The sequence below is a fragment of the Ruegeria sp. BH6 genome (assembly GCF_056538105.1).
Genome location: NZ_JBQFSR010000007.1, coordinates 1 through 55652, shown reverse-complemented (window position 1 = coordinate 55652; position 55652 = coordinate 1). Strand labels below are relative to the sequence as shown.

General features: G+C 55.1%; 58 protein-coding genes and 1 tRNA gene (1 of these 59 running past the window's edge). 33 read left to right on the top strand and 26 right to left on the bottom strand.

The features are described 5' to 3' along the window. A protein-coding gene (locus tag ACR0B8_RS14795) for a BCCT family transporter (RefSeq protein WP_170352056.1) crosses the window boundary here: on the bottom strand, positions 1-236 show its start. 1444 nt of this gene lie to the left of the window's left edge; the window shows 236 of its 1680 coding nt (coding positions 1-236); its start codon is at positions 234-236; the stop codon falls past the left edge of the window. Between the two features lie 334 nt (positions 237-570). On the opposite strand from ACR0B8_RS14795, the gene ACR0B8_RS14790 reads away from it, so the two are divergent. Further along, positions 571-1503, top strand: a complete 933-nt coding sequence (locus ACR0B8_RS14790) for a LysR family transcriptional regulator (protein ID WP_170361945.1) — start codon at positions 571-573, stop codon at positions 1501-1503. A 236-nt stretch (positions 1504-1739) separates the two neighbouring features. On the opposite strand, the gene ACR0B8_RS14785 is transcribed toward ACR0B8_RS14790, so the two are convergent. Next, entirely contained in the window at positions 1740-1958 is a 219-nt protein-coding gene (locus tag ACR0B8_RS14785; RefSeq protein WP_170414971.1) for a tautomerase family protein, read from the bottom strand. A gap of 121 nt (positions 1959-2079) precedes the next feature. Between ACR0B8_RS14785 and ACR0B8_RS14780 the strand changes: the two genes are divergently transcribed. The 4 genes from ACR0B8_RS14780 (at position 2080) to ACR0B8_RS14765 (ending at position 5110) form a co-directional block, all read left to right on the top strand. After that, positions 2080-2505, top strand: coding sequence for an acyl-CoA thioesterase (locus tag ACR0B8_RS14780; RefSeq protein ID WP_170414968.1), 426 nt, complete (start codon positions 2080-2082; stop codon positions 2503-2505). Between the two features lie 365 nt (positions 2506-2870). Further along, on the top strand, positions 2871-3365 hold the full coding sequence (locus ACR0B8_RS14775; protein WP_170533818.1) for a GNAT family N-acetyltransferase: 495 nt from the start codon (positions 2871-2873) through the stop codon (positions 3363-3365). Positions 3366-3547: 182 nt separating this feature from the next. Continuing rightward, positions 3548-4534: a DMT family transporter gene (locus ACR0B8_RS14770; RefSeq protein ID WP_226689733.1), complete on the top strand. Its 987-nt coding sequence runs from the start codon at positions 3548-3550 to the stop codon at positions 4532-4534. 75 nt (positions 4535-4609) lie between these two features. Beyond that, a complete protein-coding gene (locus tag ACR0B8_RS14765) occupies positions 4610-5110 on the top strand; it encodes a lytic transglycosylase domain-containing protein (protein ID WP_226689734.1) in 501 nt (166 codons plus the stop codon). Positions 5111-5883: 773 nt separating this feature from the next. Here ACR0B8_RS14765 and ACR0B8_RS14760 read toward each other — a convergent pair. After that, a complete protein-coding gene (locus ACR0B8_RS14760) occupies positions 5884-6252 on the bottom strand; it encodes a hypothetical protein (protein ID WP_226689735.1) in 369 nt (122 codons plus the stop codon). A gap of 620 nt (positions 6253-6872) precedes the next feature. Between ACR0B8_RS14760 and ACR0B8_RS14755 the strand changes: the two genes are divergently transcribed. From ACR0B8_RS14755 to ACR0B8_RS14740, 4 genes are all read left to right on the top strand, one after another. Beyond that, a complete protein-coding gene (locus ACR0B8_RS14755) occupies positions 6873-7469 on the top strand; it encodes a TetR/AcrR family transcriptional regulator (RefSeq protein WP_226689736.1) in 597 nt (198 codons plus the stop codon). A 122-nt stretch (positions 7470-7591) separates the two neighbouring features. Beyond that, a complete protein-coding gene (locus ACR0B8_RS14750) occupies positions 7592-8698 on the top strand; it encodes an alkene reductase (RefSeq protein ID WP_226689737.1) in 1107 nt (368 codons plus the stop codon). 340 nt (positions 8699-9038) lie between these two features. Next, the gene (locus ACR0B8_RS14745) at positions 9039-10928 is read left to right on the top strand and encodes an SLC13 family permease (RefSeq protein ID WP_480658929.1); all 1890 of its coding nucleotides are present in this window, start codon (positions 9039-9041) and stop codon (positions 10926-10928) included. A 254-nt stretch (positions 10929-11182) separates the two neighbouring features. Beyond that, on the top strand, positions 11183-12088 hold the full coding sequence (locus tag ACR0B8_RS14740; RefSeq protein WP_170361951.1) for a haloalkane dehalogenase: 906 nt from the start codon (positions 11183-11185) through the stop codon (positions 12086-12088). A 32-nt stretch (positions 12089-12120) separates the two neighbouring features. Here ACR0B8_RS14740 and ACR0B8_RS14735 read toward each other — a convergent pair whose 3' ends face one another. Then, positions 12121-13008, bottom strand: coding sequence for a LysR family transcriptional regulator (locus tag ACR0B8_RS14735; protein WP_170361952.1), 888 nt, complete (start codon positions 13006-13008; stop codon positions 12121-12123). 104 nt (positions 13009-13112) lie between these two features. On the opposite strand from ACR0B8_RS14735, the gene ACR0B8_RS14730 reads away from it, so the two are divergent. From ACR0B8_RS14730 to ACR0B8_RS14700, 7 genes are all read left to right on the top strand, one after another. Then, complete coding sequence (locus ACR0B8_RS14730) at positions 13113-13403, top strand: putative quinol monooxygenase (RefSeq protein ID WP_050606061.1); 291 nt, start codon at positions 13113-13115, stop codon at positions 13401-13403. Between the two features lie 26 nt (positions 13404-13429). Further along, positions 13430-14443: a zinc-binding alcohol dehydrogenase family protein gene (locus tag ACR0B8_RS14725; RefSeq protein WP_170361953.1), complete on the top strand. Its 1014-nt coding sequence runs from the start codon at positions 13430-13432 to the stop codon at positions 14441-14443. Next, positions 14444-14824, top strand: coding sequence for a VOC family protein (locus tag ACR0B8_RS14720; protein WP_170361954.1), 381 nt, complete (start codon positions 14444-14446; stop codon positions 14822-14824). A gap of 145 nt (positions 14825-14969) precedes the next feature. After that, positions 14970-15353, top strand: a complete 384-nt coding sequence (locus ACR0B8_RS14715) for a nuclear transport factor 2 family protein (RefSeq protein ID WP_170361955.1) — start codon at positions 14970-14972, stop codon at positions 15351-15353. Between the two features lie 136 nt (positions 15354-15489). Then, on the top strand, positions 15490-15993 hold the full coding sequence (locus tag ACR0B8_RS14710; protein ID WP_170361956.1) for an aggregation factor core: 504 nt from the start codon (positions 15490-15492) through the stop codon (positions 15991-15993). Between the two features lie 13 nt (positions 15994-16006). Next, positions 16007-16459 carry a TspO/MBR family protein gene (locus tag ACR0B8_RS14705; protein ID WP_170414930.1) on the top strand — a complete coding sequence of 151 codons (453 nt, stop codon included), beginning with the start codon at positions 16007-16009 and terminating at the stop codon, positions 16457-16459. Positions 16460-16470: 11 nt separating this feature from the next. Beyond that, positions 16471-17025 (top strand): CIA30 family protein, encoded by a 555-nt coding sequence (locus tag ACR0B8_RS14700; RefSeq protein WP_480658933.1) that lies wholly within the window; start codon positions 16471-16473, stop codon positions 17023-17025. A gap of 103 nt (positions 17026-17128) precedes the next feature. Here the strand turns inward: ACR0B8_RS14700 and ACR0B8_RS14695 are convergent, their stop codons facing one another. From ACR0B8_RS14695 to ACR0B8_RS14670, 6 genes are all read right to left on the bottom strand, one after another. After that, positions 17129-18661 (bottom strand): phospholipase D family protein, encoded by a 1533-nt coding sequence (locus ACR0B8_RS14695; protein ID WP_480658935.1) that lies wholly within the window; start codon positions 18659-18661, stop codon positions 17129-17131. A gap of 338 nt (positions 18662-18999) precedes the next feature. Continuing rightward, entirely contained in the window at positions 19000-19449 is a 450-nt protein-coding gene (locus ACR0B8_RS14690) for a MarR family winged helix-turn-helix transcriptional regulator (RefSeq protein WP_480658937.1), read from the bottom strand. Next, entirely contained in the window at positions 19439-20539 is a 1101-nt protein-coding gene (locus tag ACR0B8_RS14685) for an Acg family FMN-binding oxidoreductase (protein ID WP_480658939.1), read from the bottom strand. Before ACR0B8_RS14685 ends, ACR0B8_RS14690 begins: the two co-directional genes overlap by 11 nt. Before the next feature lie 215 nt (positions 20540-20754). After that, positions 20755-21432, bottom strand: a complete 678-nt coding sequence (locus ACR0B8_RS14680; protein ID WP_170352034.1) for a GntR family transcriptional regulator — start codon at positions 21430-21432, stop codon at positions 20755-20757. After that, on the bottom strand, positions 21429-22460 hold the full coding sequence (locus ACR0B8_RS14675) for a Gfo/Idh/MocA family protein (RefSeq protein WP_170352033.1): 1032 nt from the start codon (positions 22458-22460) through the stop codon (positions 21429-21431). Before ACR0B8_RS14675 ends, ACR0B8_RS14680 begins: the two co-directional genes overlap by 4 nt. Then, on the bottom strand, positions 22457-23545 hold the full coding sequence (locus ACR0B8_RS14670; RefSeq protein WP_226689744.1) for an isocitrate/isopropylmalate dehydrogenase family protein: 1089 nt from the start codon (positions 23543-23545) through the stop codon (positions 22457-22459). Before ACR0B8_RS14670 ends, ACR0B8_RS14675 begins: the two co-directional genes overlap by 4 nt. A 135-nt stretch (positions 23546-23680) precedes the next feature. Here ACR0B8_RS14670 and ACR0B8_RS14665 point away from each other — a divergent pair, with 135 nt between their 5' ends. Genes ACR0B8_RS14665 through otnC form a run of 7 tightly spaced genes read left to right on the top strand, consistent with a single transcriptional unit; the run spans position 23681 to position 30004 of the window. Further along, complete coding sequence (locus ACR0B8_RS14665; RefSeq protein WP_226689745.1) at positions 23681-24688, top strand: Bug family tripartite tricarboxylate transporter substrate binding protein; 1008 nt, start codon at positions 23681-23683, stop codon at positions 24686-24688. A gap of 57 nt (positions 24689-24745) precedes the next feature. Continuing rightward, positions 24746-25495, top strand: a complete 750-nt coding sequence (locus ACR0B8_RS14660; protein ID WP_170361965.1) for a hypothetical protein — start codon at positions 24746-24748, stop codon at positions 25493-25495. A gap of 4 nt (positions 25496-25499) precedes the next feature. Beyond that, positions 25500-27011: a tripartite tricarboxylate transporter permease gene (locus ACR0B8_RS14655; RefSeq protein ID WP_480658942.1), complete on the top strand. Its 1512-nt coding sequence runs from the start codon at positions 25500-25502 to the stop codon at positions 27009-27011. Next, a complete protein-coding gene (locus ACR0B8_RS14650) occupies positions 27011-27298 on the top strand; it encodes a putative quinol monooxygenase (protein ID WP_226689747.1) in 288 nt (95 codons plus the stop codon). Before ACR0B8_RS14655 ends, ACR0B8_RS14650 begins: the two co-directional genes overlap by 1 nt. Beyond that, positions 27295-28092: an N-acyl homoserine lactonase family protein gene (locus ACR0B8_RS14645; protein ID WP_226689748.1), complete on the top strand. Its 798-nt coding sequence runs from the start codon at positions 27295-27297 to the stop codon at positions 28090-28092. Before ACR0B8_RS14650 ends, ACR0B8_RS14645 begins: the two co-directional genes overlap by 4 nt. Next, positions 28089-29366 (top strand): 3-oxo-tetronate kinase, encoded by a 1278-nt coding sequence (gene otnK, locus ACR0B8_RS14640; RefSeq protein ID WP_226689749.1) that lies wholly within the window; start codon positions 28089-28091, stop codon positions 29364-29366. Before ACR0B8_RS14645 ends, otnK begins: the two co-directional genes overlap by 4 nt. After that, entirely contained in the window at positions 29363-30004 is a 642-nt protein-coding gene (otnC, locus tag ACR0B8_RS14635; RefSeq protein ID WP_170361970.1) for a 3-oxo-tetronate 4-phosphate decarboxylase, read from the top strand. The genes otnK and otnC overlap by 4 nt, the downstream gene beginning before the upstream one ends. A gap of 250 nt (positions 30005-30254) precedes the next feature. Here the strand turns inward: otnC and ACR0B8_RS14630 are convergent, their stop codons facing one another. The 5 genes from ACR0B8_RS14630 to ACR0B8_RS14610 all read right to left on the bottom strand — a co-directional run bounded on the left by ACR0B8_RS14630 (position 30255) and on the right by ACR0B8_RS14610 (position 35554). Further along, positions 30255-31805 carry a polyamine aminopropyltransferase gene (locus ACR0B8_RS14630; RefSeq protein ID WP_170361971.1) on the bottom strand — a complete coding sequence of 517 codons (1551 nt, stop codon included), beginning with the start codon at positions 31803-31805 and terminating at the stop codon, positions 30255-30257. Positions 31806-31882: 77 nt separating this feature from the next. Then, the gene (locus ACR0B8_RS14625) at positions 31883-32470 is read right to left on the bottom strand and encodes a hypothetical protein (RefSeq protein ID WP_170361972.1); all 588 of its coding nucleotides are present in this window, start codon (positions 32468-32470) and stop codon (positions 31883-31885) included. Between the two features lie 29 nt (positions 32471-32499). After that, positions 32500-33693, bottom strand: coding sequence for a GNAT family N-acetyltransferase (locus ACR0B8_RS14620; RefSeq protein WP_226689750.1), 1194 nt, complete (start codon positions 33691-33693; stop codon positions 32500-32502). A 106-nt stretch (positions 33694-33799) separates the two neighbouring features. Then, positions 33800-34189 carry an adenosylmethionine decarboxylase gene (speD, locus tag ACR0B8_RS14615; protein WP_226689751.1) on the bottom strand — a complete coding sequence of 130 codons (390 nt, stop codon included), beginning with the start codon at positions 34187-34189 and terminating at the stop codon, positions 33800-33802. A 216-nt stretch (positions 34190-34405) separates the two neighbouring features. Further along, entirely contained in the window at positions 34406-35554 is a 1149-nt protein-coding gene (locus ACR0B8_RS14610; protein ID WP_480658961.1) for an oxidoreductase, read from the bottom strand. A 160-nt stretch (positions 35555-35714) separates the two neighbouring features. Between ACR0B8_RS14610 and ACR0B8_RS14605 the strand changes: the two genes are divergently transcribed. From ACR0B8_RS14605 to ACR0B8_RS14585, 5 genes are all read left to right on the top strand, one after another. Beyond that, a complete protein-coding gene (locus ACR0B8_RS14605) occupies positions 35715-36623 on the top strand; it encodes a LysR family transcriptional regulator (protein WP_480658946.1) in 909 nt (302 codons plus the stop codon). 155 nt (positions 36624-36778) lie between these two features. Continuing rightward, positions 36779-37831: a quinolinate synthase NadA gene (gene nadA, locus ACR0B8_RS14600; RefSeq protein WP_226689753.1), complete on the top strand. Its 1053-nt coding sequence runs from the start codon at positions 36779-36781 to the stop codon at positions 37829-37831. 8 nt (positions 37832-37839) lie between these two features. Next, the gene (locus ACR0B8_RS14595; protein ID WP_480658949.1) at positions 37840-39405 is read left to right on the top strand and encodes an L-aspartate oxidase; all 1566 of its coding nucleotides are present in this window, start codon (positions 37840-37842) and stop codon (positions 39403-39405) included. Beyond that, entirely contained in the window at positions 39402-40250 is an 849-nt protein-coding gene (gene nadC, locus ACR0B8_RS14590; protein ID WP_170361978.1) for a carboxylating nicotinate-nucleotide diphosphorylase, read from the top strand. The genes ACR0B8_RS14595 and nadC overlap by 4 nt, the downstream gene beginning before the upstream one ends. A 271-nt stretch (positions 40251-40521) precedes the next feature. Then, complete coding sequence (locus ACR0B8_RS14585; RefSeq protein WP_170361979.1) at positions 40522-41766, top strand: molybdopterin molybdotransferase MoeA; 1245 nt, start codon at positions 40522-40524, stop codon at positions 41764-41766. Between the two features lie 14 nt (positions 41767-41780). Here ACR0B8_RS14585 and ACR0B8_RS14580 read toward each other — a convergent pair whose 3' ends face one another. From ACR0B8_RS14580 to ACR0B8_RS14545, 8 genes are all read right to left on the bottom strand, one after another. Next, a complete protein-coding gene (locus ACR0B8_RS14580; protein WP_170552584.1) occupies positions 41781-42299 on the bottom strand; it encodes a GNAT family N-acetyltransferase in 519 nt (172 codons plus the stop codon). Then, positions 42296-42850 (bottom strand): helix-turn-helix transcriptional regulator, encoded by a 555-nt coding sequence (locus ACR0B8_RS14575; RefSeq protein ID WP_170361980.1) that lies wholly within the window; start codon positions 42848-42850, stop codon positions 42296-42298. The genes ACR0B8_RS14580 and ACR0B8_RS14575 overlap by 4 nt, the downstream gene beginning before the upstream one ends. A gap of 119 nt (positions 42851-42969) precedes the next feature. Further along, positions 42970-43986 (bottom strand): Fe(3+) ABC transporter substrate-binding protein, encoded by a 1017-nt coding sequence (locus ACR0B8_RS14570; protein WP_170507815.1) that lies wholly within the window; start codon positions 43984-43986, stop codon positions 42970-42972. A 141-nt stretch (positions 43987-44127) separates the two neighbouring features. Further along, positions 44128-44691, bottom strand: coding sequence for a hypothetical protein (locus ACR0B8_RS14565; RefSeq protein WP_226689755.1), 564 nt, complete (start codon positions 44689-44691; stop codon positions 44128-44130). Positions 44692-44720: 29 nt separating this feature from the next. Beyond that, positions 44721-45236: a hypothetical protein gene (locus ACR0B8_RS14560; protein WP_480658952.1), complete on the bottom strand. Its 516-nt coding sequence runs from the start codon at positions 45234-45236 to the stop codon at positions 44721-44723. Next, positions 45226-45603, bottom strand: a complete 378-nt coding sequence (locus tag ACR0B8_RS14555; protein ID WP_170352011.1) for a hypothetical protein — start codon at positions 45601-45603, stop codon at positions 45226-45228. Before ACR0B8_RS14555 ends, ACR0B8_RS14560 begins: the two co-directional genes overlap by 11 nt. Before the next feature lie 183 nt (positions 45604-45786). Then, positions 45787-45912 (bottom strand): type B 50S ribosomal protein L36, encoded by a 126-nt coding sequence (ykgO, locus tag ACR0B8_RS14550; RefSeq protein WP_008755722.1) that lies wholly within the window; start codon positions 45910-45912, stop codon positions 45787-45789. 91 nt (positions 45913-46003) lie between these two features. Next, positions 46004-46078 (bottom strand) — tRNA-Val (locus tag ACR0B8_RS14545). Positions 46079-46226: 148 nt separating this feature from the next. Between ACR0B8_RS14545 and ACR0B8_RS14540 the strand changes: the two genes are divergently transcribed. Further along, a complete protein-coding gene (locus ACR0B8_RS14540) occupies positions 46227-47087 on the top strand; it encodes an N-formylglutamate amidohydrolase (protein ID WP_170361981.1) in 861 nt (286 codons plus the stop codon). A 2-nt stretch (positions 47088-47089) separates the two neighbouring features. Here ACR0B8_RS14540 and ACR0B8_RS14535 read toward each other — a convergent pair whose 3' ends face one another. After that, complete coding sequence (locus ACR0B8_RS14535) at positions 47090-48343, bottom strand: DNA polymerase IV (RefSeq protein WP_170352009.1); 1254 nt, start codon at positions 48341-48343, stop codon at positions 47090-47092. 358 nt (positions 48344-48701) lie between these two features. Next, positions 48702-49406: an orotidine-5'-phosphate decarboxylase gene (gene pyrF / locus ACR0B8_RS14530; protein WP_170361982.1), complete on the bottom strand. Its 705-nt coding sequence runs from the start codon at positions 49404-49406 to the stop codon at positions 48702-48704. Between the two features lie 150 nt (positions 49407-49556). On the opposite strand from pyrF, the gene ACR0B8_RS14525 reads away from it, so the two are divergent. Both ACR0B8_RS14525 and clpB read left to right on the top strand, forming a co-directional pair. After that, positions 49557-49877, top strand: a complete 321-nt coding sequence (locus tag ACR0B8_RS14525) for a hypothetical protein (RefSeq protein WP_170361983.1) — start codon at positions 49557-49559, stop codon at positions 49875-49877. A gap of 129 nt (positions 49878-50006) precedes the next feature. Further along, a complete protein-coding gene (clpB, locus tag ACR0B8_RS14520) occupies positions 50007-52625 on the top strand; it encodes an ATP-dependent chaperone ClpB (protein WP_170361984.1) in 2619 nt (872 codons plus the stop codon). Between the two features lie 51 nt (positions 52626-52676). On the opposite strand, the gene ACR0B8_RS14515 is transcribed toward clpB, so the two are convergent. Beyond that, positions 52677-53582: an alpha/beta hydrolase gene (locus ACR0B8_RS14515; protein ID WP_170361985.1), complete on the bottom strand. Its 906-nt coding sequence runs from the start codon at positions 53580-53582 to the stop codon at positions 52677-52679. A 306-nt stretch (positions 53583-53888) separates the two neighbouring features. On the opposite strand from ACR0B8_RS14515, the gene msrP reads away from it, so the two are divergent. After that, positions 53889-54791 carry a protein-methionine-sulfoxide reductase catalytic subunit MsrP gene (gene msrP / locus ACR0B8_RS14510; protein WP_170361986.1) on the top strand — a complete coding sequence of 301 codons (903 nt, stop codon included), beginning with the start codon at positions 53889-53891 and terminating at the stop codon, positions 54789-54791. A 4-nt stretch (positions 54792-54795) separates the two neighbouring features. Further along, on the top strand, positions 54796-55410 hold the full coding sequence (msrQ, locus tag ACR0B8_RS14505; RefSeq protein ID WP_170361987.1) for a protein-methionine-sulfoxide reductase heme-binding subunit MsrQ: 615 nt from the start codon (positions 54796-54798) through the stop codon (positions 55408-55410). Positions 55411-55652 lie beyond the last annotated feature (242 nt).

Genomic DNA, 55652 nt, shown 5'->3' with positions numbered 1-55652 from the left:
CAGACGATAACAAACCCGGTTACGACCCAGATGTACCAAGCTGCAAACTGAGCCAGAATGGCTGCATTCCAATCGCCAAGGATCCTGCCGGCCTGGGTCGGCCAAACGATGCACCAGACGACCAGCAAACTAATGATAATCTTACTGATCACCGTGACGTTAACACTGAACCCCCTATAAAAACCGTTGTCAGCGGTCTTAATCGGAAGTTCTGATAGAGGTGGCTTTATCGCCATAATCAACTTCTCCCTGTTTTTGATATTCTGGTGGGACAGTCTGCTAGTTTTGGCCCGATCGCCCATATTGCCGGGAAACCAGTGAGCCCAACGATGCACACCAGTTGCATCGTCAATCTCACTGGGTCCGGGGAGTTAAAACGCGCCGAAATTCTTAGCTTCTCAGAGCCAGCGCACGCGTGTGAATTTCGTTAATCGGATGGCTGTCCGCACCTATGGCCGCGGTTTTGTTTGGTTATCATTGGCTCCCGTGTTTCTCTCACAGGGCTGCACTCGCGCCCATTGGCATAGTTTTTGGTATAAATTTTCTCTCTTTTGCAGTAGCTGAGTAATTATGGGTGACATTAACAGAGTTAATACCAGTCTAAGCCGAAACCTCGTGGCGCTTTATGCGTTCGAAATGGTCGCGAAGCATGGAAACTTTACAAGTGCCGGCGACGCTCTCGGGCTGACCCAGTCCTCGATCTCGCAACGGATAAAAGGTTTGGAGGTCGATCTGGGCGTCGTCCTCTTCAAAAGAGAACACCGGGGCGTTTCACTGACGTATGAGGGGTTGAGGCTTTTGAATGTGGTCAGACCCGCAATGACGCAGATGAATTTTGCGGTAAACTCTTTGCTCGAGCGCAAAACTAAACCCAGTGTTCGAATCTCAGCCGATTTTGCGTTCTCAACATTCTGGCTGCTTCCGCGTCTTGGTTACCTCCGAGAGGAAATCGGGGATGAAATTGAAATTCAGATTTTGGCGTCCACTGTGCCGCCCGGCCTGGATGATACCGATTGCGACATTCGTATCCATGTTGCACCCAAAGCCCAGATCAAACCTGATGAAATACTACTCTTGGAAGAGGTTGTCGCCGCTGTTTGCAGTCCTCAGCTATTAGAGAAGATTGGATCAATCCAAAATCCCGCGGACTTGCTGGACGTTCAACTTCTGAGCCTGTCAAAACCTGCAACCGCAGCGTGGCAAACCTGGCAAGGATGGTTTGATAGCCTGGGCATAACTGGCAAAAGAAAGAAAAATTACATCAGTTTCAACAACTATGACATGGTCACCCAGGCTGCTTTGTCTGGTGAAGGTGTCGCATTGGGGTGGATTGGATTGATTGATGATCTGCTCAGCAAGGGGTCTCTGGTGACCGTTACGGACGATTTAGTCTTCAGCGATGCTGGTTATGTAATGTCACGAAGTCATACCAACTCCGGCAGGGGGTCCAGGCTTGTGTTCGACTGGATTGCGGATCAAGTTCTCGCAGCATCTTCGAATTAGAACGTCGCTGAGTTGTTCAGTCAGCTCGGCCATAATGTCAGGTCAATTCGAAAGCTACGGCAATACTACAACAACATGAAGCGGCATTGAAAACTTGCTTTCTTCTCGCTTTACGGAATTGCAAAGTCTGGTCGCGAATGTCGGCTACTGGCTGAATCAGCCAAGTATGCAACCCGTAGAAAGTGACTGCTGTGGGCCAAAGCTGCCGAAAACTGACCCGGTCCTAAGGTGTTTTGTCAACCACGGGCGCGCATCTCCAAAGCGTCTTGTGTAGTTAGAATGTTTCCCGCGTAACCCCATGAACCGCTGCTTACCTCTAGCAACCGGACAGACGTTCCATTTTGTATTGTTTGCCCGGCGACTTCGCCGAAGGCCTTGGTGACATTTTGTATTATCTTGCCTTTTTCTTCTGCCGAAAACACACCTTCAAGCACCTGAATTTCAATTGAGGGCATCGCACACTCCATTTCTTAAGACTTACCAAAATGCTGGTCTATACTTGGTCGATTGTTCGACAAGATGACATGCAATGCCCATTCTTGTAAGAATCCTATGCAGTTCGAGAGGAGCAACTACATGTCAGCAATGGTTTCATTTCGCTCGGTTGTTGATCCAACGGATTGCGATTTTCTTGGACATATGAATGTTTCGAGGTACTTCGCCGCATGTTCCGACGGTGTTTTAGCCATTCAATCTGAAATGGGGTTAACCGCAAACGATATGCGAACGGGCCGCCGTGTTTCATTCGCCGTAGTCAACGCTCAAAGCGATTTCCGCGCAGAGCTTACTGCTGGTGAATCGATACGGCTGGAGACGGAAGTTGTAGCGATTGGCTCCAAATCCATGACCTTTAGACATCGGCTTTTTCGAGCTGACGGCAACAAGATAGCGTTCGAAACCGAATTCAAATGCGTACTGCTAAGCCTCGAAACCCGCCAAGCCACAGAGATACCCGATGACGTTCGCGAACGTGCAACCAAATGGTTGGGGAACCCAACCTGAATGACCAGAAAGTCCCGAATTGCGCTGGTTCACTCCGACCAATCTTAGCGCCGTACATCAATCGGTGGCTTTGGTCAGCATCGCTAGAATGACAAAGCTCAGTTTTGAAGGTCCGCTTCGGGCTGCGATCTGTCGCAGACATTGTATGCAGAAAATGTCTGCTGTGAGCCCAATGCAGTCATCCATCGTTGCTTGAGCAGGACAATAATTTGCGCATTTGACAACAAGTATTTACGGCCCTCATGCTAAAACTTGGAATTCGAAGTGGAACGACCAAAGGTAATTTCATGTTTAGATCATCAACCCGAAGTGAAGCAGAAAGTTTGTTAAGCGGACTTGCTCTTGGATTTTCTGCGGACCCATTCATGCGTTGGCTGTATCCTGAACCTGCCGATTTCCTCTCCCACTTCCCGCGAGTAATGGACTTCTTTGGAGGGCGTGCATTTGAACGGGGCAGCGCGTTTCGAAACGATGATTTCACCGCTGGCGCACTTTGGCTTCCGCCAAGCATTCACCCTGATGAAGAACGGCTTGTCGCCTGTTTTGAGCAGACGGTCTCACCAGAAAAGCATGATGCGTTGTTCGAAACCTTTGGGCAGATGGATAATTATCATCCCGATGAGGACTGCTGGCATTTAGCTTTTATTGCGGTCGACCCAATTCACCAAGGAAAAGGGTTGGGTTCCGCGTTGCTTGAATGCTGCCTCAAACGTTGTGACGAAGATGGAAGACCTGCTTACTTAGAGTCGACAAACCCTACAAATCTATCGCTATATAAGCGCTATGGTTTTCAAGAGATGGGTCTAATCAAAGCCGACCAAGCCCCACCCCTATTTCCGATGTTTCGAGCCGCCCAATAGCGATAGATCAAACGGCTGCATTGTCCGCTTCTCGGAAAACTGCAAAGTTTAGTTTTGAATGTCCGGTTTGGGCTGAGACCGGTCACAGATACGCGTCGCGGATATCTGAGCGAACTGCCATGTCGCAAAGCGACGTGACCTATTCTTTGACCCATGGTAGTGGCCCTGTGAAAGGGCACTCCATGACAGCGGAACAAAAACTACAAAACCCGACAGCTGGTATTGTGTTCGTGCTGATCGGAATATTGGCGATTTCTGTCAATGACATGCTGATCAAATTCCTTTCTGTCGGTTACCCCTTGCACCAGATGGTGTTTACAAGATCGTTGATCGGGATCGGGTTCAGCTTTGCCCTGGTCCAGATGGAGGGCGGTTGGCGCATCCTGAAAACCGATCAGCCGGGACTTCACCTTGTGCGCGGTTTGCTGATTGTCATTGCCAATCTGACGTTCTTTACGGCCCTGGCGGTAATGCCGCTGGCGGAAGCCACCGCTGTTTTCTTCGTAGCCCCCTTGATGATCACCTTGCTGAGTATCCCATTGCTTGGCGAAAAAGTTGGGCCGATGCGGATTGGTGCTGTGCTTGTGGGATTTTTGGGCGTGGTGATCATGACTCGCCCATGGGAGACCGGCGGCGAGCGTGAAGTTGGTCTGTTGATGTATGCCTTACCGGTTCTTGCTGCATTTACCTATGCCCTCAACAACGTGATGACCCGTTTTCTTGGCGCAAAGTCCAAAGCCTCAGCAATGGCCGTGTACATTCAGGCGTGCTTTATCGTTGTCAGTCTGTTGTTCTGGTCAGTGGCAGGGGATGGACGTTTTGCGAGCGAGCTCGAGAACGATAGCCTGATCTTCTTACTGCGTGCGTGGGTTTGGCCCGAAGGGGCTGACCGCTGGTTGTTTATTGGCCTCGGATTCAATTCTGCAATTGTCGGGTATTGCCTTGGCCAAGCCTACCGAATGGCAGACGCAGCTACAGTGGCACCGTTTGAATATGTCGGTCTTCCCATGGCTATTTTCTGGGGATGGGTCATCTGGGGCGAACTCCCAAACCTGCCTGTCGCAGTCGGTATTTCACTAATCTTGGGGTCAGGACTGTTTGTCTTTTTGCGCGAGCGTCAGAAAAAGAGGCACGTTGTTACTGAAAAGAGAGTGCACCGTCGGTATTAGGTGCCAAATCAATTCTGGCCAAAAGCCGCTCAAAAATACCTTGGGATATTGAATATCAATCACAGTTGAGCACTGATGAATCTTGTCATTAATGAGATGAGATTTTTGATGCGATACACAGTCATTCTTGCTGCGCTAATTCTTACCGCTTGCGGCAATGAACCCGCAGAGCCTTTGACGCGACTTTATCCCGGTGAAACCCCTGAGCTGCGCGTGATGATCAACGAAACTGCGGACGCAAACGGTGTACCGCGGAGCCTCGTACACCGTGTGATCCAGCGAGAAAGCGACTACCGCCCCAATGCCCGAAATGGTCCCTATTATGGGCTGATGCAGATTCTGCCTGCAACTGCGCGCCAGATGGGATTTCGCGGACAGCCTTCCGACCTCTTGGACGCTCAGACCAATCTAACATACGCCGTTAGATATTTGCGTGGTGCTTGGATGGTTTCAGATGGAAATGAGCCCGAAGCGGTCATGTGGTATGCCCGCGGGTATTATTACGAGGCGCGAAACAAATGCATGCTTGTGGACACCGGGTTAAGGGATACTGAAGTAAGAAAGTACTGCGGATGAAGCCCCGCTCTGACATTCTTATTCCCCGCTGGATCTGAGACGTTTGGGCAAATTGCTAACTTTGAGCTATTTGTCATGACCCCGAAAAAGCTAGTTGTCGGGCGTGCGAGCGCTTCCTCAGGAGAGGCTCCAATTCTGCAAACGACCTAGTCCTCCGGCGCAAGTAGTTTGCACTGGTGTGGAATGACGGGAGACTGGCACCGAAATTCCTACCTGTGCGTTGCTTTAGGTGACGTCTGGCGACACGCCGTGCTTATTACCAGAAGTTGGTTCAATCTCCCGAATTGCCAACTCCGCGATTTTTCGAACCAGATACCAAACGCTGCTCCGGCGTGTATGCCCCTTGATTCAGCCAGTCACACCCTGAGCCGGGATCCTACCGCTAGTGTGGATGAGGATCTGGCGCGATTGCGCAGGCAGATGATGGCTGTGTTTGAGCGGTGAAGTCTGTTTGACAGAAATATGCAGAAACCGAGTTTGTTGAGTTTCCGCTACGCGTAGCGGCAGAAAACAGATTTGCAGAGCAGTTGTACTTGTCGGTGGGATTTTCTCCAACGGGTATCGATATTCGAAGACCTAGTTAATACCCGTATTTCAGTATGCTCTTGGCCATTCGTATTTATGGATGGGCTGCTTGGTATTGTCTCTGAATTCTCAGAAGAGAATGGACATTTAAGTGCCCTGATCTCGCTACTCTTGCCGGAGGCAGAAAAAGCAGGGGAGACACGAATTTGCCAGATGCTGTACGACGTATGAGTGACCAAAAGCTAACACTAAGCTGCCTTCAGACCACCAGCATCGCCTGCGATACCGACTATGCAATCATCGCCGATCTGAATGCGATTTGCCGGGCTTTCCCCTCCGAGTTCCAATTTGGGTGAGGTTAACCAGAACGCGCATTGCCACGGGGTCATTTCACGCGGCAGGGCTTTCAATACTTTTTCCATCAAAGGAAGCGGGGTTCCATCCTGAGCAAACTGGAAAGATGGATAGGCGTTGGCTCCTTTGTAAGGTAAAGAAAGCACCTTTCCGGTTCGTGTCCAGATGTCGGCTATCCGCGTGATCTGCCAGGAGCCATTCTGCCATTGTGCGTGCACGCCTACATCGTCCAGCAACGGATACTCACGCGCAAAATCATCCATCCGGATGTCATTGACCGCGCAACAATGCCCCTCGAAATTATGCAAATACATCTACTCACTCACTGAACTCACTAACAACTCATGAAACGATACTGCCAAAAAACCGTTCTAACCAAAGTTAAGAAGTTCACATTGGGCAAATTAAACTTCAGCTAACCTCGTTTTTTTACCTAGCGCGCTGAAATTATTGTTGGTTTGCTTACGATAACCCGCCGTTCTGATGCTCGTAAAACCAGTTCTGAATTCCTGGCTTTGTTACTCATTGGAGTAGTAATCCTCACAAGATGATGGCATTGGCCATGAATCTACCGAACCAATCTCTGGTTTGTGAGTGATCAAGATCAGCGCGTTGAACAAAGCCGCCAGTCGCTCAGTCCAGTGTTGGAAACTAGTACCGAGCGCGGGCTCTCTTTTCTACGATCACGATCCTCCTCGTCTGACACTCCCGCAAAAAGACAAACAGTCCTGATCCTAAGATTAGCGTGACACCAACCGGGATGGGGAGGTTTTGTATTTCTACCGACCTAAATTCCTTTCTCTGGCCATAATACGGACTGACCATTCCAAAAATTTCCTACCGCCACCTTGAATTTCTGGACCAATCATTCCAAATCATGCGCATGAGCAAAAAAACTCTCCCAAATGGCGACATCAAATCATCCGCAGGTCCAGGTAGACCTCGTGCCTTTGACGAAGCTGAGGCATTGGAAAAAGCCTTGTGTGTATTCTGGCACAAGGGCTACGAGACCGCGTCCGTGGATGATCTGACCAAGGCCATGGGTTTGAGTCGGTCCAGCTTCTATGGAGCGTTCGGCAACAAGCAGGCTTTGTTTCACAAAGCCCTCAGCTACTATTCAAGGCGTGGTTTGAAAGCGCTGCGTGACGTTGCTGACGCGGGCGGAGATGACCCTGTTGGTGCGATAATGGAAGCTTTGGCGAACCCGCAAGGCGGTCGTGATGGCTGCATGCTTATCAACTGCCTGACGGAACTTGCTCCTCATGATGATGAAGTGGCGGCTCTCGGGCGGCAGCATTTGGAGAATATTGACGAGATTATTGCGAGAACGCTTGAGCCTTCGGATCCGGGACAGGCCCTCGACAAGGCACGCGCCTTTGCGTCCCTTGCAATCGGAACACTAGCCTTGCGCAAGGCGGGCGTTCCCGCTGAGCAGATATCGCAAACCCTGAAGCAAGCCCGGTTGGTGATTTCGCCATAAGGCCTCCCGCCACCATAAGGAAATGAAACCTAAAACAAACTCAATCAAAAGACAGTAAACCTAATATTGGACTGATTGGTCCAATAATATCTGAACGAAGTTTACCAAAGAAGGAAGCAGCAATGGCTGATGAAAAACTGTTCTCCGGCATCAAAGCTGGTGCAATCGAGCTGAAAAACCGCATTGTCATGGCGCCATTGACCCGCAACCGGGCAAGAGCCGAGGATGACAGTGTCCATGAATTGCAGGCCAAGTACTACGCCCAGCGGGCGGGTGCAGGTCTGATCATCACGGAGGCTTCGCAAATCTCACCCCAAGGCAAGGGCTATGCCTGGACGCCCGGCATTTATTCCGAAGCGCAGATCGACGGCTGGAAAAAAGTGACTGAGGCCGTCCATGCCAAGGACGGGAAGATTGTAATCCAGCTTTGGCATGTGGGCCGGATTTCGCATTACAGATTGCAGCAGGATGGTGGCGCCCCTGTTGCACCATCCGCAATTGGAGCCAAGGCCAAGACGTTTGATGGTGAGCAGTTTGTTGAAACATCTGAACCGCGGGCTCTGGCCATCGAAGAAATTGCTGGCATCGTTGCGGACTACCGGAGGGCCGCGGAAAACGCCAAAGAGGCTGGTTTCGACGGTGTCGAGGTCCACGCTGCCAATGGATATCTGATCGATCAGTTTCTGCGGGACGAGTCCAACAGGCGTGAAGACGAATACGGCGGTCCTGTCGAGAACAGAGCGCGATTCCTGAAGGAAGTCATGGACGTGGTTGTCGACGTGTGGGGCGCCGACCGCGTTGGTGTTCGCCTCAGCCCGTTCTCGGACGCCAACAACATCTCCGACAGCGACCCGCAGGCAACGTTCTCCCATGCGATCAAATTGTTGAATAGCTATGGGTTGGCCTATCTCCATCTCGTAGAAGGACAAACCGGCGGCCCGCGCGATATTCCGGAAGGTGGTGATCTGAAGGCGCTCTATGAATTGTTTGACGGTGCGAAAATGGGCAACAACGCTTATGATCGCGAAATGGCGATTGAATCGGTTGAAACCGGAGCCGTCGATCTGGTGGCCTTTGGTCGGCCGTTTATTTCCAACCCGGATCTTGTCAACCGGCTGGAGAAAGACGCCGCGCTGAATGAGCTCGATCCAACCACTCTCTACGGCGGCACTGAAAAAGGGTACACCGATTACCCGGGACTGGAAGAGGAAGCGGTTGCCGCAGAGTGATGCATCACTCTTAACTCCTTGGTAACAGGCGATACCAAATAGAGTGAGCGCGCCGGTTTGGACGCGCTCACTTCGCCGGTACGGCAATACCCTTTCTTGAAGCGGGGTTCTGTCACAAGTCTACGAATGGACTGCTGCCCTCCGATTGCGGTGATTAAGATAGGCTTTTGAGTTTATCATCAGCGTCTCTTTGAGTTGGCGAAATCCAGATTTCAGCAGATACCACGTCCGAGAAATCGAGCTGCGTGAGCCGACGTGATAGATTTTGGACTTATCTGCCGCGCAGAGTTGGTTCTTCGTATTTGCTGCTGGTCAGGTAACGTTAGGTTGGGAGTACGATATGGAATTACCAACACTGACGTACGAAATGATAGCCGTACTGAGTCTATTGTCTTTTACCGTCTTACTTTTTGTTACCGAGATTATACGGATCGATGTCGCAGCAATTCTTGTAATGGTACTGCTTGGCGCACTGAGCTATCTACCGGGGCTAGGTAATCTAGCCGATATATCCAAGCTCTTTGAAGGTTTCTCCTCCAACGCTGTGATGTCCATCATCGCAGTGATGGTAATTGGGGCTGGGCTTGATAAGACTGGACTTATGTCAAAGGTCGCGGCCTTGATCCTCAAGAATGGTGGCACGACAGAGGCCCGGATAATCCCCATAATTTCAACAACGGTTGGTGTCATCAGCTCTTTCATGCAGAACGTCGGAGCTGCCGCGCTTTTTCTGCCTGTTGTTAGCCGCATCTCAGCACGTACGGAAATCCCGATGAGTAGGTTGCTGATGCCCATGGGGTTTTGCGCGATTCTGGGTGGTACGATCACATTGGTCGGGTCGTCGCCCCTCATCCTGTTGAATGACTTGATCGTTTCGGCAAATTCATCCCTTCCGGTTGACCAACAAATGGAGACATTTGGGTTGTTTTCAGTCACGCCTATCGGTGTGATGCTGGTGCTGACAGGGGTGCTTTACTTTGTGCTCTTTGGTCGTTGGGTCCTTCCAGCGCAGCGAGAACGTGGAGAAGACGCAAGCTCAGCTCGGTCCATGCAGACCTATGTAGAAAACACCTATGGGCTTAGGGCCGACATGTTCGAGATTCGTGTTCCAGAAGGCTCGATCTTGATTGGACAAACGCTCGCGGATGTCATGGTCGCCCATAATATTTACATTCTCGGTACATCCTATCGCGGCCACAAGGTCATCGCGCCGATGGCTGATACAAAGATCGAAGCCCCGGCGCGGCTCGCAGTGCTTGGCCTGCGTCGGGTGGTTGAGCATCAGTTCGCTGAGCCTTACGGCTTAGAGATACTACCCCAACTAGATGTCTTTGCAGATGATTTCGCGGCGACTCAATCAGGGGTGGCAGAGGTTGTTATTCCGCCCGGTTCATCGGTCATTGGCCAGACTCCGATTGATCTGCGCCTCCGTCAGACACACGGATTGTCTCTGTTGGCCATTCAGCGCGGCGAGGAAACACTGAGCCACGTTGAAACTGAGGATCATTCAGCCACGCATATCGGGCAAGTCCCTTTGCAAGCTGGTGATACGTGTGTGGTGCACGTGCAGTGGGACCGTCTGACACGGCTTAAGTCGGACAGGGATTTTGTCGTCGTTACTTCGGATTTTCCCCAAGAAGAGTTACGTCCACACAAAGTCGGATGGGCGCTTGCTTTCTTCCTAATAGCGTTGAGCTTAATCCTGTTTTCCGATCTGCGCTTGTCATTGTGCCTGTTGATCGGCGCTATTGGGATGGTTTTGAGCCGGGTGCTCTCGATAGACGAAGCTTACGAATCGATTAGTTGGAGCACAGTTTTTCTACTGGCTTCGCTGATCCCGTTGGGCCAGGCGGTTCAGAACACCGGCACTGCGGATTGGATTGCAGCGCATGTGTTGGCCCTCCTGAAGGGGTGGCCGCTCTGGTCTTTGCAAGCAGGGATCGCCGTTTTGGCAACAGCGTTCACGCTGGTGATGTCCAACGTAGGCGCAACTGTTCTGCTGGTTCCACTGGCCGTTTCTATTGCGGTATCAGCAGGTGGAAACCCAGCCGTCTTCGCTCTCACCGTGGCAATTTCAACGTCCAACTCATTTTTGATTCCAACACACCAGGTGAACGCGTTGATCATGGGCCCGGCAGGCTACCGGGTGGTCGATTTCGTTCGCTCGGGTGGAATCATGACTCTACTTTTCTTGGTTGTCTCAATGACCGGACTTGCGCTCTTCTTCTGATGCGCTTCTTGGCGATCCGCATTGCTGAACTCTGCTTCAGCTCAAAAGAACTGGCAAGATGAGGTCTTTGAGACCAATCCTTTTGTTGGAGCAGCAGATCCGAGATCTATACAAATGGACCTTCGCTGCGAGCAAGAGAAGAAGGGCGGCGAACAAATGCAAACCTGACGTCGACATACCCTGGTACTGGACCGTTTTTGTTTTATCGATCACTATTGCTTGGCCAATATCGTCGGCATATTGGAGAGTTCACAATGAAGTTCCTTCGAACACCTGACCATCGGTTTGACGGGTTGCCAGATTTCGCATTCGGCCCGAACTATCTTGATGTGGATGATACCGAAGGCGGTCGTCTCCAAATGCACTATTTGGACGAGGGGCCGACACAGGTACCGCCTGTATTGTTGATGCACGGAGAGCCCACCTGGTGTTTCCTGTATCGGCACATGATCCCATTATTCAATGATGCGGGCCACCGAGTTCTGGCGCCTGATTTGATTGGGTTCGGACGCTCGGACAAGCCAGCTGAGCGTTTCGATTACACCTACCAACGCCATGTAGACTGGATGTCCGAGTGGTTGCGGAAAGTTGACCTAACGAGCATCACATTGGTTTGCCAAGACTGGGGCGGACTCATAGGCTTGCGGTTGGTTGCGAGTATGCCCGAGCGGTTCTCTCGGGTAATTGTGGCAAACACGGCCTTGCCCACTGGTGACACTCCCTTGGGCGACGCATTTCTTTCATGGCGGGAATACTCGCAATCCGTGCCTGAATTTAATTCGGGCCGCATCGTATTCGGCGGCACAACATCCAAGATTTCCGATGAAGAGGTCGCAGCCTACAACGCACCGTTCCCGGATGCGCGCTATCTGGCAGGCGCTCGACAGTTTCCAATGTTGGTGCCCGACAAACCCGACAACCCAGCTTCAGAAGCCAACCGAGCCGCATGGAAAACCCTAAAGACCCTCGACACTCCGTTTCTGACCGTTTTTGGAGAAGATGACAGGATCATGGCGGGGGGAGACAAAGTGTTCCAAAAGTCGATCCCAGGAGCTGCCGGTCGAAACCATACCGTGCTACCAAATGCTGGGCATTTCATCCAAGAAGATGCTGGCACAGAGCTAGCACACGCGACATTGAAATTCATTGAGCAAACTTAGCTGGTATCAGTCTGGTTTCTTCCCCTGTGGCCTCAATTCACACCAAATTTGCGACGCAAGTGCTCGGCCAAGGCCGTTATGCGACGTGGTTGGGCTCGGCTAGGCGGAAACATCATTTGCAAAGGTTTCGGTGGTGGGAGGAAGTCGCGCAAGACAGAAATAAGTCGGCCAGATCGAACATCATCGCCGACATCCAGCTCGGACTTCAGTACGACCCCATGGCCTGCAATCGCCCAATCGCGGATGAGTGAACCATCATTGACTATTCGATTTCCCTTTACCGATACGCGTTGGGCATTTGGTCCTGATCCAAACTCCCAAACGTTGTCGATCATGTCACCAAACCTCATGACCAAGCAGTTGTGGTTTAACAGATCTTCTGGTTTTTCAGGCGTTCCGAATGAGGCCAGATAACTTGGGGACGCACATACGAAACGTTGGTAGCTTCCTAGATTTCGCAACCTGAGCGAGCTGTCTGTGATGTTGCCGAAGCGAACGGCGAGGTCGAAACCCTGACCTACCAGGTCGACATAGCCGTCCGAGAGGGACAGTTCGATTGAGACGGCAGGGTTCTCTTCAGTGAATTCGGCAATAACCTTGGAAACAATGCTCCGTCCCAAGTCAATCGGCGCGCTTATGCGAATTGGACCAGACAGAGTTTCGGCACCGTGCCGAACAAGTGTATCCAGGTCCGCAACCTCACTGAGTACGTTTCTTGCTCCGTTAGCTAGTGTCCGGCCTTCTTCGGTCAGGCTAATGGAACGGGTGGTGCGGTTGAACAAAACCACTCCGTAATGTGCCTCCAGAGCCGCGAGCCGCTCGGACACTGTCGTGCTCGACATCCCTGTGTCGCGCGCCGCGGCCACAAGACTGCCTTTCTCGGCTATGGTCAGAAACAAGCGAAGATTGTCTAAATGCATTAAACGGTATTTCCGGATTATATGTTCGATTATACCCCGTTTATCCCGAAAAGACTGCGGCGTAAATCTAACGCATCGCGCAAATACACAAGGGACCTATTCCAATGGCCAAGTTGACAATCGTCGCCAACATCAAAGCTAACCCCGACAAGATTGACCTCGTAAAGGCCGAGCTGATCAAGCTCATCGACATAACCCGTGCCGAAGAAGGTTGCATTAACTATGACCTGCACCAGGACAACGACAACCCGGCTCATTTCGTGTTCTACGAAAACTGGCAAAGCCGAGAGCTTTGGCAAACCCACATGGGTGCTCAGCACCTTGCGGCTTACCTGGAAGCAACAGAGGGCGCCGTTGCAGAATTCACGTTGAATGAGATGACAGTCATCGGTTGATAGAGAACCGGACAAAGGAGCACGTTATGAAAGCCGTGGGATACCTTGAGACAGGGTCGATTGATCGGGCGGACGCCTTAATCGACTTCGAGGCCGACAAACCGACGCCAAAAGAGCACGACTTGTTGGTGAAGGTGCAGGCCGTGTCAGTGAACCCAGTCGATACGAAAATTCGTCAAAAACGTGCTCCCGCGGGTCCAGCACCTGATATTCTGGGGTGGGACGCAGTAGGGATCGTCGAAGCAGTTGGTGAAACGGTTGAGACTTTCAGTCCGGGAGATACAGTTTGGTACGCCGGGGCAATAAACAGATCGGGGACCAATGCTGAGTTTCATCTGGTAGATGAACGTATCGTCGGGTCAGCGCCAAAGTCCATACCTGCAAAAGCAGCTGCGGCGATGCCGCTAACGACACTTACTGCCTTTGAGATGCTGTTCGACCGCTTGCGAGTTCAAGATGCCGTTTCCGGCGGGACCAATACGTTGTTGGTTATTGGTGGCGCAGGCGGTGTCGGGTCGATCACCATTCAATTGGCACGGGCTCTAACTGAATTGACAGTGATAGCGACGGCGTCCCGACCCGAGACACAAGACTGGGTTCGAGAGCTGGGTGCACACCATGTCATCAACCATGCGGAACCTTTTGGCTCACAACTCGAGGCTCTCGGTATCGACAGCGTGGATTTCATTTATTCGACAAACCATTCCCAGCTTTATGCTTCCCAAGCTGGAGAGGTGATGACACCTCAAGGTCGCTTTGGGTTGATTGATGATCCTGAAACCTTCGACATCGCGCCGTTCAAACCTAAATCGATCTCATTGCATTGGGAGTTCATGTACACTCGGTCGCTTTTTGGGACTGGAGATATGAACCGTCAAAGCGAAATCCTGAATCAGGTCGCCGGGTTGATAGATGACGGAAAGATCAGATCCACAGCGACCGATACACTTGGTAGGATCAATGCTACAAACTTAAAGAAAGCGCATACTATCCTTGAAAGCGGCAAGGCCAAAGGAAAGCTCGTGCTTGAGGGTTTTTAGATGAGAATTGAGCGACTGGATCATGTGAATATCGTAACGACTAAGTTGCCTGAGATGGTTACTTGGTATGAAGAGGTCTTGGGTTTAAAACTCGGGGCCCGCCCTGATTTTCCGTTTCCCGGAGCTTGGTTGTATGCGGGTGATCACGCCGTGGTTCACCTTGTGGGTCACGAAGGAACGCCTAATGTCGGCTCCGAAGTGAAGCTCAAGCTCGAGCATTTTGCGCTCTCAGCCACAGGGTTGAGAGCATTCGAAGAAAAACTGATCTCGTGTCAGATCCAGTATCGCAAAACTGATGTCCCGGGGGCTGGAATGGTGCAAATCCATGTGGCCGATCCTGATGGAAATCACATTCACATAGACTTTGAAGAAACCGAATAAGTGGCTAACCCGCGAAATAGTCGCAACGCAAAATCAAGCCGGTAACTTCTTGCCAATTAGGGATTGAGGTCCTTGCCGAGTTGCTTCCAAGACTTGCGTGGGCCAACATTTTTTGCGCGGTGCAAACGTCGATTTGGAGATCAGTATGCCGGACCTCAAAACAAACAAGAAAAACGTCATCGCTTTCTACGAAATGATGTTCAACGAGTGTCGACCTGCCGAGGCCATAGAGATCTTTGTTGGGGAAACCTATACGCAGCACAACCCGCATGTTGGCGACGGCAAGCAAGCCTTTGTCGAGTACTTCGAGCGCATGGCTGCCGAATACCCGGGAAAGCGTGTGGACATCAAACGTGCCTTTGCTGAAGACGACCACGTTATTCTGCATTGCCACCAAATCTGGCCCGATGGTCTCGAGTACGCAGGGATCGATATTTTTCGCCTGGATGTCGATGGGAAGGTTGTCGAGCACTGGGACGTTCTTCAAGAGGTTCCGGCAAACAGCGAGAATGAAAACGGCATGTTTTGACTTAACCGTTCTGACAGCGGCGCATGGAACTTTGAAAGGTCCTGTCGGCTGAACCACGATAGTCAAAGGACGTAAGTCTGATCCAAGAAAACCACCGAAGCGTATCTATCAAGAACCTTTTAGAAAGGAGATAAATATGCTCTCGAAGAGTATTCTTACCGCAACCCTTGGATTGTTTGCAGCTACTTCGCTTCAAGCTGGTGTACAAATTCGCTTCATGGAAGGCGCACCCAAGGACCGTTTTGTTCTGACGAATGTCGGAACGTGCGAAGTAGAAGCCTCAACCCTCAAAATTGACTTGTCGCAATCTGCCGGACGCCTGATTTTCGATGTCACCGAAAATGGCGCAGGCGTAGAGGTATTCCAGCCGCTTGAAATCGTTGAGGGTGTTGATGCACTGCGGCAACTTCCTTTGGTGGTGGACGGGCAAAATACAATTGAACTTGAGATCGCCAGCCTCGCAGTCGGGGACAATCTCGCCTTTACTATCGATGTTGATGATACAATCGGGCAACGCGAAATCACCGTAAACGGGTCCGAGATCGAAGGCGCAACAGTGTCATATGCCGACGCAGTTGAGACCAAAACTGCAACCTTCTCTTCCGACGCAGTTGTCAACGTAGCGACCAAGGACTGCTGAAAGCTGCCTTACAATGTCGAACTGGATGGTCCGCATAGCATTTCTTGCCCTCGTGATGGGAGGCGGCATCCTGATCGGGATATTGACCGCACCCGGCGATTGGTATGCGCAGCTTTCTAAGCCCGCCTTCAACCCACCAAATTGGGTTTTTGGCCCAGTTTGGACGGTGCTCTATGTCTTGATTGCTGTGACGGGTTGGCGTCAGTTTGAAACAGACCGAAGTTCGACCGCAATGAAGCTGTGGTGGGCGCAGATGGGTCTGAACTTTTTGTGGTCCCCAGCCTTTTTCGTACTGCAACTGCCGTGGTTTGCCCTTGTGGTCATTGTCGCGTTGTTGGCCGTAATCTTCATGTTCATCGCTCAGGTCAGGAATTCAGATCAGGTCTCCGCATTGGCCTTCCTGCCTTACTTCGCGTGGGTCGCATTTGCCACGGCGCTGAACCTTTCCATTGCGATACTGAACTGAGGAAGAACAATATGCGTGCCAACTTCATTGGGCTTGTTTCAGGTCTTGCTATCATCGGATGCACAATGGCTCAGGCTGATGGAAAAATTACTGAAGACTTCTCCAAGTCTCCGGAGACGCGTTGGGACTACATTGCCGACACCGTCATGGGAGGGGTCTCTTCAGGGCAGGTGCAGTTTCATTCGGAAGGTGATGTTGCATTCGCGCGGTTGACCGGAACCGTGAGTACAGAAAACAACGGCGGCTTCATCCAGTTCCGACGCAAGTTGCCTGTTCGACCAGATGAGGGTGTATCAGGCGTCAGGTTAGTAGTGCGGGGCAACGGCGAGCAATACTTCGTTCACCTCAGAACACGTGGCACGGTGCTGCCCTGGCAATACTATCAGGCCGAGTTCGAAACTTCTGACGAATGGACCGAGGTTTCTTTACCTTTGTCAAACTTTAAGACTTCAGGTGCCATGTTGCGCTCTATTCCTGTCGCTGACGAAATCACCTCAGTTGGAATTGTCGCCTACGGGCGCGATCACGACGCCCGTGTAGATGTCAGTGAGATTGGTTTTTACTGAAGGTCGCCTGGGCGATGGCCCGAAATGCGCCAGGGTGTTTCCCATTCGCTGTAGGCGCGTGTCCGAGAAAAGCGACACGCGGCCAGGTTATTTGTCAACAAACCTAAAGCTGTGACCCAATTGGTAAAATACTTAGGAAACCGGAAACTATGTGATCCCAAGCTGATCCTGTCGGTTCGGATTCATACTCAAGGACGTTGCCATCATCGCCTCTTGTTGTCCATTTAAGCTGACCGGCGTGCTCTAGCGTTACGTTATATGTGTATGCGGGTAGCGCGTCGTCCAAGGCACCCATAGTCCGTGCGGTCAATGCTGGTGAGTCAATCAGAATTCCCATTTCGGTGTTGATGTTGACAGACCGCGGGTCCCAGTTGAACGACCCTACGAACAAGTATCGGTCATCAACTGCAAATGCCTTGGAGTGTAGGCCTGATCGAGATTGAGCCCAGTTAATACCCCGACGTTGGACCTGATAGGCGTCGGGGCGCAGTTCGTAGAGTTCTACTCCACCGCGTAGAAGTGCACGGCGTTTCTTGGCGTAGTGCGCGTAAACGGGTGCGACGTCGTTAGATGCAAGTGAATTGGTCACAACCTTTACGTCGACCCCGCGGTTTTCGAGTTCGGTCAGCCATCTCACACCGTTGTTGCGCGGCACGAAATAGGCGGACACGATGGTCACCTCACTGCTGGCATTCTCAAAGTACGGAAGCAATTGAGATGCCAGGACGGGACCTGAGTTCTCGAGGCCGGCGGCTTTCGAGGGCGGATCAGCATAAAGCTTCGCGGGCAGCCAATCCAGTGACAGGGCTCCATCCGCGAAGTTCTCTTGCGCTGATTTTCTGAGGGCAGCGCCGTATTGCGTTTGCCTCGCTTCCTCGACCAGTTCGTTCAACCGGACTCGTGCATCAGCAAGGTCAAATTCCTGGGGTTCTCCAACGACCACACGAGCCGGAACGGCGAATTCGCTGTTCCAGTATGCGTCAAAGCTTTGCGACACCTCGCGTACAACTGGGCCTGCGGCCAGCACATCCAGATCGGCATAGTTCATTTCTTTCCGCGCCAGAAAATACTCGGCACCGATGTTTCTGCCACCCACTATCGTGAACACGTTGTCCGCCGTCATGGACTTGTTGTGCATTCTGCGGTTGATGCGTTTGAAGTCCGTCAGACCCGCGAACAAAAGGCTCTGATCGCGCCAAAACGGATTGAACAGCCTGATTTCAATGTTCTCGTGATTGTCCAATGCGGCTGTCATCGCGTCATAGCTGGACGTATCCATGTCATCCAGCAACAATCGGACACGAACACCCCGATCTGCGGCCTGCAATAGACTGGCTGCAAAGAGGTGACCCGTTGGGTCGTTGTGCAGAAGGTAGTATTGCGCGTCTATCGTTCGCTCGGCCGCAGCCGCCAACAAAAGCCTTGAGACGAGCGCTTCTTCGCCATCACTGATTAGCTTGACGCCTGACCGACCGTCTTTGGGATTCCCAAGGCGATTGGCCGCCAGGCCCAGAGCTGTGCCTGAAGTCGCTGGCAGCGAAGCCGATACCGTCTTTTCATAAGTGCGGGTTTTTGGAGCGCAAGCTACAAGAGCCAGCGCACACCAAACACAAACCACAAACTTCCATCGCGCCATTTGCTTGCTCCATCCCCGTATCCTAGGTGACTACGTCGGAGCACGCGATTGCAAGTTTGTTCTATGTAGCCTGAGGTTGTTTCGTTTTTGGTGTTGATTTCGCACATCCTACTTTGTCGATTGGCGACTGTGACGGCGCGCTAGTTCGAACGAACTCTGGCAGTTCCCCAATAGGCGGGAATTTAACCAACCACTCGTGGTATTTGATGGTGACGCGTGGATTGCAATATTTGACGACATGCCCATCTTGCCTCGAGGATCTCCGTCGCTGCTCCTAGGCGCAGATAGCATGGTGTTCTGATCGTTTGAGGTCGCGCTTTGGGCGGCGCTGGTTCTACTTAGTCCCGTTCGCTGTCCAAAGCTTCGCGTATGAGCGTCAGATTCGGCAGCGAATTGCGAAATGGATCGAACCCGAGTTCGTACAAAACAGGATCCAGGGCTTCCGACATCCGCTCCATACAAGCTTTCAAAAACTCCGCGCCTCGCGGTGTGGACCGGGCAATTTTTGAACGCTTGTCATTGGGGTTGGCTTCAAGGGTAATTAAGGCATGACTTTCAAGACTGGAGAGCATGTGCGTCATCGACGTCTTGGGCACTTGAAAAGCGTTCGATAGCTGTAGTGGCGTCTCTCCCTCGGGGCGCCGGACCAGGTGGTCCAATATGCCAAATTGGGTTGCGGTCATTCTGCCAGGTAAGAACGCTTCTAGCTTGGTCGAGATCAACTGATTGATGATCCCGACCTCGGTGAAGAACCGGTAGACTTCGTTGGTCTCATGTTCAGGCTTCATTCAGAATTCGTGTCTCCAGCGGCCAGCGGGGTGTGGCAATTGGTTCGGGTCCATACCCCAAACGCAGCAACATTTGCACTGTGTGCCCTGTTGGCGCAAGAAGCTCATGCGCCAGAGCGTATTCATCGGCCATCTCGGGATATTCCTGAAGTGCCTGACTGACCGGATGAACGCCCAGGCCCATTTCGGTTGTCTTCAGGTAAAAACGCATCAATCGACGCCCGGCATCGAGTTGATCGCTTCGCGTGTTTGTAGCCGTCGTGATGACCGCGTATTGCGGCGTCGCGTCTAGCATGGCGAAGTAGCCTCGCATGTGTGACTGAGTACCTGGGTGGTCAACGTTCATCAGGGTCTCATTGTCCAACAGACCTGCTAGTCGCAGTGTTTCCAGCATGGGATCACGCAGTTCAATCCCGTCAGGGTTGGCGTTGATTTCTGCTTTCCCGATCCGCATGAGGTCGACGGATTCTTTCAGCGTCTGCGGTGTACGCATCTCGATTTCAAATGCGCGTTTCGTGAGATCTCGAATACGGGCCACTAGACCCTCATCGGAAATCAGAGTGGCGTAGTTTTCAAGGACTGACATTTCCGCCTCGGACAGCCGCTGTTCAGTGTACGGTTCTTTGTTGGAATGCCGTTTGAGGATTTGATCTGATAGTGGATCGGATGTCCCGCCTGGCACAAACACTGCTTCTGCGATGGGTCCGTCATCCCCATCTGGCAGTAACTTAACCTCGGTATCGAACCCGAAAGCACTTGCCGCCAGTACCATCGTCTCAACAAATGCCCCGAGGCCAATATAGAGCTGTCGGTGGTAAGGATCGGTTTCCGGAAGCTCGCGATCAGGATCACGGTGGATGCGCACCTTGTCTCGTCCAACCAACTCGACCAGCCAAGGTTGCAAGTTGTGCGGATTGGGGGCGAGAATTGCATAGGACAAAGCAACTTTGCGTGGGTCGTCATACGGTTTTGGCGTCCACGGAGCCAACGCGTCATGCGGCGTGCGTGTAGCGAGGAACGCAATCGCGCCCGTTGCCGCCAGTATCGTGCCTCCGCCTAGAATCTTGAGAAAGCGTCTTCGGTTTGACATCTTGACTCTCCAATAGTGCGATATCGTACTAATTTAATACGAATTCGTACCATATCAACCCCAATCGATGCAGTGATTGGTTGAGTGATTTGAAAAAAGAAAATCAGAACAGCCGGACGCAACCGTGGACTGCCGTGGGCGACAAGTATTCGGGGCGCCTTTGATGTCGAAAATTGGTAGTTATTTTAGTTGATTAACGACCGGACACGAGAAGATCAGAGGCTGTTGAGCCGATGCTTTTCGAGTATCCCGCAAAGCATAGCCTGCGCTTGCAGCCTGTGTTCTCGATGACGTTCGCGGGCGGCATCTGGACGACCTTCACTAATCGCTTGAAAAACAACCCGGTGATCTTCATTGGATTTGACGGGCAGGGGCCTGATGAACAACGTCGTTGCGCGCGCGCGACGCACCTGGTCGCTCATCATGGCAACAATCGCTTCGACCCGTTTGTTGCCGCCCAACCGAACGAGCTCCTGATGAAACAACTCGTCGGCCTCGGCCCAGGCTTCAAGGTCTTCGGCTTCGATGGCTTGGTCCATCTTTGCAATTGATCCAGCAAGTACCGCCAGTTCATCTTCGGAATAACCCGCTTCGGCAGCGCGCTGCGCTGCGAGGCTCTCGAGTTCCGTCAGTATGTCGTAAATTTCACGCATATCATCTGATGAAACAGGTAGTATCCGCACGCCCTTGCGGGGCCGCATTTCCAGCAACCCTTTACTTTCCAACATCAACGCAGCTTCCCGTATCGGGGTGCGGGACATGCCCAGAGTTTCGGCGAGTTCCGACTCCAGATGGTCAGTCCCGGCGGCAAGTTCGCCGGACAGGATCATCTGCCGCAAGTCCCTTACTGCGCGCTGCGTATTGGAAAGAGTTTTTGCGTCCTGATCCTTCACGGCGTCTCCAGGTTGATTTTTCGTCCCTCCGCAGCCGAAAGATAGATCTTCTCTTCAATGCGGATCACGTCCAGATAATCTCGGGCCGAGTTCTCTAATGGCATGCCCCGTAGAAGGCCTGAAACGACGTGACTTTGCAAGGCGTGGACGCAATCTCCGCCAAATCCATCATGATCGCTCGGAGGTAGAATTTGCTGTCGCTCCTGTTTTCCAAATGCGCGGAGTTCTACTGACCCGTCGCCGTTAAGAACCAGTGATCCATCTGTTCCTTCGACGAGAGCTTCGCCCATGGTCTGACGCAGGTTTTCGGCGCTGTGGTCAAGGCACCTGTTCCCATCGAACAGAGCTTTCAAACCGTTGGGGTGGTCAAACAGGATGTAACCTGCATCCTCGCCCGCGATAACGGGGTTAACTTGACGCAAGTCCGCATAAACTGCGCTGGGCGCATCGAATAAAAATCGGAATGTGTCTACCCAGTGAACCGCTGTTTCATGAACGAGGAAACGTGGCATATCCTGAAAGTACGGCTGCCGGTCTAGGTAGGCGCTTGGTCCCTGTCCGTCACCGGGTCGAAGTCGGAAAGTCGCTTGTAGAGGTGTTCCAATTCGACCCTCGGTCATCGCTACCTTGATCGCACGATACCAGGGCTGAAAGCGAAAATTCTCATGCACGACAATAGTTGCGCCTAATGCTTCAGCCTCCGAAACGATCTTCTTAGCTTCATCCAATGACATGCAGAAAGGTTTTTGGCAGATCAGCCACTTGATACCAAACCGCAGTGCCGTTCGGATGGCGGCGGCCTGCGCCACAGGTGGAAGGATGATGTCCACGAGATCCGGTTCTTCCGCCTCCAGCATTTTTGACAAATCGTCGTAAGCGGCCAGTCCTGTTTCCTTCGCCTTGTTGATATCACGGTTGCAGGATGCAATCGGAACCGCTCCGGGCATTCGGGACCAGCTTTCGTAGTGGAACCTGCTGAAGTACCCCGCACCCACACACGCGACCCTGATGGCTTGTTGAGTATTCATGCCCGCAATGCTTCCAATACCGACGCGGCTGCGTCCTGCGTTCCGGCGGTGCCACCTAAGTCACACGTCAGGTTCTGTCCGTTCGCAGTCACCTTTTCCACGGCTTCGCTCAACCGTTCGCCGTCGTTGGACAGTTCTGGATGATCATGGGTCAACCCCAACCATTCAAGCATCATTGCTGCAGACAGGATCATCGCAAAAGGATTGGCAATACCCCGTCCCGCAATGTCCGGAGCGGAACCATGGCAGGGTTGGAATACAGCGTGCTTCAACCCGATATCCGCTGACGGAGCCAGTCCAAGACCACCCATGAGACCCGCGCCAAGGTCGGAGAGGATGTCTCCGAACATGTTCTCAGTCACCAATACATCGAATTCCCAAGGCTTTTGAACCATCCATAGAGCGGTGGCATCAACATAGGCATGGTCTGCCTGCAATTCGGGATGGTGTGCGGCTTCTGCATCAAACATCGATCTGAAGAACGCAAAGGCGCGGAACACATTAGCTTTGTCGACACATGTAACTCGACCCCGACCGCGCCCGGTTCTTTTGCGGTTCTGGGCGAGTTCAAACGCGAAACGGAACAGTTTTTCGGACACCTCACGAGTGATCAGCAGAGTTTCACGTGCTTCGTGTTCGGTAACTTCGCCAGTGCCTTGGGTGAAGAACAGTCCTTCTGTGCTCTCGCGTATCAAGACAAAGTCGATCTCTTTTCCGGTGGGCAGCGCCAAGGGGGTCATTTGTCCGCTGCTTACCTTTACTGGCCGTACACCAGCGAAAAGTCCCAGTTGCTTTCGCAGATCGATCTGCGGTGAAATCTCGGTTCCGTCAGGGTAGCGAACGTCCGGCAAACCCATTGCAGATAGCAGAATCGCATCGGCGTTGCGTGCAGTTTCGAGTGACCCAGCCGGAAACGATTCTCCAGTTTTGGCGTAGTGGCCTGCGCCTGCCGGAGCGTCTGTAAACACCAGTTCGTATGAAGGACTGCCGCGCGAAAGCTGGTGCAGTATTTCAAGCGTAGGGGCCATAATTTCAGGGCCGATTCCGTCCCCGTGGAACACTGCCACATCATAATTTTTCTTCATCTTAGCCCGCTTCCTTCCCGTTTCGCATTCATAGCGCGATAGCAGCTTTCACTACAGTCCGTTGACAACGCATTCTTTAATGTATACGCAAATAAATGCAATAATAAACGCAAAGTTGTTTGGGAGGACTTGGAAATGAAACTAAAGCTAGGGCGGTTGGCGGCCGCAGCCGTGATGGCGACCGGGATTGCAGGGGCAGCTGTTGCGCAGGATTATCCCTATCGTGATATCACCACAGCTGTGGTCTGGGGGGCCGGAGGAGGTACGGATACGATCAACCGAATGATCATGGCCGAGATGGAAAAACACCTTCCAGTCTCGATCAATGTGATCAATCAAACAGGTGGTGTCGCAGGCTCCAACGGTATGGTCTACGTCATGAATCAACCAGACGATGGCTACACATTGGTTGGTCTGTCAGAGTCCAACGTCACCGCTGCTGTGCAGGGTGGTTGGGATAAGAAATTTGACTTTTGGTATCCGTTCATTGTTGGCGGATCACCTGATCTGATCTCGGTTCCAGCAGATAGCCCTTACAACACGCTGGAAGAGCTGGTCGAAGCCGCAAAAGCTGCTCCTGGGACCATTCCAGCGGCGGCTTCCGGCGCAGGTTCGATCCACCACTTGAACCTTCTGGCTATCGAAAAAGGGTCCAGTGCAGAATTCAAGTTTGTTCCATACAAAGGTTCAGCGCCCGGGCAGGAGGCAGCAATAGCAGGTGAAGTCGCGTTGGTTGTGACTTCTCTAGCTGAACAGGCCCCGTTGATCGAAGGCGGTCAACTTAAACCGCTTGCGATGTTGACACCCGAAAATGCGCAGATTGCAGGGGCAACAGTGCCTTCTGCCTTTGGCATCTATGACGGTCTCGATCAGTATTTGCCACTCAAGCAGGCCATCGGGTTTGCAGTTCACAGTTCAGCGGGGGACGACGTAAAGGCCGCGCTTGGTGATGCCTTCGAGCAAGCGATTGCCTCCGACACCGTCGCTGAATGGGCCTCTGCAAACAATTATGATGTCGGTGGTCAACACGGCGAAGAAGCTCAAGAGCTGTTTGCGAACCTCGAAGCTACCTTTGCCTACACCTTACAAGATTTGGGTGCCGCAACCGTCGATCCGGCGTCGCTGGGTATCGAGAAGCCATAATCCGATCACATTTGAAAGGGCGCGCATAATCGCGCCCTTTCCGACAAGAGGCAGGCAATGGACAAACCTGACGATACACTGATCATGCGGGCGCGCGATTTCTGGGCCTCGATTGGTCTGATAGCAATTTCCACCTTTTTCCTTTGGAAGACGTCGGACATCCCCCTTTGGGGTGAAAACCGCGCAGGTGTCAGTGGGTCGGACTGGTACAACTCGGCTGCAATTGTACCGCTGTTCATCTTCGGTGGATTGCTTGTGTTGTCCTTCGTCTTGCTAGCTATTTCGATCCGCTCAGGTGGAGCCCAAAACGCGCTCAGTGCTTTGGGGATCGGATGGGATAGGTCGGAAGCCTATCGAGCATCAACAATCGGCCTGATCCTTCTTGCATATGTCGTGGGACTGGTCCCCAGAGTGGACTTCATTCTGTGTTCTGGGTTGTTGATTACAGCTTTGACTTACGGCTACTACGGAGGTCATGCGCGGCGTGCTTTGGTGGCCTGTGTCGCAGTTGTCTTCGCCGGTTTGTTTGCGTTCGCCGTGTTTCCTGCTCAGGCGGATTGGAATGCACACGGTGATGATTGGTTCACACTGGCCTTGTGGGTCGCGTTAACACTAGTGGTGTTGACCAAAGCGGCTTCCGAACGCGTTTTGCGGTTCGTTCCATTGCTGGCGATACTTGCCCCGCTCATCCTCGTTTGTGCGATGGCCTTTGTTTTCCGGCAGAACGTGCCCGCGCGCGGCGGGCCGATCTTCAAGCAAATCGAATACCACTACTACGTGACGCTTCGTCCGCTATGGAAAGGCTGACCGGATGGACTTTATTCTTTCGCAACTGGCTGGATTTGGGACTGCATTCGTGGGCCTGGCAGTGGACCCGCTGACCTATCTGTATTTGATTGCATCCGTGTTCCTGGGCATCACGTTCGGCGCATTGCCCGGCCTTACGGCAACCCTGGCCGTTACGATCCTAACGGGTTTCTTCGGCAACAAAATCCCGCTCGACTATTCGCTCATCGCTTTGCTCGGGGCCTATGTCGGCGCGATTTACGGCGGCTCTTACCCGTCTATTTTGCTGAACATTCCGGGCACGGCAGCCAGCGCGGCGACGGCCATGGATGGCTACCCTCTGGCCAAAGCGGGTCGAGGGGGCGAAGCACTAGGGCTGACCACGACGGCCAGTTTCATTGGCACAGTTATCGGGACCATCACGCTTTTGATTTTTGTCTGGGCGCTGCTTTTGGTTTCAAAGAACATCGCAAGCCCGGAGAAAGCATTGCTGGCCCTGTTCGGCATTCTGCTTTCGGGCACTTTGATGAGCGAAGACCTGGTGATTAAGGGATGGATCGCCGGTCTGATCGGGCTTGCGATGTCCATGGTGGGACTTGACCCTCTGTTGTCTGAACCGCGCTATACTTTCGGCTGGTCTTACCTGATGAGCGGATTTCAAGTCGTGCCAGTTTTGATGGGAGCCTTTGCCATTCCCCAAATTATCGACGGTTTGAGGCACGTTGAGGCGGGGAAAGTTCTGGCCCTGAAAGGCCGCATTCTTCCAAACCTTCGATCTATTCGACGCTACCTACCGACCATAGGCCGTTCAGGAGTGATCGGGACCGGGGTAGGAGCACTTCCCGGCGTCGGTGAAGATGTCGCCGGTTGGGTCAGCTACGGTGTCGGTAAGACTGTATCTACCGAGGGCAACAAGTTTGGAAAAGGTTCCTTGGAAGGTCTGCTGTGCTCGGAGACTGCAAACAACGCCTGTATTGGCGGCGCGCTAATCCCACTTTTGGTGTTGGGCATTCCTGGCTCACCACCAGCCGCCGCTTTGATGGGGGCTTTCAAGATCAACAACGTGATCCCCGGCCCGACGATTGATCCAGAGATCATTCTGCGCGTGGTTGCAATCCTGGTGCTGGCCTCCCTGACGATGTTCCTGATGGGGCTCTTCACCGCTCGGGTCTTTATCAAAATACTCGCCATCCCGCAGACCATCTTCTTGCCAGTCGTGATGGTCCTGACAACAATCGGGTCTTTCAGCGTCGGTGGTGGCATCAATGATCTATACCTGATGCTTGGCGTCGGCGCCGTTGCTTACTTTATGAACCTCATGAAGTACCCAATCGCTCCACTGGTTATCGGGGTTATCCTGGGAGGTCTTTTTGATGAAACCTTCCGCCGGTCATTGTTCCTGTCGGATGGGGATCTTTCGGTCTTCTTTTCTCGACCTGGAGCGGCCGTTCTGCTGGTGCTCAACATTGGTCTGATCCTCAGCCAGCTGCCCCTTGCAAAGCGCGCTTTCTCACGTCTGAAAGGACTTTCTGTCTGATGTTTGTAGTCACTGTCACTTTCACTCTCAAACCCGGTACGAGAGACACTTTTTTACCGCTGATGGTCGAAAACGCTTCAACCTCTTTGCGTGAAGAACCCGGATGCCAACAGTTTGACGTGTGCCTCGGCGACGATCCCGAGACAGTTTTTCTTTATGAGGTTTATGATGACAGCGCGGCGTTCTCTGCCCACCTAGAAAGCGCGCATTTTCAGTCCTTCGATGCGGCGGTGGCTGATATGATCGCCACCAAGGTAGTTCACCAGTATTCCGAGGTCATCCGATGAACGATTGGGAAATCCATGCCGTGAAATACGCGGATCGCAACGCCCGGACGCGAGCCGATAGCTTCATTGTCGATGATAATCATGACGCTCCTCACGCGATGGATTATTTCGTTTGGGTGCTCAAACGCGGTAACAAAGTCGTTCTGGTCGATACTGGTTATGACTCCGATGAGGCCGCCGCCCGTGGTCGTCCCATTGCGATGGATCCTCGCGAGGCTCTGCGGCCCTTAGGCATTTCGCCGGAAGCGGTGACCGAGGTTATCGTGACCCATCTTCATTATGACCACGCGGGGGGGCTGCATATGTTCCCGAACGCGAAGTTGCATATGCAATCGGCGGAGATGGCCTTCGCCACAGGCCCCTGCATGTGCCACGACCATCTGCGTGCACCTTTCACGGCCGACCATGTCTGCGAGGTCGTAAAGCGTCTCTATTCAGGCAAGGTCGTGTTCTACGATGGAGATGCCGAGATTGCAGATGGGGTCACGGTACACTGCATCGGTGGGCATTCGCGCGGGTTGCAATGCGTTCGCGTAAGAACGGCGGCCGGGTGGATGGTACTCGCCTCTGACGCCTCGCATTATTACGAGAATTTCATGGCACGCAAAGCCTTTCCTATCGTCGTCGACCTGCAAGACATGATGGATGGTTTCGAGACACTTGAGAGGTTGGCTTCGCATTCTAGGCTTATCGTGCCCGGCCATGATCCACTTGTGCGTGAGGTATTTCCCGTGGGCGCGGCACCGCATATCCATAGGCTGGATCCAGGGCCGACGCGGGACATTGAACTATGAAAATCGGTGTCATAGCGGACGATTTTACTGGTGCAAGTGATGTCGCAAACACCTTGGCGAAAGGTGTTGAGCCGGAAGGTGGATTACGAACGGCTCAGTTTCCGGGTATTCCAACTACCCCAGCCGACAAAGAGATCGAAGCGGGTGTGATCTCACTTAAGAGCCGCACCGCACCTATTGAGGAAGCCGTAGCGGACAGCTTGCAAGCTCTGCGGTGGCTTAAGGATCAAGGATGCCAGCAGTTCATTTTTAAATACTGCTCGACATTCGATTCCACTAATGAAGGAAACATCGGCCCGGTCGCGGAAGCGCTTGCCAACGAACTGGACGCGCAGAAGGTGGTTTTCTGTCCGGCCTTTCCCACTACGGGGCGTACCATCTATCACGGCCATCTTTTTGTGCTCGGCAAGCTATTGCACGAGTCTGGAATGGAAAATCACCCTCTTACTCCGATGACGGATGCAAACATCAGGCGTTGGTTGCAGCACCAGGCCAAAGAGGCGGTTGGGTTGGTTCCAGTTGGCACCGTGAAGCAAGGGCCAGAGGCGATTGCTGATGCGTTGCAGATCGCAGACGAACGCTTTGTAATCGGTGATGCGATTTCGGACGAGGATTTGCTGGCCTGGGGCGAGGCACTGATGGATGCCCAGCTGATTACCGGGGGATCCGGGATAGCATTGGGTCTACCCAGAAACTTCGTCAGAAAAGCTTCGTCCAAAAGAGATGGCATTGTGTTCTCAGGTATCTCTGGGCCTGCCGCTATCCTTGCAGGGTCATGTTCAGGTACGACACGCGGGCAGATCGATGTTCATGCGGAATCCAATCCGACGTTCGCCATCGATGTTCCAGTTGTTATGTCCGGGGATGTGACCACGCAAACGCTTCTGGATTTCTTTGAAACGCATTCAGGAGAGTCCCCTCTCGCTTACTCATCAGGAAGCCCGGAAGAGGTGCGTGCGATCCAAAGTCAATTCGGTCAAGAAGCAGTAGCGGACAGGCTGGACAATCTGTTTGCGGAAACAGCACGAGAACTTGTCCAAACGGGTTATAAGCGCCTTGTCGTGGCCGGAGGAGAGACGTCAGGCGCTGTCGCCAAGGCCGTCTCTGAGGCATTGGGTTCACCGGCCATGTCAATTGGGCCAGAGATCGATCCGGGCGTGCCAGTCTTGAGCGTTGGAAAGACTGAACCCATTGCGCTGGCTCTAAAGTCTGGAAACTTCGGCGCTCCGGACTTTTTCGCGAAGGCCCTCAGAATGATGGAGTCCGGTAAATGAGTTCTGAAGAACAGACACTGCGACGGCAGATGTCGGAACTGTGTGCATCGCTATTTGCGCGTGGTTTTTCCGTCGGCACGGCGGGCAATGTCTCCGCGCGTTTACATGACGGGATCCTCATGACGCCAACGAATTCCACCTTGGGCGATATCGACCCCGAACGCATCGCCAAGATTAGTTTGGATGGCAACCACGTTTCCGGCGACAAGCCGACCAAAGAGGTTTTTCTGCATCAAGCCTTCTATGACACGCGGCCGGAAGCGGGCGCTGTGGTTCATCTGCACTCGACCTGGGCCACTGCTCTGTCGTGTCTGGAGGACACCGATCCCAATGACTGTATTCCGCCGCTTACGCCGTACGTGGTGATGCGCGTCGGCACGGTCAAACTGGTTCCATACATCAAGCCAGGCGACCCGAAATCCGGTTACTTGATCCGCGAACTGGGCGGCAAGTATAGTGCGGTTCTGTTGGCCAATCACGGTCCCGTCGTCTCGGGAAAGGACCTCTTCTCAGCGGTCTGTGCAGCAGAAGAGTTAGAAGAAACAGCCAAGCTACTAGTGGCTTTGCAGGGCCTGCCAACCCGGTTGCTGGATGTAGCTCAAGTCGCAGATCTCAAAGAGACTTTCGGAAGGATTTAATCCGGCACCGAAAAGTGGAATGCGCAGACTTTTGGGCAAATCGTGCAGAGTTATGAGCAAATATCGCGCAGAAATATGGTCGAACTTCAATAATTTTCTTTAATGAAATCAATGGCGGTAATGCAGCGTTATGAGAGCACCTACAGTCTCCGGGTTAGGTCAGCATCTCTGACGATGCAGACCTTTTTCGACAGTGTCCGCTTGTTAGACCTGATCTGAGAGGTGGACGACATTCAATTGGCGTCCAGGCTCAATAGCCGGACACGTCGCGGGCGTATTCCTGGTAGATGCCGGGGTCAAAGATGGAATTCACTGCAAGCTCGCGTCTGGGCAACATGTCGCCGGGAAACACCTGCGCGGCCAAAAAAACCTCTGGCGTTACAAACCTCAGACCCTCGGGCAGATCCCCCAGTGTAGACGCGGGTTCATTGGTCGCAAGGTTGTAACCCCAAACCCCGAAAGAAGGGATCGACATCTGATAGTTCACCACCTGCGGGAACATCTCGGACAGGGTTTCCGATATCGTCCAATAGGTATGGGGGGAAAAGAAAGGTGAGCTGCTTTGTGTCACCAGAACGCCGTTTTGGGACAGAATGCCCTGAACCATGGCGTAGAACTCGACCGAATACAGTTTTGAAAGCGCCTCGCTATGAGGATCGGGAAAGTCGATGATGATCCGGTCATAGATCTGATCGGTGGATTTGACATAGTTGAAAGCGTCGGTGTTGTGAACGTTTAGTATGGATGCCTCCATGCTGTTGTCATTCAGACGTGCGACGGGGGCCAGATTGCGCCCCAGGTCGGTCATCGCTGGGTCAAGATCGACCAGATCGATACGCTCAACGCTGGGGTGTTTCAGGATTTCACGTACTGCCAGACCGTCGCCACCGCCAAGCACCAGAACCGACTTTGGGGTGCTATCCCCCCAGGACAAGGCGGGGTGGACCAACGCTTCGTGATAGCGGTATTCGTCGGTTTCAGCGAATTGCAGATGGCCATCAATGTACAGGCGCACGTCGTTTTTTTGCCAAGTATTGGTAACGACCAACGACTGATACTGCGATTGTTTGCGCCAGACGATGCGATCAAAATACAGATGATCCTGCGCAAATGCAGTGATGCGCCCGGCCACCAGGGTCAGGGCGAACAACAAAACTATGGTACCAATGGCACAGGCCAGCATCCGTTTGGGCGCATCCAGTTGGTCGCGCAGACACAGGACGCTGAGCAGGCCAACCATGGCATTGGTCAAACCGATAGCGAAAGAGGATGAAATCAGCCCAAGCGACGGCAGCAACAGAATGGGAAACAGAACCGATCCCCCAAGCGCACCGATATAGTCTAGTGACAGCACATCAGCGATGGATTCCCGCGTTGTACTGCTTTCCGACAATACGCGCATCAGCAGCGGTATTTCCAACCCGACCAGAAATCCGATGGCCGAGATGAAGGTGAACATACCCACCGTGTAAAACCAGGGCGCATAAGGAAAAAGCATGAACAGCGACACGCTGCACAGACCACCGATCAGCGCCAGGATCAGCTCAACCCAGATGAACGTCTGGATCAGGTTGCCGTGGAAAAAACGGGACACATAGGACCCCACGCCCATGGCAAACATGAAAAACCCGATCGTAAGTGAGAACTGATAGACCGAGTTTCCCAGCAGATAGCTGGACACCGTACCGATGATCAATTCGTAGACAATGCCACAAAGGGCAACAACAAGGATTGCGCCAAGAAGAACCATCGCCTGCCGCCGGGGCAGCGCCGTGTAACGCGGTGTCAGAGTATCAGTCATTTCAAAATCCGAAAACGGGAAGACCCGGCACTGATAACGCGCCGGGTCTGAGTGGGGTTTGGTGTAGTCGCGGCGTCTTATTTACCGGCGCGCAAACCGCCCGAGCGGGCGCTGCGCGGGGCCGAGTAGCTGTTGCGCGGCGTTACAGACCGGTTGTTGAAGCTGGACGCGGTGATGCCGGCCGAGCGTTGGCGGCTGATCAGGTTGCCGATCAGAGCCCCCGCCAGGAATCCCGCCCCCGAAAACCGCAGGCCCGCGGATTGGCCGGTGGTGTCGGTGGCGATCAGACGGTTGTTGGCCTCGTCAATCTCGATGGTGAAAATCTCACCCTCGTTCGAGTCGCGGGTGCCGTTTGCGTTCGGATCGACAAAACCCGAGAATTTGGCGTCAGACAGAACCTCCATGCCCAGCGGTTCGTCATAAAAGCGCGGGTCCGAGTTCATGACCTGAGCCAAATATCCGGTGAACTCATCCACCTGCTCGTCAGATGCTTCGGCGATGCTGTTGGCTTCCAGGTATTCCTGATACTGGTTGATCGCGAATTCGGTCCGGTCCAGAACCTGCCCGAGATCGGCGGTTTGCTCGGACTTCGAGCTAAAAAACATCGAATAGGCCACAAAGCCCACAACGCCAACAATGGCTATCGTCTTAATGTTTCCAAACATAATTTCTCCTATTGATTTGAGATTGTGATTCAGGTTTCGCCAAGGTCGCTGCTCCACCAGACCTGATGCAGGTCTTTGCCGTAGAACTCTTTGAGCTCGCCGCATTTTTTCAGGCCATTGGCCTGTAGTTCTGTTGCGTTGGCGTTGGACAGGTCGGACGGAATGGCCAGAACGGCCATGCGATAACTTTGCGCGCGCGCCAACGAAAGCTGTTGATCCAGCCCGCTCAGCCCGCTGCTGGTTTCGCACCAGCGCAGGCCGGCAACGTCGTCCGTTTCGGCGGCTTTGTGAATGTCGGTGAAGCTCAGGCCAGTGGTTGGCGATGGCTCTGCCGCCTGTATGTCGGGCGCTTCGGGATTGTCCAATCCATAGATGATCTTGGCTTCGCGTGGGCCGTGATACCCGGGTACCGTCAGTTCGACTTCGGCTCCGAATTCCTCATACAGTTTATGCGCCGCGGCATAGAGCTTTTTGCCAAACTCTTCATAGTCGCTGGTTTCGATGAAAATCTTGCGGACATGCATCTGGGCCAGTTTGCCAAGCAGGTCGTTCAGCATCTGGCTTCCCAGCCCCTTGCCCGCATGCGCCTGATCCAGATAAGTCCAGGACAGCCAGGCGATGTCCGGCGCATCTTCGTCGAGGCAATAGCCGATCAGCCCCAGCACCTCGCCGCGGTCCTGCAGGACGAACATGTTGTCCGTTCCTTCATGCACGAACTTGTTTTCGGCTTCGTCGGCATCATCTTCGTCGGTTTGTGCGATGATTTGGACAGCCGGGGATACATGCTGCCATTCCATGGGTTTAAGGGTTGGCCCTTTTGAGCCGAACAGGGCGCTAAACATGGCGAGTCCTCCTCCGATCAAGGCGGATGTGCTGTGGGTGAAAACGGCGATCTGAGGACGCAGAAACAACAGTTCGGCGATAAGGACAAAGACAATCAGCGCCAGCATCCAACTGCGTCGCCCCGGTGTGCTTGTGGCAATCACGCCATAGGAAACCAGGCCATAGGCGACACTGGACAGCCCCACAAAGCCGGGTCCGGCCAATGCGAATTCTGTGGTCGTTCCGGCAACGGCGCAAAGGATAACAAGCCCTGCGGTTCGGGCGCTGCCCAAGTGCGGTTCGCTGAGGCTGCCGCCAACAAGGATTAGCAGGCAATTGAGCGTCAGATGGTTCAGGTTGCCATGTCGGATCGAAAACAACAGATGATCGGGTAGCGTCACAATGGGTCCGGAATACCGAACCGGACCCCACAGCGCATAAACGATTATCGCGCATAGTATGAGACTTATCGTGACCGGGCATCTGCGCAGTTCCTTCATCCGCCCTTTAGCAGCCCGCCGCCGCAAGCCGGTGTCTGCTCTGTCCGATCAGACCGCGCTTGATGGATTGCACATCGACGCGCTGGGGGCGGAAATAGGACTTCAAAACCTCTAAGCTGCGCTGTGGTACTGCGTCACCGCACATAAAGATATCGATGGCGGCATATCCGTGTTCGGGCCAGGTGTGGACCGAGATGTGCGACTCGGCCAAAAGTGCCATGCCTGTGAAACCTGCCCGTTGTCCGAAATCGCGCATGTTGATCCCAAGAACCTGAGCATTGGCAGCAATTGCTGCGCGTCTCAGGGTCTCTTCTGCTGGGGAAGGATCGTATAGTGCGCTTGCATCGAAAAAATCTGCTATAAGGTGTAGGCCCAGAGAAGATGAGAACCCATCCATATGAAATCGAAACCTCAAATCCAAAAATTCTGCATCCTGACTATCCATCTGATCTTGATAGTCAATCTCAACTCAGGCCTATCTGAATTGGGTTGCTGGGCTGTGGCAAAAAAACACAACTCATGAGGGATTTGCGTTAAAATTTAATCAAGACCGCGACTAGTTCTGTTTTGGTGCTTTTGGGTGCAATTTCACATAACCTGCTGATCGGTTGTCTCAGGTTTGCTTTGACCTGGAATTAAACCGGTTCTGCCAGATCCTTGCGCGCTGTGCGTCGCGGTTTTCATATTCGGTGATGGCCTGGGCAATACCGCGATCCACCGATCCTTCCCGGTCCGACCCGATATCCGTCATGCGCATGGTATACCACGCGGTCATCCCTCCGGGTGGAAGGGTAGTGAAGCGGGGGAAGGGGGCCTCGTGTCGTCGCGCCTGCCACGTCCGGGGCAAAGCGGGATCAAGAACAAAGCCTCGTGCAATACCCACCGCATCCACATCCCTCGCCATAATTGCGGCTTCTGCCTCGTCACGGCGCTTGAATCCTCCGGTGGCCATAAGCGGGATCGCGGTTAGTCCGCGCGCCGCACGAACGAAGTCGAGGAAATAGGGGCCTTTGGACGTACGATCAGAACTGGACGGAGCCCCCGGAAAATAAGTTCCGCCGCTGATGTCCAATAGATCAACACCTTTGCCTTCAAGCCCAGCAACCACCTTCAGCGCGTCTTGTTCTGTAAGGCCACCGTCCAGCTGATCGGTAGCGTTGAGTTTGACGGCAACTGTAAAATTGCTGGGCACCGCGGCACGAACGACCTCGACCGTTTCGATCAGCAGGCGCATCCGCGCGTGGATTGCGCCGCCATAGGCATCCGTCCGGCGGTTGAAGAGGGGAGAGAGAAATTGGCTCAGAAGAAACCCATGCGCGGCATGGATCTGGACGCCCCCAAAACCAAGTTTGGCTGCAAGATGGGCAGTGCGGGCAAATTGATCCGGGATTGCTCTGATTTCTGGCAAAGACATGGCTTCGCTGCGAAAGTCTGGGAAGTCTATCGCACTTGGGCCTCTGGGCTGGCTGATCGGTAAATGGGCCAACGCCCCGGCATGGCCGAGTTGCAGCCAAAGCTGCGCGCCGTCGGCCGACCCGCGCCGGGCTAGATCGCTGAAGGCCGCCAAGTCGGCTTGTTCATCAAGCACCAAATTGCCCGGCTTTTCAGGGAAATGAGGATCGCCTTGCACCTCGCCGATAATTGACGCGGCCACACCCCCTGTTGCCCAACGTTCATACAGACGCATCTGTGCAGCGGTTGGGTTGCCCTGACCGTCGGCCAGTGAATCCGACATGGCCGATTTGATGATCCTGTTCTTCAAAACACGCCCGTTCGGCAGTGTAAGCGGCGTGAAGAGAGAGATGTTCGAGGCGGCGGGCAAGGTGGTTCTCCTTGGTTTTTGATCTCCACCTTAGATAATTTGGACAATTTCTTTTGATAATGTAGTGATTGGGATTAGTTTTTGATATTTTTTGGATCAAATGGCACAAAAGGCTGAACTGGAAATTCTTCTGGCCGTGGTTGATCACGGCAGTTTCTCGGCTGCGGCCCGCGCATTGGGATACACCCCGTCGGCCGTCGGCAAGCGGGTGTATCAGCTAGAGCAGAGGTTGCGGGTGCCGCTTCTCATACGCTCGACTCGGCGCATGACCTTGACCAAGGCGGGACAGCGATATGTAGAGGAAGCGCGCGAGATTCTCGCCCGCCTGACGGCACTGGAAGAGGACATTGCCGATGGTGCCGACAGCCTGAATGGCACGATCCGCCTGACAAGCTCGGCGGCTTTTGGTCAGCGACACGTGGTCCCTCTGGTCATTGAATTCATGGATCTCAACCCCGAGGTTGAGATTGACATGCTGTTGACGGACAAGGTTGTTGATCTGGTCGGAGAAGGTTTTGATATCGCGATCCGCAGCGGCGTTTTGCCGGACTCATCGCTTGTGTCGCGGAAACTGATGAACAATCGGCGGATACCATGTGCAGCGCCCACCTATTTTGAGCGGCACGGCGTTCCGCAGCAACCACAGGAGTTGACCGCGCATAAATGTCTACGCCTGGGTCCGGAAAAACACCTGTCGGATTGGGGATTCACGGGAGCAGCGGGTCCCATACCGCGTCTTGGGCCGGGGTTTTCATGTAACAGCCTCGAAGCGCTCCGTGCGGCGTGCTGCGCCGGGCGCGGCATTGCTTGGCTGCCGGAGTTTCTTGTCTCGAATGACTTGCGCACTGGTCGCTTGACCTCGGTTTTGCCCGATCATGCTGAACCGAATGCCGGTGGTGGGATCTTTATTTTACGCCCAGAAATGCCATTTTTACCGCGGCGCGTGCGGGCCTTGATTGACTTTGTGGCCGACCATTTCTCGGGCAAGACCAGCCCCCGAGATGCTTGAGGTGCGGGCCGAGAAGGTCTGTTGCGCCTGAATTGATAAGATAGTTCCGCCAGAGCTGGGAATATTGGAACATTCTTCTTTTAAGAGTGGTGGTAAATCCACGATAAACCCCATATTAAGTGCGTCACGAATCCATCAGGCAGAAAAACAGTCCCGTGTTCGACCTACCGGCGCAGCGTGCGCATCTCTCCGAAAAATATGATCTGACCCCATCGCCCGAGCTTGCCGCAAGCATGAGCGATATCTATGACCGCATGTCCCGCGTGGTCTCGCCCGTCGATTGGGCGATCTATGCGCCCTATGTCAAGGCGATCAACGACCTGAAGGTCGAGCGCAACGCGGTCATTCTGGGCCATAACTACATGACGCCCGAAATTTACCATGGCATTTCGGATTTCGGCGGTGACAGCCTGCAACTGGCGATCAAAGCGACCGAGGTCGAGGCGGATGTGATTGTGCAATGCGGTGTGCATTTCATGGCCGAGACATCCAAGATCCTCAGCCCGGACAAGACGGTCCTGATGCCAGATATGGAGGCGGGATGCTCGCTGGCGGAATCGATCACCACCGAAGGGATCGAGGAAATGCGTCGCCGGTATCCAGGCGCGCCGGTTGTTTCGTATGTGAACACCACGGCCGAGGTCAAAGCGGCGTCAGATATTTGTTGTACTTCGTCGAATGCCGCCCAGATTGTTGCGGCGCAAGACAGCCACACGGTCATCATGACGCCGGATCAGTATCTGGCGCAGAACGTGGCACGCGATGTGCCGCAGAAAAATGTGGTCTGGTGGGAAGGGTCGTGCATCGTGCATGAACAATACAGCCCGCAGGATTTGCGCGATTTCCGGGAATGGAATCCGGGCACTCGCCTGATTGCGCACCCTGAATGCCCACCGGACGTTGTGGCCGAAGCAGATTTCTCGGGCTCCACCAGCGGTATCATCAAATACGTCACCGATGAAAAACCGGAAAAGGCGCTGCTGATCACCGAATGCTCGATGGCTTCAAACATCGCCGACGAACTGCCCGAGGTCGAGTTTGTGGGCCCTTGCAACATGTGCCCCTACATGAAGAAGATCACGCTGGAGAAGGTGCTGTTCGCGCTTGATACCATGACCGGGCAGGTCGAGGTTGACGCCGAAGTGGCGGACAAGGCCCGCCTGTCGGTGCAACGCATGATCGACTTGTCACGCCAGCTGGGTATTTGATCCGCGACATGCAGAGCGTTGAGACGCCGCGTGTGGTCATCATCGGCGCCGGGCTGGCGGCAGTCTATGCGGCCCTGAAGCTGGCCCCTTGCCCTGTGGTGATGATTTCGCCTGAACCGCTTGGATCGGGTGCAAGCTCGGCCTGGGCACAAGGCGGCGTTGCCGCTGCCATGGCGCGGACGGACAGCCCAGAAGCGCACGCGGACGACACCATGCGCGCCGGGGCCGGGTCGGTCCTGCGCGAGGTGGCCGAGTTCGTCACCAATGCCGCACCGGAACATATTTATGATCTGTCCGACTTGGGCACCGGGTTTGATCGCACCGCCGATGGTGGGTTCGTGCAATCGCGCGAGGCCGCGCATTCCGCAGCCCGCGTGGTCCGCGTCAAGGGCGATCAGGCCGGAACCGAGATCATGCGTGCTTTGATCGAGGAGGTGCGCCGAACGCCGTCGATTCAAGTGATCGAGGGCGCGCAGGCCGTCGGGCTGGAAAGCGACGGTACACAAGTGACCGGCGTTTACCTGACCCGCGCCGATGCCGCCAATGCGCCGCCGATATTGCTGCGCGGATCAGCGCATGTTCTCGCCACGGGGGGATCCTCGGGCCTTTATGCCCAAACCACCAATCCTGCACGTATCCGCGGGCAGGGGATCGGCATGGCTGCTCGCGCAGGTGCGCGCATTGCAGATGCCGAATTTGTACAGTTTCATCCCACCGCCATCGACGTGGGCGAGGACCCGACGCCACTGGCAACCGAGGCGCTTCGGGGCGACGGTGCCATCCTGATCGACAGCGCCGGCCACCGGTTTATGCCCGACATCCACCCTGACGCGGAACTGGCCCCCCGCGACACGGTTGCGCGCGCCGTTTACCTGCAGGCGCAGGCGGGCAAACGCCCGGCATTGGACACGCGCCAGGCCATCGGGGCCGAGATGGCTAGGCAATTCCCCGCGGTCACCGAGGCCTGTTTGCGCAACGGTGTCGATCCTGCGACCGACCCCATCCCCGTGACCGCTTCGGCGCATTATCACATGGGCGGGGTTGAGACCGATCTGGCCGGGCGCAGCTCACTGATTGGGCTGTGGGTGTGCGGCGAGGCAGCCTCGACCGGGTTGCATGGGGCGAACCGGCTGGCGTCGAACGGGTTGCTTGAGGCGTTGGTGTTTGCCCGCTCATGCGCGCGCGACATTTCAACCGTTGTGAATCCGCAGGACGCGGCTGAGGTGAACATTTGTTTTACCACCGGTGGTGAGCCGATCAATGAACGGGACGTGGCGGCCCTGCGCGAAACCATGACCGAACATGTAGGTGTGGTGCGCGACGGTACCGGTCTGCGCCAAGCGTTGACGAAAATCGCGGCTTTGGAATCCCGGCATGCGGGCTCTGATCTGTTTCTGAACATGACCGCCACCGCCACCCTGATCGCGGCTGCCGCGCTGCTGCGCGAAGAAAGTCGCGGTGCCCATTCCCGATCCGATTTCCCTGATCTTACTCCCGGCCCCGGCCAACGCTCGGCCCTGACGCTGAGCGAGGCGCTGGCCCTGCGGGACCGTATTGCAAAGGACACAGAATGAAATATCCGGCCTTGCCCGACTTGATCCTTGAACCGATGGTACGGTCCGCGCTGATGGAGGATTTGGGGGCCAATGGCGACGTTACCACCCTGACCGTAATCCCTGCAGATGCCACCTATTCTGCCCGGCTGAACGCGCGCGAGGATGCGGTGGTCTCGGGTATGCAGGTGGCGGCGCTGGCGTTCCGTCTGGTCGACCCGACACTGCATGTCACCACCCACATCGCCGACGGCCAACGCTGCACAAAAGGTGATACGTTGATGGAAATTGAGGGCAGCGCCGCTTCGATCCTGTCGGGTGAGCGGGTGGCGCTGAACTATGCCGGGCGCATGGCCGGGGTGGCGACCGCGACGGCGGCGCTGGTGGCCGAGACCAAAGGCGCCAATGCTCGCATCACCTGCACCCGCAAGACCACGCCCGGCCTGCGTATTGTCGAAAAACAAGCGGTTCTGCATGGTGGCGGGTTCAATCACCGCTTTTCCCTGTCCGATGCGATCCTGATCAAGGACAACCACATCGCCGCAGCCGGTGGGGTGCGCGCCGTGCTTGAGGCCACCAAGGCCCGCGCCTCGCACATGATGAAGGTCGAGATCGAAGTGGACACGCTGGACCAACTGGCCGAAGTGCTGGAGGTCGGCGGGGCCGATGTCGTGTTGCTGGACAACATGCCACCCGAGACATTGAAACAGGCGGTGGCACTGGTCGACGGCCGGATCGTGACCGAGGCATCGGGCAATATCAGCCGCGACACCGTGGCCGCCGTGGCGGCAACCGGCGTGGATTACATTTCATCCGGGGCGCTGACTCATTCCTATCGCACCATCGATATCGGGCTGGATTTCTGAACCAACTCAAACCCTCTCGCGGATGGAGGCCGCTCCGGTGCCATTCCCTCTGACCGCCCGCGAATAGTGATCGTGACCTATGTCAATGACGGCTCTGCGCCAGTGTTGTTCATTGGGGGCATATCGCTGGCCGGGCTGTGCAATCCTGATTGCCGTGCTCATGGACAGTTTGGGGGTGTGATGGCTTTCGGCGGCCCAAGCTCCAACTAATAAGAGGCTCGCGTTGAACGCGCTGAGTTGGAAGAGGTGTTTGGCCGGTTGGAGGGCCCAAATGGCTGATGGATGTAGTTGCGACCAGCACGCTCGGATGTATCTGACGGTGACAGAGGCTTTGGCTCGCGGACTGGCCGTTGCCGATCCGATTGCCGAGACCGAAACCGTGTCCCTGATCGATGCGACGGGTCGGGTGTTGGCTGAGGATTGCGCCAGCAAGGTGGACATGCCCGCCTTCGACAATTCCGCCATGGATGGCTTTGCCGTCCGCACGACTGATCTGGGCAAAGGGCCCGTGTTCAACCTGCCGGTGGCGGGACGCATCGCCGCCGGGGACAGCGGTGCCCATGGTACGCCAGCGGGTGCGGCCTTGCGCATTTTTACCGGTGCCCCGGTGCCCGCCGATTTCGACGCCGTGCTGATGCAGGAGGATTGCGAGGCCACCACCGGAGGTATCCGATTTACCCGCCGTCCCAAACCTGGCCAACATATCCGCCGCGCGGGGGAGGATTTGAAGGCGGGTGCCCCGATCCTGTCGCAAGGATGCGAGATCACCGCGCGCGAAGCTGCAGCACTGGCTTCGGCCGGGTATGGCGATGTGAATGTATTCCGGAAGCTGAAGGTCACCCTTTTTTCCACCGGTAATGAGCTGCAACAACCCGGTGAACCGCTGGGCCGGGGCCAGATTTACAACTCGAACCGCTATATGCTGCGGGCTTTGCTGAACAAGCCGTGGATTGATCTGATGGATATAGGCCCGGTCGCAGATGACCCCGAGCGGCTGGAGCAGGTGTTGCGGCAGGCCTGCGATGATGCTGATCTCATTGTCACAACGGGTGGTGTTTCGGTGGGGGATGAAGATCACATGCCGCGCCTGTTTGAAGCCATTGGCGGCCAGATTGACGTGATGAAGGTGGCCATGAAACCTGGTAAGCCGATCATGTTCGGTCGGCGCGGCGACGCGCTTTATGTCGGGCTGCCGGGCAATCCGGTTTCGGCCTTTGTGACATGGCAGATCATCGGGTCGCACATGATGGCGCGTCGGGCTGGTCTGCGTCATACGCCGCCAACCCCGGAACAGGCGGTGCTGGCCGATCCGCTGCAGCGCCACGCAGGGCGTCAGGAATACCGTCCGGTCATGATCGACGGCACGACTTCCGACGGCGTTCCACGGCTGCGTTTGATGGCACCTTCATATAGCGGCCGGGTTGCGACGCTGGCACAGGCGGATGGTCTTGCAGTCATCCCTGCGGAAACCGAAACGCTGCCAAAAGGTCATAAGTTGCCGTTTCTTCGTTTTTGAAACAGATGCCCGGATCAACTTAGGTTTTTGTACATATAGGTCGTAGGCTCTAGCCGGTCCTCAAGCGGATTGCGGCAATAGTCCGGGATCTCTCCGGCGATCTGAAAGCCTAGGCTTTGATACAGGATGCGTGACGGGTCTGTACTGCGTGTGTCAAGCACCAGCAAGGTACGGCCCAGCTGGATAGCCCGGTCCTGAAGCGCCGCCATCAAGACCCGCCCCAAACCCCGGCGTCTGGCGCTGGGGTGAACCAGCAGTTTTGCCACATCGGCCCGGTGTGGCTGGTTGGGCATCGTCGCGGGGATCAATTGCACCGTGCCCACAATGCGTTCGTTTTCACGAAAGACGAACAGGTCCAGCGTGCCGGTCTGTACGTTGGGCCGCACCCGGTCTTGCCAATAGGCGCGGGCCTGATCCGATGAAAAGGGCAGGATGAACCCGATACTGGCCCCGTCCTGTACACAAGCGTGCAGGATATCGGTCAGGTCGTCCAAGGCGGTGTCAAAGCTGCAATCGTCGATGCGTGTAATCATATCAGCACCAATAGGTACCGTGCCCCACGCGCGGGCGTTGTTTCAAACCGCGTGGGACCCGCAAGGTGATAGCGCAGGCAATCGCCGCCATTCAAATCATGGGCAACGCCGTCTACGGTCAGTTTCAGCGCGCCGTCCAGCATGATCAGGTGATGCTCTTGCCCAGGCTTTGGTGGCGCATCGTACGTGATTATCGCATCGGGGGGCAGGTGACCTTCCAGCACCTCTCCGCTAAGCCCAGTGGCGGGCGGAGATACCGAGCGACGGGTAAATCCGGTTTCCGGGTCGCGCCATTCGGGTTGCCGTTCGAACGGTACGCGAGGGTCGAAACTGTCTTCGACCATCATCAGCAGACGCGACATCGGCAGGCCATAAGCTGCACAGAGCCGCCCCAGCGTTTCAGCGGTCGGGCTGACATCGCCCTTTTCCATCCGCGAAAGCGTGGCGCGGCTGATGCCGCTGTGTTCGGCCAGTTGGTCCAGTGACCACCCATGGCTCCGGCGCAGTTCGTTCAGACGGTTGGCGAGGCGGTTCGAGAGATCATCCAGCATGTTCATATGTGAGAATATCGTTCATTATAGAGATTATTCTCCAAAAATATGTAATACGCAATAAAAAAGGGCGCAGAAATTTCTGCGCCCTTCAAAGTGTTAAGATCTCGTGCGCTGGGTTATTTCCAGCCAGCCTCGTTGAAGATTTTTTGCGCTTCAGGAAGGTTCTTTGCGACCTCGGACAGGTTCACTTCATCTGCCTTGAACTCACCCAGTGACTTGACCGAGTCCGCAAGTGCGACGCCGTTCACCGCCGGGAACTCGTCATTGCCGGCCGAGAAATACTGCTGGGCCGAGTCGCTGGCCAGGTATTCCAGGAACAGGACCGCATTGTCCTTGTTCGGTGCATTCGCGGCGACACCGGCCCCGGAAAGGTTCATGTGCGCGCCAGTGCTGTCGTTGTTAGGGAACACCCAGCCGATTGAGTCGATTTCCGACGAAACGCCTTTGACATCTTTGCGGATGGCGCGGGCAAAGTAATAGGTGTTCGACACGGCGATATCACATTCGCCCGAAACGATGCCACGCAGCTGGTCGGTGTCGCCGCCCTGCGGATCGCGCGCCATGTTGGCGACGATGCCTTCGGCCCAGGCTTTGGCGGCCTCAGGTCCTTCGTGGGTGATGATCGATGCCAGAAGCGTCTGGTTATATGTGTTGCTGGACGAGCGGATGCAGACCAGACCCTTGTATTCAGGTTTCGCCAGATCGGCGTAGGTGGCGGGCGGGTTGGCTACGTTTTCTTTGTCGAAAAAGATAATGCGGCCACGCTGCGAAAAGCCGAACCATTGGTTGTCATTGTCTTGCAGATTGGCGGGGATACGCTCTTCGAGAACAGCGCTGTCGATCGACTGCAAAATGCCCGCGTCTTTGGCCCGCGCCAGACGCGAGGTGTCTACGGTCAACAGGATGTCCGCGGGCGAGTTGGCGCCTTCAGCTTCCATCCGTGCAATGAGTTCGTCGGCCTTGCCTTCGATACGGTTGATGGTGATGCCGGTCGCCTCTTCGAAATCAGAATACAGACGCTCGTCGGTGTCGTAGTGGCGTGAAGAGTACAGGTTCAGTTCACCTTCGGCGGCGGCAGAGGTTGCAACCAAAGCCGTCAGAGCGGCGGCAACGCAGGTAGAGGATTTCAGCATCATTTGTCCCAACATTGAAAATCGTGGCGGGTATTAACCCGACTGATTTGGTCAATTAAACGATTCTGAGGGGGATGCAAGGAAATCTGACAAATTTAGTTGGTCAAAATGTCGCTCGCCTTTCCTGTTGCGCACTTGCTGTCAGGTTCGACGCTGTTTGCTCTGTCTTCCTTCCGGTTGCGGTGGTGCGGGTGACGGCGCCGGCTCAGGTTCGGGATCGTCGCTGAGTACCGGTTCCTTGGTCAGCATGGCCTGAGTTACAGCTTCCATGTATTTTTGCAGCATGACCGGCGGATCGGCCGGTGCGAGTTTGATGGTCAGCCTGCTTGCACCTTCCTGGCTATAGGCATAGCGCGAGGAATAGCTGGCGTTGACCTGGGCCGCCACGGGCCCCCAGCCGCCTTTCACTGAAGCGCTGCCTGATTTTTCGGTCTGTTTGGTCATCGAGATCGCCATTTTGACCTCTATCTCGGCCTCCTGCACCGCATAGAATGCGGGGAGGAATCCCATCGAGACGAGGCTGAATTCTTTGGCGGGGCCGTCGGGATTGGAGAGATCGGGAAGCAGGATTTTTTGGTCGGCCATATATTTAGCCATGTCGGTCGAATGACGATCCAGTTCGCTTTGTGATTCAGCGACCGAAAGTGCCAGCTTTTGAACCATTTCTGCAAAGGGAACGTTCAGCAGTTCTTGCCCGATACTCATTGTTCAAACTCCTTTTGAAAAATTTGTGTTTACTCGATGATTTGCGTTTTTGACCGCCTTCGGACCGAAAACGTAACTTTCGACGCGTTCTGGCTGACCGCCTGTTTCTTGGCGTTGGTTGCGATCTGTGCCCTATTGCCATCTTGGCCCAGCCCGACCACGGCCTCGACCTTTACATTGTCGATGGTAAACTCGCTGCTTCCGTCTGAACCGGCGAGAATCTGTTCGCCCAGTGCCTGTGAAAATTCCTGAGCGTCGACAACCTGAGTGTCTTCGTCGCCCGAATTCATTTCTGACCGACCCTGGGCCAACGGGTTTGTTACCGGAGACCCCGTGCCCATCAGCATGCCGCCGCCGCCTTCTTCCAGATCGTCAATCCGATTCTGCAGGTCCGAAATTGTTTGAAGCAAAGTGGTCTCGCGCTGCTCCATTCCGGTAAGACGGTCAGCAAGTGACTGCAACAGTGTCGCAAAGGCTTCGGGCAATTCGGTGACGCGTACATCAATAGGTGGCCTCTTGGGGGCCTTAACTGTCTTACGTGCCATCGGTGTCCTCTGGTGACCTGTTGTCATCTACTGGGCCCGGAGCAAAGCGCATGCGCATGGTCGATGCGCTTTTGGTGTCGACCGTATCGGTCTGGGTCAACTTCGGTCCCATGAAGATCGAGATGATTGCGGGCCGCTTGCCTTCTTCCGTCTTAGTGCTCATCTCCATTACGACTTTCAATTCCACATCGACATCCTGCATGTGATAGAAAACCGGTGGGATGCCCATGTCGCGAAGCTCCTGCGGGTAGTTCTTCAGGGCGTTCAACTGGTCGAGGCTTAGTTGCTCGGCGGCTTGCGCCACGCTCCTGCCAATATCCGCGACCATATCGGTCAGGGTCGTTCCGAGTATTTCACCGTCGGCCAAGTTGACCTCCCGTCATCGAAAATCCGGAGAACGTTAACACGAGAACGCTCTATCACAACGCGAAATATCAAATTCAAACATGCCTGGCCCCTTGCCGGGCTAGACACAGGCGAAAAAAATATTTGGAAAACAAAAAAAACCGCGCTCGAAGGCGCGGTTTCTTTAAGTGGTTATGGGCAGTTCTTAGCCCTGACGAGCTTTGAACTTGCGCTGCGTCTTGTTGATCACGTAGACGCGGCCTTTGCGACGCACAATACGGCAATCACGGTGCCGGTTCTTGAGCGAGCGGAGCGAGTTCTTGACCTTCATTGGTCTGTCTCCAATCTGCGGCGCCTTCATCAAGGACGTGGCCAGCGCCTGGGTTAGTCGGGTGCCCCGGAAGCCCGGAACAGTGAAATCATGGTGGGCGGTACAAGGATCGAACTTGTGACCCCTTCGATGTCAACGAAGTGCTCTACCGCTGAGCTAACCGCCCACGTCCCGTTGCGTTGTCCTACCCCATAACGAAATGGGGCGCGGAACCCCGCGCCGGTAGCGGGGTCTATAAAAGGAGTCGCAAAGGGGTTCAAGGGGTTTGGTAGAACTATTTTCCGGTCTATGTTCAATGCGAACAAGGAGTCACCATGCCGAACGCCCCCTATGTATTGGACATGCCCGCCAGACGCACGTCATGCGTGGTGTTTTCTTCTCCTCATAGTGGTCGGAGTTACCCTCAAACGCTGTTGAACCGCACGGTTCTAAGTGAAAATGTGATTCGATCCTCGGAAGATGCCTTTGTAGATCAGCTGTTTTCTGCGGCGGCCGACTTTGGCGCGCCGTTGATCTCGGCAGTGTTGCCGCGGGCGTATCTGGATCTGAACCGCAGTGCCGAGGAGCTGGATCCGGCACTGGTCCAAGGGGCGCGACGTTCCGGGCATAACCCCCGGGTGGCATCCGGGTTGGGGGTGATTCCCCGCGTGGTGGCCAATGGGCGCGCGATTTATCGCGGCAAGCTGACAATGGATGAGGCGCGCCTGCGCATCGACACCTGCTGGCGGCCCTATCATGCACGTCTCAAATCCTTGTTGGCCGAATCGCTCGACGTCTTCGGTCAGGCGATCCTGATCGATTGCCACTCGATGCCGCATGAGGCGGTCGCCATGGCCAGCAACGCAAAATCCAAGCGACCAGATGTGGTGCTGGGGGACAGGTTTGGCGCATCCGCCTCGACCGAGGTTGTGGATCGGATCGAAGCGGCCTTTGTGTCCGCCGGGCTGAACGTGGCACGCAACGCGCCCTTTGCCGGGGCGTATGTGACCCAGACCTATGGCCGCCCCGCCCGTCAGCAACATGCGGTGCAGATCGAAGTTGACCGGGCGCTTTATATGGACGAGGCCAACATCGTGCCGAATGAGAATTTCGCCCTTTTTCAAGAAATTCTGCGCGACATCATTCAGGAAATCGCCAGCATTGGCGATGATCCGGTTCGCCTGGCGGCCGAGTAAGCTCAGCGCAGCGCGCGGCCTTTCACAATTGCATCATTGCCAAAACGGCGCCGAATCTCGTCGGTGGCGCGTTCGGCCTGTGATCGCTGAGTGGCTCCCGGATCCAGCAAATCGCCCGATATATCGGCCTGCGCTTCGGGGCACAAATCAGACAAGCCAACGCCCAGCAATCGATATGGCCCCTGATCGCCAACCTGGTCGAAAAGGCCACGGGCCGTGCGATAAAGGCGATCGGCAATCTGGGTGGCATCACGCAGGGAAATGCGCCGGGTGATGATCTTGTGATTGGCTCGTTTGAGTTTCAGGGTGACAACACGCCCGGCCAAACCTTTGGCCTTTGCCCTGTCCGCCACCTTTTCGGAAAGGCGCCAGATGTGCCCATCCAGAATATCCAGACTGGCGGTATCTTCGAAAAACGTCGTTTCGTTGCTGATGGATTTTATCGGCTCATGGGCCGAGACGCGTCGCCTGTCCTGCCCGCGCGCCAGATGCCACAGCCGGTAACCCATTGATCCGAACCGTGCGGTCAGCGCCTCTTGGTCCCAGCGCAGCAGGTCGGAAAAACTGCGGATACCCGCGCGATCCAGCGATTCCTGCGCGGCAGGGCCGATGCCCCAGATCAGCCGCACGGGTTTGTCGTACAGGAACTCAGCCGTTTCCGCCTTTCCGATCACCGAGAATCCGCGCGGCTTGTCGAGGTCCGAGGCGACCTTGGCCAGAAACTTGTTGTGCGACAGCCCGATAGAGCCGGTCACGCCCAACTCATCCTTCATCCGCCGAACCAGCCGCGCCAGCATAACGGCAGGCGGCGCGCCATGCAGGCGCTGCGTGCCGGACAGATCCATAAACGCCTCGTCCAGCGATAGCGGTTCGACCACCGGGGTCAGTTCGTCCATCATCTTGCGAATCTCGCGCGACACTTCGGCATAGACCGACATGCGCGGCTTGATCACCACCGCCTCGGGGCACAGTTGCAAGGCTTTGAACATCGGCATGGCCGACCGCACCCCGCGAATGCGCGCCACATAACAAGCGGTCGACACCACGCCGCGTTTACCGCCGCCGATGATTACCGGCTTGTCGGCCAACTCGGGATTGTCCCGCTTTTCGACCGAAGCATAGAAGGCATCGCAATCCATATGTGCGATGGACAGATCAAACAGCTCGGGATGCGCCTTGATCCGCGGGCTGCCGCAGGCAGTGCAGCGCCGTTCGTCGGTCAATGTGGTCAGGCAATCTCGGCAGAGACCGGGCATGAAATCTTCCCGCCTTTCATGCGATTCAATTAGTGGTTTCCTTATACCAGCCCCAGCTGTGGCACGAAATGCCAGCGATTACTGAAAGCAGGGTCATGTCCGAAAGAAGACCCCCCGCGAAGTGGCGGGGGGAGGTGACGGACCTCAGGAAGAGAGGGTCCGCGGGGAGTATCACACCCCTAGAATCGCGCAAAACCGCCAATTTCGATAGGACCGAGGTCACACATGAGAAACTCGTATTTTTCATGTGTGTTTTGGGGCACAGCGGCGATTTGGCACGGTTGGGCCGGAAAGTGACGTTAGGTCAACTGGTTGCAAGCCGTTTCTGCGCGGAAATTTGCTGATTTGGTGGCACTTGTCAGTGATGTGTCAAGGAATTTAACTCAGCAAGAACCGCCTGGGCTGCGGCTTTTGGGTCCTGTGCCTGATAGATCGGGCGGCCAACAACGATGTGATCGGCACCGTCGCTGATTGCACTGGCCGGGGTGGCCACACGTTTCTGATCGCCCAATGCTGCGCCTGCTGGTCGGACACCTGGAGTAACGATCAGACGACCTTCGGCCTGGGGCAGGGCGCGGATCAGCGCGGCCTCTTGCGGGCTGGCGATGACGCCATCGGCCCCGGCCTCTAGCGCGCGTGCCGCACGTTCGACCACCAGTTCCTGCACGTTGCCCTCTTTCAGCAGGCTGGCATCCAGATCGTCGCGGTTCAGCGAGGTCAGGATGGTCACGGCGAGGATTTTAAGGTCCTTGCCCGAGGCACCCTCTTTCGCGGCGCGTACCACATGGGGATCACCATGCACGGTCAGGAAATCCAGATCGAACTGTGCCAACCCGCGCACAGCGTTTTCCACTGTGTTGCCGATGTCGAACAGCTTCATGTCCAGAAAAATGCGCTTGCCGTGATCCTGTTTCAGCTCATTAGCCAGGGCCAGCCCGCCTCCGGTCAGCATACCCAGCCCGATCTTGTAGAAAGATACGGCATCGCCCAACCGCTCGGCCATGGCCAGACCTTGCAAGGCGTTTGGAACATCAAGGGCAACGATCAGGCGGTCATCGGACATGGGGCAAGCTCCTTTTTGGCAAACGTCTGCGTCCTAACGGGTTCCGCGCCTTGTGTCCATGCAGGACCGATGTTTGATCGAAATCGCATTCCTCATGACTGAGTGTGCTATGGTCCTCCCATTACACAGAACATTTAAGATGGGGGACTCATGAAACAGTTTGCGGGTGCGGGGTTTGTTTTGTCTTTGGTTGGCTGTCAGCAAATGCCGTTGCAGCCAGAGGCCGCAGATACGGTCATCAGATCCCCGACCAATCAGGACCTGCGCCTTGTGCGCGGCTATCGTTCGACCGACGATGATTGCCAGTTAACCGGCGAAACGGCCTTTACCGTCGATTTTCTGGATGACGCGGCTGATCTTGTGTCCTGCCCCTCAGGCAGCGATGCGGCGCAATCATTGGTCGACATGTATAATGCACGGCAAGTCGCAAAAACCGGAGGGTATACAGTCTATTCCGTACCGCGCCGTTAAGTGCGGAATCTGCGGCTTAGCCTCTTGAACCGTCAAAGATATTTCCCAGATTGAATGTGAGGCCCAGACCGACGCGTGCCGCCAAGCGGGCGCATCACATTCAGGGCGCTTGAGATAAAGGAGAATGCTATGGACTTGAACAAGTTCACCGAGCGGGCACGGGGATTCGTGCAGGCGGCGCAGACGATTGCGCTGCGCGAGGGGCACCAGAGGTTGGAGCCCACACATATTTTGAAAGCATTGATGGATGACGATCAGGGGCTGGCCAGCAACCTGATCACACGTGCAGGTGGCGCGCCGAACCGTGTGGTCGAGGCGCTGGATGCTGCGATGGCCAAAATCCCGAAGGTCAGCGGCGACGCAAGCCAGATTTACATGGACGGCCAGACCGCCAAGGTGTTGGACGAGGCCGCCAAGATTGCCACCAAAGCGGGCGACAGCTTTGTGCCGGTCGAACGCGTGTTGATGGCACTGTGCATGGTGAAATCCAAAGCCAAGGACGCTTTGGATGCCGGCGCTGTGTCCGCGCAGAAACTGAACGAGGCGATCAATGATATCCGCAAGGGTCGCACCGCTGACAGCGCGTCGGCGGAGGAGGGCTATGACGCGCTCAAAAAATACGCGCGCGACCTGACCGAGGCTGCGGCAGAGGGCAAGATCGACCCGATCATCGGACGGGATGAGGAAATCCGTCGCTCGATGCAGGTTCTGTCGCGTCGTACCAAGAACAATCCGGTTCTGATCGGGGAACCCGGCGTCGGTAAGACCGCGATTGCTGAAGGTATGGCCCTGCGCATTATCAATGGTGATGTGCCGGAATCGCTGAAGGACAAGAAACTGCTGGCGCTGGACATGGGCGCGCTGATCGCCGGTGCGAAGTACCGCGGTGAGTTCGAAGAACGTCTCAAGGCGGTTCTGACTGAGGTAACCGAGGCCGCCGGTGAGATTATCCTGTTCATCGACGAGATGCACACATTGGTCGGTGCCGGTAAATCCGACGGTGCGATGGATGCCGCCAACCTGATCAAGCCCGCGCTTGCACGGGGTGAGCTGCATTGCATCGGTGCAACCACGCTGGACGAGTACCGCAAATACGTCGAGAAAGACGCGGCCCTTGCGCGCCGCTTCCAGCCAGTGATGGTTCAGGAGCCGACGGTCGAGGACACGATCAGCATCCTGCGCGGTATTAAAGAGAAGTACGAGCTGCACCACGGTGTGCGCATCTCGGACTCGGCACTGGTATCGGCGGCGACCCTGTCGCATCGCTATATCACCGACCGGTTCCTGCCTGACAAAGCTATCGATTTGGTCGATGAGGCGGCGTCGCGTCTGCGGATGGAGGTAGACTCCAAGCCAGAAGAACTCGATCAACTTGATCGTCAGATCCTGCAGATGCAGATCGAGGAAGAAGCGCTGAAGCTTGAGGATGACGCAGCCTCCAAGGATCGTCTGGAAACCTTGCAAAAGGATCTGGCCGACCTGCAGGAGAAATCCGCGGAGATGACCGCCCAGTGGCAGGCCGAACGCGATAAGCTGGCAGGTGCGCGTGATCTGAAGGAGCAGCTCGACAAGGCGCGGGCCGATCTGGAGATCGCTAAGCGCGAAGGCAACCTCGCCAAGGCGGGTGAGCTGTCCTACGGCGTCATCCCCGAGCTTGAGAAAAAGCTGACCGAGGCCGAAAACGCCGAAAGCAACGCCATGATGGCCGAAGAAACGGTGCGTCCGGAACAGATCGCTTCGGTGGTCGAACGCTGGACGGGTATCCCGACCTCGAAAATGCTGGAAGGTGAGCGCGAGAAGCTGCTGCGGATGGAAGACGATCTGCATTCCCGCGTGATCGGTCAGGATGCGGCGGTGACTGCCGTGGCCAACGCCGTGCGCCGTGCGCGTGCTGGCCTGAATGATGAGGGTCGCCCGCTGGGTTCGTTCCTGTTCCTCGGACCGACCGGCGTGGGTAAGACCGAATTGACCAAGGCCGTGGCGAACTTCCTGTTCGATGACGACAACGCGATGGTACGCATCGATATGTCCGAGTTCATGGAGAAACACGCGGTCGCCCGTCTGATCGGTGCCCCTCCGGGTTATGTCGGTTATGATGAAGGCGGTGTGCTGACCGAAGCCGTGCGACGCAGGCCCTATCAGGTCGTGCTGTTTGACGAGGTCGAAAAGGCGCATCCGGACGTATTTAACGTGTTGTTGCAGGTTCTCGATGACGGCGTGCTGACCGATGGTCAGGGACGCACCGTGGACTTCAAGCAGACGCTGATCATTCTGACGTCGAACCTCGGCTCTCAGGCGCTCAGCCAGTTGCCCGAAGGTGCGGACAGTGCGCAGGCCAAACGCGACGTGATGGATGCGGTCCGGGCGCATTTCCGGCCGGAATTCCTGAATCGTCTGGACGAAACGATCATCTTTGACCGGCTCAAGCGGGCCGATATGGATGGCATCGTTGATATCCAGATGGCACGCCTGCAGAAACGTCTGGCCGCCCGCAAGATCGAGCTGGCACTGGACGATGGTGCCAAGGAATGGCTGGCGAACGAAGGCTATGATCCGGTCTTTGGTGCGCGTCCGCTGAAACGCGTGATTCAGCGCGCGCTTCAGAACCCATTGGCCGAGGCCCTGCTGGCCGGCGAGATCAAGGACGGCGAGACTGTCCCGGTGACTGCCGGAGCCGAAGGTCTGGTCATCGGTGACAGGCTGGGCACGTCAGATCGGCCCCGCCCGGACGATGCCGTGGTGCATTGATCTGAGATTGGAAACCAGAAAGACCCGCCAAACTGGCGGGTCTTTTTATTTTTACACCTTGGCAAAATGTCCGTTCAGAAAAACAGCGATTTCCGTCAGCGAGGCATCGGCTTCGGGTATCTCCGGGTAAAACTCGAACACGTGCCACATGCCCTCCCATACACGCAGGGTGCAGTCGGCGCCGGCCTGTCGCAGCAGGCGATCCAGACGCACGCAACCGCTCAACAAATGATCGCGGGTTCCCGAAGTCAGAAAGACGGGTGGAAAGTCTGCGTCGAAGGGGCCGTAAATCGGAGATACGTCGGGGGCTGTCAGGTCGACGTCTTTGCCAACATAACAGTCACGGAAAAAGTCGATTTCAGACTGATTTAGAAACGGGTCGCGATCTGCCAGTCCGCTGTCCCCGTTGTTCTGCAGGTCGACAAAAGGTGAAAGCAGGGCCAGTGCCGTTGGTAACGGAACGCCATTTGCGCGCATTCTGTGGACTGCAGCCAATGCAAGATTTCCCCCGGCAGATTCTCCGCACAGGCAAGCCCCAGGCGTTTCGGCCAGTACAGACGAGATGACTGCGGTGCAGGCATCAAGGGCCGCCGGGTATGGCGCTTCGGGGGCCAAGGGATAGTCCGGTGCAATCACAACCGCGCCGGTCTTCGCGGCCAGCCAGGCTGAGATTGGCAAATCCTCAAACGGGCTGCCAAGGGTAAAGCCGCCGCCGAACAGATAGACCAACCTGCGGCCAGGGCGCGGTTCGGCAGGAGTGATAACCATGCAACGCACACCGCCAATTGTTTCATCGGACAGTGCAACGCCGGACATTTCTACGGCTGCGGTACAACTGTCTGCGTAATCCTCTCGCAACATAGCCCGCATTTCGGGAAGAGGCTGCGTTAGATCCCGAATTGCGGCTTGTTCGGCATAAGATGCAGCCTTGGCACTGATTGCGGCAGGGGCGGGCATAGGTTTGTTTTTTCTGTGGTTCATACCATTGATATCGCAATGTCAGCAGGCGCAAGGGATCTAATGGATGCAGGTATGCTTTTACGGTTTCCCCAAAAACACCGCACTACGTCTGTCGATCCATTGCAAAGCCTGCACGTTCCGGGCCTGAATTGCAAAGCTTAGCTTGGTTGGGAACGTTCTGAAGTCCACGCCAACAGGCGACTACGTTACAATCTCGTCGCTCAATCGTGACGCTCATTACCTTGGCACTGTGCTATCAGCGATCTACCTCATACCCGAGGCGTTTTGACAACGGAGACATACATGGCGCATCGCTGGACCAATACATTGACACATGCGGACGTCACCCCAAGGGCGGCGTTTTTGAACCGGCGTCAGGTTATGGCCGGGCTGGCAGGTGTCGGACTGGCGGGGATGGCGCGCGGCGCGGCGGCGCAAGAAGCGCTGGAGCCGAACACCTGGGAAGAGATCACGTCTTATAACAACTTTTATGAATTCGGGACCGGCAAGGATGATCCTGCCAAATATGCCGGTGCGCTGACCACCGAACCATGGAGTGTTAAGATCGACGGTCTGGTCGACAATCCGGGCGACTATGACTTTAAGGATATCATATCCGAGATGACGGTCGAAGAACGCATCTATCGTTTCCGGTGTGTCGAGGCCTGGTCGATGGTGATCCCCTGGAACGGGTTCGAACTGGCTGATCTTCTGAACATGGCAGGTGTTCAGGAAGGGGCCAAATACGTGGCCTTTGAAACCGCCTTGATCCCCGATGAGATGCCGGGCGTGCGCTACCCGATTCTGGAGTGGCCTTACCGCGAGGGTCTGCGCTTGGATGAGGCGATGCATCCGCTGACCATCATGGCGACGGGTATTTATGATCGGCCGATCCCAAACCAGAATGGTGCGCCGCTGCGTTTGGTGGTGCCGTGGAAATACGGCTTCAAGTCGATCAAGTCGATCGTGCGGATCACTCTGACAGAAGAAGAGCCAGCCACCAGCTGGAACATGTCGGCGCCACGTGAGTATGGCTTCTATAGTAACGTGAACCCGAACGTGAACCATCCGCGCTGGTCGCAAGCCTCGGAACGTGAAATCGGCGGCGGTCTCTTTGCCAAGCGTATCCCAACCCTGATGTTCAACGGCTATGAGAACGAGGTCGCCGGGCTGTACGAAGGCATGGATCTTTCGCAATACTATTAAGTCTATGCAGCAGGTGAATCATATATTACGCCGTATTCCCGCTTGGGCGGTCTACCTGATTGGGGCGCTTCCAGCGCCCTGGTTGTTTTACCAAGGGCTGACGGGCGGATTGGGTGTAAACCCGATAGAGGCGTTGGAGCATCGGTACGGAGAGTTGGCGTTACAGCTTCTGATTGGTGTGCTGGCGATTTCTCCTCTGCGGCGTTTCCTTGGCCTGAACCTGCTGAAGTTCCGCCGCGCCCTTGGGGTTCTGACCTTTGCGTATGTTACGCTGCATCTGTTGGTGTGGCTTGTGTTGGATGTGCAGGTGCCCAGCCAGATTTGGGCGGATATCGTTAAGCGCCCTTATATAACGGTCGGCATGGCTGCTTTTGTCTTGATGCTGCCGTTGGCGGTGACGTCGAACAATCTGTCGGTGCGGAAATTGGGTCCGCGATGGCGCAGCTTGCAGCGCCTGGTGTTTCCCGCAGCGGTTCTGGGTGGGCTGCACTATGTCATGTTGGCCAAGGGCTTCCAGATTGAACCGCTGGTCTATCTGTCTGCAATCGTCGGCCTGTTGCTACTGCGTTTGCCTATATCCGGTGTGTTGACTCGGTCGCGTCAGGCCGATTCCATCTGACTCGGCGCTGAGTCTATGGGTAACCCTGTTCAAAAGCTGAGATTCGAGGTGGGATGCGCTGTGTGTTGCGGGTTTCGTGGAGTGTGTCGTTGTTTAAGATTATGATTTATATGGGTAAAATTTAAATCTGCGGTTTTTTTCGAGTTTGTCGAATTTTCCACTTGCGGGTTGTTTGGGTAAACCTTAGAACCCCCTTCACCGGCGCTGCTGAGGCGGTGTTGGGACGCTGGAGACGGCGGAGA

Bases quoted from the DNA above. Each gene is read 5' to 3' on its own strand.
- ACR0B8_RS14700 (WP_480658933.1), top strand. From the start codon at position 16,471: ATGCGTGCCAACTTCATTGGGCTTGTTTCAGGTCTTGCTATCATCGGA.
- ACR0B8_RS14565 (WP_226689755.1), bottom strand. From the start codon at position 44,691: ATGAGTATCGGGCAAGAACTGCTGAACGTTCCCTTTGCAGAAATGGTT.
- ACR0B8_RS14710 (WP_170361956.1), top strand. From the start codon at position 15,490: ATGCTCTCGAAGAGTATTCTTACCGCAACCCTTGGATTGTTTGCAGCT.
- ACR0B8_RS14760 (WP_226689735.1), bottom strand. From the start codon at position 6,252: ATGGATGATTTTGCGCGTGAGTATCCGTTGCTGGACGATGTAGGCGTG.
- ACR0B8_RS14525 (WP_170361983.1), top strand. From the start codon at position 49,557: ATGAAACAGTTTGCGGGTGCGGGGTTTGTTTTGTCTTTGGTTGGCTGT.
- ACR0B8_RS14775 (WP_170533818.1), top strand. From the start codon at position 2,871: ATGCGTTGGCTGTATCCTGAACCTGCCGATTTCCTCTCCCACTTCCCG.
- ACR0B8_RS14645 (WP_226689748.1), top strand. From the start codon at position 27,295: ATGAACGATTGGGAAATCCATGCCGTGAAATACGCGGATCGCAACGCC.
- ACR0B8_RS14675 (WP_170352033.1), bottom strand. From the start codon at position 22,460: ATGAATACTCAACAAGCCATCAGGGTCGCGTGTGTGGGTGCGGGGTAC.
- speD (WP_226689751.1), bottom strand. From the start codon at position 34,189: ATGGATGGGTTCTCATCTTCTCTGGGCCTACACCTTATAGCAGATTTT.
- ACR0B8_RS14535 (WP_170352009.1), bottom strand. From the start codon at position 48,343: ATGCCCGGTCTCTGCCGAGATTGCCTGACCACATTGACCGACGAACGG.
- ACR0B8_RS14665 (WP_226689745.1), top strand. From the start codon at position 23,681: ATGAAACTAAAGCTAGGGCGGTTGGCGGCCGCAGCCGTGATGGCGACC.
- ACR0B8_RS14585 (WP_170361979.1), top strand. From the start codon at position 40,522: ATGGCTGATGGATGTAGTTGCGACCAGCACGCTCGGATGTATCTGACG.
- ACR0B8_RS14685 (WP_480658939.1), bottom strand. From the start codon at position 20,539: ATGTCAAACCGAAGACGCTTTCTCAAGATTCTAGGCGGAGGCACGATA.
- ACR0B8_RS14670 (WP_226689744.1), bottom strand. From the start codon at position 23,545: ATGAAGAAAAATTATGATGTGGCAGTGTTCCACGGGGACGGAATCGGC.
- ACR0B8_RS14715 (WP_170361955.1), top strand. From the start codon at position 14,970: ATGCCGGACCTCAAAACAAACAAGAAAAACGTCATCGCTTTCTACGAA.
- ACR0B8_RS14725 (WP_170361953.1), top strand. From the start codon at position 13,430: ATGAAAGCCGTGGGATACCTTGAGACAGGGTCGATTGATCGGGCGGAC.
- ACR0B8_RS14625 (WP_170361972.1), bottom strand. From the start codon at position 32,470: ATGTTTGGAAACATTAAGACGATAGCCATTGTTGGCGTTGTGGGCTTT.
- ACR0B8_RS14770 (WP_226689733.1), top strand. From the start codon at position 3,548: ATGACAGCGGAACAAAAACTACAAAACCCGACAGCTGGTATTGTGTTC.
- ACR0B8_RS14650 (WP_226689747.1), top strand. From the start codon at position 27,011: ATGTTTGTAGTCACTGTCACTTTCACTCTCAAACCCGGTACGAGAGAC.
- ACR0B8_RS14580 (WP_170552584.1), bottom strand. From the start codon at position 42,299: ATGATTACACGCATCGACGATTGCAGCTTTGACACCGCCTTGGACGAC.
- ACR0B8_RS14780 (WP_170414968.1), top strand. From the start codon at position 2,080: ATGTCAGCAATGGTTTCATTTCGCTCGGTTGTTGATCCAACGGATTGC.
- ACR0B8_RS14655 (WP_480658942.1), top strand. From the start codon at position 25,500: ATGGACTTTATTCTTTCGCAACTGGCTGGATTTGGGACTGCATTCGTG.
- ACR0B8_RS14660 (WP_170361965.1), top strand. From the start codon at position 24,746: ATGGACAAACCTGACGATACACTGATCATGCGGGCGCGCGATTTCTGG.
- pyrF (WP_170361982.1), bottom strand. From the start codon at position 49,406: ATGTCCGATGACCGCCTGATCGTTGCCCTTGATGTTCCAAACGCCTTG.
- ACR0B8_RS14560 (WP_480658952.1), bottom strand. From the start codon at position 45,236: ATGGCACGTAAGACAGTTAAGGCCCCCAAGAGGCCACCTATTGATGTA.
- ACR0B8_RS14720 (WP_170361954.1), top strand. From the start codon at position 14,444: ATGAGAATTGAGCGACTGGATCATGTGAATATCGTAACGACTAAGTTG.
- msrQ (WP_170361987.1), top strand. From the start codon at position 54,796: ATGCAGCAGGTGAATCATATATTACGCCGTATTCCCGCTTGGGCGGTC.
- clpB (WP_170361984.1), top strand. From the start codon at position 50,007: ATGGACTTGAACAAGTTCACCGAGCGGGCACGGGGATTCGTGCAGGCG.
- ACR0B8_RS14750 (WP_226689737.1), top strand. From the start codon at position 7,592: ATGGCTGATGAAAAACTGTTCTCCGGCATCAAAGCTGGTGCAATCGAG.
- ACR0B8_RS14515 (WP_170361985.1), bottom strand. From the start codon at position 53,582: ATGCCCGCCCCTGCCGCAATCAGTGCCAAGGCTGCATCTTATGCCGAA.
- ACR0B8_RS14790 (WP_170361945.1), top strand. From the start codon at position 571: ATGGGTGACATTAACAGAGTTAATACCAGTCTAAGCCGAAACCTCGTG.
- ACR0B8_RS14630 (WP_170361971.1), bottom strand. From the start codon at position 31,805: ATGACTGATACTCTGACACCGCGTTACACGGCGCTGCCCCGGCGGCAG.
- ACR0B8_RS14735 (WP_170361952.1), bottom strand. From the start codon at position 13,008: ATGCATTTAGACAATCTTCGCTTGTTTCTGACCATAGCCGAGAAAGGC.
- ACR0B8_RS14765 (WP_226689734.1), top strand. From the start codon at position 4,610: ATGAATCTTGTCATTAATGAGATGAGATTTTTGATGCGATACACAGTC.
- ACR0B8_RS14705 (WP_170414930.1), top strand. From the start codon at position 16,007: ATGTCGAACTGGATGGTCCGCATAGCATTTCTTGCCCTCGTGATGGGA.
- ACR0B8_RS14570 (WP_170507815.1), bottom strand. From the start codon at position 43,986: ATGCTGAAATCCTCTACCTGCGTTGCCGCCGCTCTGACGGCTTTGGTT.
- ACR0B8_RS14745 (WP_480658929.1), top strand. From the start codon at position 9,039: ATGGAATTACCAACACTGACGTACGAAATGATAGCCGTACTGAGTCTA.
- ACR0B8_RS14755 (WP_226689736.1), top strand. From the start codon at position 6,873: ATGAGCAAAAAAACTCTCCCAAATGGCGACATCAAATCATCCGCAGGT.
- otnK (WP_226689749.1), top strand. From the start codon at position 28,089: ATGAAAATCGGTGTCATAGCGGACGATTTTACTGGTGCAAGTGATGTC.
- ACR0B8_RS14785 (WP_170414971.1), bottom strand. From the start codon at position 1,958: ATGCCCTCAATTGAAATTCAGGTGCTTGAAGGTGTGTTTTCGGCAGAA.
- ACR0B8_RS14575 (WP_170361980.1), bottom strand. From the start codon at position 42,850: ATGCTGGATGATCTCTCGAACCGCCTCGCCAACCGTCTGAACGAACTG.
- nadC (WP_170361978.1), top strand. From the start codon at position 39,402: ATGAAATATCCGGCCTTGCCCGACTTGATCCTTGAACCGATGGTACGG.
- msrP (WP_170361986.1), top strand. From the start codon at position 53,889: ATGGCGCATCGCTGGACCAATACATTGACACATGCGGACGTCACCCCA.
- ACR0B8_RS14540 (WP_170361981.1), top strand. From the start codon at position 46,227: ATGCCGAACGCCCCCTATGTATTGGACATGCCCGCCAGACGCACGTCA.
- ACR0B8_RS14695 (WP_480658935.1), bottom strand. From the start codon at position 18,661: ATGGCGCGATGGAAGTTTGTGGTTTGTGTTTGGTGTGCGCTGGCTCTT.
- ykgO (WP_008755722.1), bottom strand. From the start codon at position 45,912: ATGAAGGTCAAGAACTCGCTCCGCTCGCTCAAGAACCGGCACCGTGAT.
- ACR0B8_RS14690 (WP_480658937.1), bottom strand. From the start codon at position 19,449: ATGAAGCCTGAACATGAGACCAACGAAGTCTACCGGTTCTTCACCGAG.
- otnC (WP_170361970.1), top strand. From the start codon at position 29,363: ATGAGTTCTGAAGAACAGACACTGCGACGGCAGATGTCGGAACTGTGT.
- ACR0B8_RS14605 (WP_480658946.1), top strand. From the start codon at position 35,715: ATGGCACAAAAGGCTGAACTGGAAATTCTTCTGGCCGTGGTTGATCAC.
- ACR0B8_RS14730 (WP_050606061.1), top strand. From the start codon at position 13,113: ATGGCCAAGTTGACAATCGTCGCCAACATCAAAGCTAACCCCGACAAG.
- ACR0B8_RS14740 (WP_170361951.1), top strand. From the start codon at position 11,183: ATGAAGTTCCTTCGAACACCTGACCATCGGTTTGACGGGTTGCCAGAT.
- ACR0B8_RS14595 (WP_480658949.1), top strand. From the start codon at position 37,840: ATGCAGAGCGTTGAGACGCCGCGTGTGGTCATCATCGGCGCCGGGCTG.